Source organism: Streptomyces sp. NPDC088194, assembly GCF_040702025.1.
Lineage (GTDB): Bacteria > Actinomycetota > Actinomycetes > Streptomycetales > Streptomycetaceae > Actinacidiphila.
The window spans coordinates 1-56,551 of record NZ_JBFBIV010000034.1 but is presented as its reverse complement, the minus strand read 5'-3'; the positions used below and the strand labels follow the sequence as shown (position 1 = coordinate 56,551).

51 protein-coding genes (1 of these 51 cut by a window edge) are annotated in these 56,551 nt (G+C 73.6%); 16 read left to right on the top strand and 35 right to left on the bottom strand.

The annotated features are described in order from the left end of the window. Positions 1–245, top strand: partial view of a GNAT family N-acetyltransferase gene (locus tag AB0399_RS20350; RefSeq protein ID WP_366412278.1) — the 3' end only. The gene continues 292 nt to the left of window position 1, outside the view; only the last 245 of its 537 coding nucleotides appear in the window; its start codon lies off the left edge, out of view; it ends in the stop codon at positions 243–245. A gap of 47 nt (positions 246–292) precedes the next feature. Here AB0399_RS20350 and AB0399_RS20345 read toward each other — a convergent pair whose 3' ends face one another. Next, positions 293–2,413, bottom strand: a complete 2,121-nt coding sequence (locus tag AB0399_RS20345; RefSeq protein ID WP_366412277.1) for a hypothetical protein — start codon at positions 2,411–2,413, stop codon at positions 293–295. A 158-nt stretch (positions 2,414–2,571) separates the two neighbouring features. Continuing rightward, entirely contained in the window at positions 2,572–3,591 is a 1,020-nt protein-coding gene (gene glnII / locus AB0399_RS20340) for a glutamine synthetase (protein WP_328463203.1), read from the bottom strand. A 223-nt stretch (positions 3,592–3,814) separates the two neighbouring features. Between glnII and AB0399_RS20335 the strand changes: the two genes are divergently transcribed. The 3 genes from AB0399_RS20335 (at position 3,815) to AB0399_RS20325 (ending at position 5,562) form a co-directional block, all read left to right on the top strand. Further along, complete coding sequence (locus AB0399_RS20335; RefSeq protein WP_366412276.1) at positions 3,815–4,189, top strand: 5-carboxymethyl-2-hydroxymuconate Delta-isomerase; 375 nt, start codon at positions 3,815–3,817, stop codon at positions 4,187–4,189. 2 nt (positions 4,190–4,191) lie between these two features. Beyond that, a complete protein-coding gene (locus AB0399_RS20330; protein WP_329374365.1) occupies positions 4,192–5,061 on the top strand; it encodes a Gfo/Idh/MocA family oxidoreductase in 870 nt (289 codons plus the stop codon). Positions 5,062–5,193: 132 nt separating this feature from the next. Further along, positions 5,194–5,562, top strand: a complete 369-nt coding sequence (locus AB0399_RS20325) for a hypothetical protein (protein ID WP_329370242.1) — start codon at positions 5,194–5,196, stop codon at positions 5,560–5,562. A gap of 29 nt (positions 5,563–5,591) precedes the next feature. On the opposite strand, the gene AB0399_RS20320 is transcribed toward AB0399_RS20325, so the two are convergent. Beyond that, the gene (locus tag AB0399_RS20320) at positions 5,592–6,038 is read right to left on the bottom strand and encodes a group II truncated hemoglobin (protein WP_328463196.1); all 447 of its coding nucleotides are present in this window, start codon (positions 6,036–6,038) and stop codon (positions 5,592–5,594) included. 165 nt (positions 6,039–6,203) lie between these two features. Between AB0399_RS20320 and AB0399_RS20315 the strand changes: the two genes are divergently transcribed. Then, positions 6,204–7,211 (top strand): NADPH:quinone reductase, encoded by a 1,008-nt coding sequence (locus tag AB0399_RS20315; protein WP_366412275.1) that lies wholly within the window; start codon positions 6,204–6,206, stop codon positions 7,209–7,211. 135 nt (positions 7,212–7,346) lie between these two features. Here the strand turns inward: AB0399_RS20315 and AB0399_RS20310 are convergent, their stop codons facing one another. From AB0399_RS20310 to AB0399_RS20295, 4 genes are all read right to left on the bottom strand, one after another. Then, positions 7,347–7,817, bottom strand: a complete 471-nt coding sequence (locus AB0399_RS20310) for a Clp protease N-terminal domain-containing protein (RefSeq protein ID WP_366412274.1) — start codon at positions 7,815–7,817, stop codon at positions 7,347–7,349. A gap of 7 nt (positions 7,818–7,824) precedes the next feature. Then, a complete protein-coding gene (locus tag AB0399_RS20305) occupies positions 7,825–8,019 on the bottom strand; it encodes a helix-turn-helix domain-containing protein (protein ID WP_328463190.1) in 195 nt (64 codons plus the stop codon). A 184-nt stretch (positions 8,020–8,203) separates the two neighbouring features. Continuing rightward, the gene (locus AB0399_RS20300) at positions 8,204–9,505 is read right to left on the bottom strand and encodes a serine hydrolase (protein WP_366412273.1); all 1,302 of its coding nucleotides are present in this window, start codon (positions 9,503–9,505) and stop codon (positions 8,204–8,206) included. A 168-nt stretch (positions 9,506–9,673) separates the two neighbouring features. Further along, the gene (locus AB0399_RS20295; protein WP_366412272.1) at positions 9,674–10,354 is read right to left on the bottom strand and encodes a MarR family transcriptional regulator; all 681 of its coding nucleotides are present in this window, start codon (positions 10,352–10,354) and stop codon (positions 9,674–9,676) included. Positions 10,355–10,399: 45 nt separating this feature from the next. Here AB0399_RS20295 and AB0399_RS20290 point away from each other — a divergent pair, with 45 nt between their 5' ends. After that, the gene (locus AB0399_RS20290; protein ID WP_366412271.1) at positions 10,400–11,401 is read left to right on the top strand and encodes an EamA family transporter; all 1,002 of its coding nucleotides are present in this window, start codon (positions 10,400–10,402) and stop codon (positions 11,399–11,401) included. Between the two features lie 170 nt (positions 11,402–11,571). Beyond that, positions 11,572–12,204, top strand: coding sequence for an NAD(P)H-binding protein (locus AB0399_RS20285; RefSeq protein WP_366412270.1), 633 nt, complete (start codon positions 11,572–11,574; stop codon positions 12,202–12,204). Between the two features lie 40 nt (positions 12,205–12,244). On the opposite strand, the gene AB0399_RS20280 is transcribed toward AB0399_RS20285, so the two are convergent. The 3 genes from AB0399_RS20280 to AB0399_RS20270 form a co-directional block, all read right to left on the bottom strand. Beyond that, positions 12,245–13,444: a serine hydrolase domain-containing protein gene (locus AB0399_RS20280; RefSeq protein ID WP_366412269.1), complete on the bottom strand. Its 1,200-nt coding sequence runs from the start codon at positions 13,442–13,444 to the stop codon at positions 12,245–12,247. Between the two features lie 336 nt (positions 13,445–13,780). Beyond that, complete coding sequence (locus tag AB0399_RS20275; RefSeq protein WP_366412268.1) at positions 13,781–15,739, bottom strand: ABC transporter ATP-binding protein; 1,959 nt, start codon at positions 15,737–15,739, stop codon at positions 13,781–13,783. Next, positions 15,736–17,706 (bottom strand): ABC transporter ATP-binding protein, encoded by a 1,971-nt coding sequence (locus AB0399_RS20270; RefSeq protein WP_366412267.1) that lies wholly within the window; start codon positions 17,704–17,706, stop codon positions 15,736–15,738. Before AB0399_RS20270 ends, AB0399_RS20275 begins: the two co-directional genes overlap by 4 nt. 139 nt (positions 17,707–17,845) lie before the next feature. On the opposite strand from AB0399_RS20270, the gene rpmG reads away from it, so the two are divergent. Beyond that, positions 17,846–18,010, top strand: a complete 165-nt coding sequence (rpmG, locus tag AB0399_RS20265) for a 50S ribosomal protein L33 (protein WP_328463179.1) — start codon at positions 17,846–17,848, stop codon at positions 18,008–18,010. Between the two features lie 5 nt (positions 18,011–18,015). Continuing rightward, positions 18,016–18,276 (top strand): type B 50S ribosomal protein L31, encoded by a 261-nt coding sequence (locus AB0399_RS20260; protein WP_329370262.1) that lies wholly within the window; start codon positions 18,016–18,018, stop codon positions 18,274–18,276. Between the two features lie 139 nt (positions 18,277–18,415). On the opposite strand, the gene AB0399_RS20255 is transcribed toward AB0399_RS20260, so the two are convergent. Together AB0399_RS20255 and AB0399_RS20250 are read right to left on the bottom strand one after the other, a co-directional pair. Beyond that, positions 18,416–19,288 (bottom strand): ABC transporter permease, encoded by an 873-nt coding sequence (locus AB0399_RS20255; protein WP_366412266.1) that lies wholly within the window; start codon positions 19,286–19,288, stop codon positions 18,416–18,418. Beyond that, a complete protein-coding gene (locus AB0399_RS20250) occupies positions 19,285–20,241 on the bottom strand; it encodes an ATP-binding cassette domain-containing protein (RefSeq protein WP_366412265.1) in 957 nt (318 codons plus the stop codon). The genes AB0399_RS20255 and AB0399_RS20250 overlap by 4 nt, the downstream gene beginning before the upstream one ends. 133 nt (positions 20,242–20,374) lie before the next feature. On the opposite strand from AB0399_RS20250, the gene AB0399_RS20245 reads away from it, so the two are divergent. The 3 genes from AB0399_RS20245 (at position 20,375) to AB0399_RS20235 (ending at position 25,275) form a co-directional block, all read left to right on the top strand. Beyond that, the gene (locus AB0399_RS20245) at positions 20,375–21,691 is read left to right on the top strand and encodes a sensor histidine kinase (RefSeq protein WP_366412264.1); all 1,317 of its coding nucleotides are present in this window, start codon (positions 20,375–20,377) and stop codon (positions 21,689–21,691) included. Then, complete coding sequence (locus AB0399_RS20240) at positions 21,688–22,446, top strand: response regulator transcription factor (RefSeq protein WP_366412263.1); 759 nt, start codon at positions 21,688–21,690, stop codon at positions 22,444–22,446. Before AB0399_RS20245 ends, AB0399_RS20240 begins: the two co-directional genes overlap by 4 nt. 402 nt (positions 22,447–22,848) lie before the next feature. After that, positions 22,849–25,275 (top strand): hypothetical protein, encoded by a 2,427-nt coding sequence (locus AB0399_RS20235; protein ID WP_366412262.1) that lies wholly within the window; start codon positions 22,849–22,851, stop codon positions 25,273–25,275. A gap of 238 nt (positions 25,276–25,513) precedes the next feature. Here AB0399_RS20235 and AB0399_RS20230 read toward each other — a convergent pair whose 3' ends face one another. From AB0399_RS20230 to AB0399_RS20220, 3 genes are all read right to left on the bottom strand, one after another. Beyond that, the gene (locus tag AB0399_RS20230) at positions 25,514–26,674 is read right to left on the bottom strand and encodes a Gfo/Idh/MocA family oxidoreductase (protein ID WP_366412261.1); all 1,161 of its coding nucleotides are present in this window, start codon (positions 26,672–26,674) and stop codon (positions 25,514–25,516) included. A gap of 242 nt (positions 26,675–26,916) precedes the next feature. Then, positions 26,917–27,783, bottom strand: a complete 867-nt coding sequence (locus tag AB0399_RS20225) for a DNA-formamidopyrimidine glycosylase family protein (RefSeq protein ID WP_329370275.1) — start codon at positions 27,781–27,783, stop codon at positions 26,917–26,919. Between the two features lie 5 nt (positions 27,784–27,788). Next, positions 27,789–28,445 carry a TetR/AcrR family transcriptional regulator gene (locus AB0399_RS20220; protein ID WP_366412260.1) on the bottom strand — a complete coding sequence of 219 codons (657 nt, stop codon included), beginning with the start codon at positions 28,443–28,445 and terminating at the stop codon, positions 27,789–27,791. Positions 28,446–28,593: 148 nt separating this feature from the next. Between AB0399_RS20220 and AB0399_RS20215 the strand changes: the two genes are divergently transcribed. Both AB0399_RS20215 and AB0399_RS20210 read left to right on the top strand, forming a co-directional pair. Beyond that, positions 28,594–29,529, top strand: a complete 936-nt coding sequence (locus tag AB0399_RS20215) for an SDR family oxidoreductase (protein WP_366412259.1) — start codon at positions 28,594–28,596, stop codon at positions 29,527–29,529. Positions 29,530–29,803: 274 nt separating this feature from the next. Then, entirely contained in the window at positions 29,804–30,208 is a 405-nt protein-coding gene (locus tag AB0399_RS20210; protein WP_329370282.1) for a VOC family protein, read from the top strand. A 146-nt stretch (positions 30,209–30,354) separates the two neighbouring features. Here AB0399_RS20210 and AB0399_RS20205 read toward each other — a convergent pair whose 3' ends face one another. Together AB0399_RS20205 and glnA are read right to left on the bottom strand one after the other, a co-directional pair. Beyond that, positions 30,355–31,182, bottom strand: coding sequence for a PhzF family phenazine biosynthesis isomerase (locus tag AB0399_RS20205; RefSeq protein WP_366412258.1), 828 nt, complete (start codon positions 31,180–31,182; stop codon positions 30,355–30,357). A 319-nt stretch (positions 31,183–31,501) separates the two neighbouring features. Further along, positions 31,502–32,911, bottom strand: coding sequence for a type I glutamate--ammonia ligase (glnA, locus tag AB0399_RS20200; protein ID WP_329370284.1), 1,410 nt, complete (start codon positions 32,909–32,911; stop codon positions 31,502–31,504). A 252-nt stretch (positions 32,912–33,163) separates the two neighbouring features. Here glnA and AB0399_RS20195 point away from each other — a divergent pair, with 252 nt between their 5' ends. Beyond that, on the top strand, positions 33,164–33,631 hold the full coding sequence (locus AB0399_RS20195; protein WP_328463150.1) for an RDD family protein: 468 nt from the start codon (positions 33,164–33,166) through the stop codon (positions 33,629–33,631). Positions 33,632–33,904: 273 nt separating this feature from the next. On the opposite strand, the gene AB0399_RS20190 is transcribed toward AB0399_RS20195, so the two are convergent. From AB0399_RS20190 to lipB, 4 genes are all read right to left on the bottom strand, one after another. Beyond that, positions 33,905–34,585 carry a DUF4191 domain-containing protein gene (locus AB0399_RS20190; RefSeq protein WP_328463149.1) on the bottom strand — a complete coding sequence of 227 codons (681 nt, stop codon included), beginning with the start codon at positions 34,583–34,585 and terminating at the stop codon, positions 33,905–33,907. A 33-nt stretch (positions 34,586–34,618) separates the two neighbouring features. Continuing rightward, positions 34,619–34,858: a hypothetical protein gene (locus tag AB0399_RS20185; RefSeq protein WP_329374367.1), complete on the bottom strand. Its 240-nt coding sequence runs from the start codon at positions 34,856–34,858 to the stop codon at positions 34,619–34,621. Between the two features lie 327 nt (positions 34,859–35,185). Further along, the gene (gene lipA, locus AB0399_RS20180; protein WP_366412257.1) at positions 35,186–36,175 is read right to left on the bottom strand and encodes a lipoyl synthase; all 990 of its coding nucleotides are present in this window, start codon (positions 36,173–36,175) and stop codon (positions 35,186–35,188) included. A 165-nt stretch (positions 36,176–36,340) separates the two neighbouring features. After that, positions 36,341–37,117 carry a lipoyl(octanoyl) transferase LipB gene (gene lipB / locus AB0399_RS20175; protein ID WP_329370289.1) on the bottom strand — a complete coding sequence of 259 codons (777 nt, stop codon included), beginning with the start codon at positions 37,115–37,117 and terminating at the stop codon, positions 36,341–36,343. A gap of 311 nt (positions 37,118–37,428) precedes the next feature. Here lipB and AB0399_RS20170 point away from each other — a divergent pair, with 311 nt between their 5' ends. Then, positions 37,429–39,081, top strand: coding sequence for a regulator (locus tag AB0399_RS20170; RefSeq protein WP_366412256.1), 1,653 nt, complete (start codon positions 37,429–37,431; stop codon positions 39,079–39,081). A gap of 180 nt (positions 39,082–39,261) precedes the next feature. Here AB0399_RS20170 and AB0399_RS20165 read toward each other — a convergent pair whose 3' ends face one another. The 14 genes from AB0399_RS20165 to AB0399_RS20100 form a co-directional block, all read right to left on the bottom strand. Further along, positions 39,262–40,518 (bottom strand): FAD-dependent oxidoreductase, encoded by a 1,257-nt coding sequence (locus AB0399_RS20165; RefSeq protein WP_366412255.1) that lies wholly within the window; start codon positions 40,516–40,518, stop codon positions 39,262–39,264. Between the two features lie 280 nt (positions 40,519–40,798). Continuing rightward, complete coding sequence (locus tag AB0399_RS20160; protein WP_329370295.1) at positions 40,799–41,713, bottom strand: TIGR01777 family oxidoreductase; 915 nt, start codon at positions 41,711–41,713, stop codon at positions 40,799–40,801. 22 nt (positions 41,714–41,735) lie between these two features. After that, positions 41,736–42,248 (bottom strand): DUF4240 domain-containing protein, encoded by a 513-nt coding sequence (locus tag AB0399_RS20155; protein WP_328473998.1) that lies wholly within the window; start codon positions 42,246–42,248, stop codon positions 41,736–41,738. A 261-nt stretch (positions 42,249–42,509) separates the two neighbouring features. Then, a complete protein-coding gene (locus AB0399_RS20150) occupies positions 42,510–43,544 on the bottom strand; it encodes a GNAT family N-acetyltransferase (protein ID WP_366412254.1) in 1,035 nt (344 codons plus the stop codon). Positions 43,545–43,731: 187 nt separating this feature from the next. After that, positions 43,732–46,416, bottom strand: coding sequence for a pyruvate dehydrogenase (acetyl-transferring), homodimeric type (gene aceE / locus AB0399_RS20145; protein WP_366412253.1), 2,685 nt, complete (start codon positions 46,414–46,416; stop codon positions 43,732–43,734). A gap of 263 nt (positions 46,417–46,679) precedes the next feature. After that, positions 46,680–47,318, bottom strand: coding sequence for a GntR family transcriptional regulator (locus AB0399_RS20140; protein ID WP_329370301.1), 639 nt, complete (start codon positions 47,316–47,318; stop codon positions 46,680–46,682). A gap of 196 nt (positions 47,319–47,514) precedes the next feature. Next, a complete protein-coding gene (sucB, locus tag AB0399_RS20135; RefSeq protein WP_366412252.1) occupies positions 47,515–49,323 on the bottom strand; it encodes a 2-oxoglutarate dehydrogenase, E2 component, dihydrolipoamide succinyltransferase in 1,809 nt (602 codons plus the stop codon). Between the two features lie 50 nt (positions 49,324–49,373). Continuing rightward, the gene (gene lpdA / locus AB0399_RS20130) at positions 49,374–50,762 is read right to left on the bottom strand and encodes a dihydrolipoyl dehydrogenase (RefSeq protein WP_329370305.1); all 1,389 of its coding nucleotides are present in this window, start codon (positions 50,760–50,762) and stop codon (positions 49,374–49,376) included. A gap of 247 nt (positions 50,763–51,009) precedes the next feature. Continuing rightward, entirely contained in the window at positions 51,010–52,524 is a 1,515-nt protein-coding gene (locus AB0399_RS20125) for a leucyl aminopeptidase (protein ID WP_329370306.1), read from the bottom strand. Between the two features lie 325 nt (positions 52,525–52,849). Beyond that, entirely contained in the window at positions 52,850–53,662 is an 813-nt protein-coding gene (locus tag AB0399_RS20120; protein WP_329370308.1) for an adenosylcobinamide-GDP ribazoletransferase, read from the bottom strand. Between the two features lie 42 nt (positions 53,663–53,704). Further along, positions 53,705–54,286: a 3'-5' exonuclease gene (locus tag AB0399_RS20115; RefSeq protein ID WP_366412251.1), complete on the bottom strand. Its 582-nt coding sequence runs from the start codon at positions 54,284–54,286 to the stop codon at positions 53,705–53,707. Between the two features lie 140 nt (positions 54,287–54,426). Continuing rightward, positions 54,427–55,068: a DUF1707 domain-containing protein gene (locus AB0399_RS20110; protein WP_366412250.1), complete on the bottom strand. Its 642-nt coding sequence runs from the start codon at positions 55,066–55,068 to the stop codon at positions 54,427–54,429. A 78-nt stretch (positions 55,069–55,146) separates the two neighbouring features. Continuing rightward, positions 55,147–55,428, bottom strand: a complete 282-nt coding sequence (locus AB0399_RS20105; protein WP_366412249.1) for a hypothetical protein — start codon at positions 55,426–55,428, stop codon at positions 55,147–55,149. 37 nt (positions 55,429–55,465) lie between these two features. Further along, positions 55,466–56,410: a hypothetical protein gene (locus AB0399_RS20100; protein ID WP_366412248.1), complete on the bottom strand. Its 945-nt coding sequence runs from the start codon at positions 56,408–56,410 to the stop codon at positions 55,466–55,468. Between the last annotated feature and the right edge of the window lie 141 nt (positions 56,411–56,551).

Here is a 56,551-nt window from a genome sequence, read left to right as displayed (position 1 = left end):
GGCGCACCGGCACCGGCACCGCGCTGCACCAGGCGTGCGTCGCCGAGTGGCAGGCCGCCAAGGTCGCCGTGGCCCGCCTGGAGGTCTTCGCGCCGAACGCCCGCGCCCGCGCTTTCTACGCCCGGCAGGGCTGGGAGGAGGACGGCCGCGACGACGACCACGTGACGATGCGGCTCCTGGTGCCGCAACACCCGGCCCAGCCCCCGGTCCTGACCCCGAGCCCGGCGCCCTCCCAGCCGTCCTAGCCCGACCCGGGCTCCGGCCCCTTTCGGCCCGCCCGGCCCGGCCCGTCCTAGTCGTTGCCCAGCGGCGCCAGCGGCTTGCCGTCGGTGAGGCGCCCGGTGAGGGCCGCACGGGTGCCGCGCGCGGCCGGGGTCGCCAGGAAGGGCCCCTCGGACGTGGCGTTCACCCCGTGCGTCGCCGTGATCGACGCGGTGTCACGGCTGCCGGCCGCCAGCAGGTACCAGTGGTCCGCGGGCGACTTCCACATCACCCCGGCCATCACATGCTGGTCGAAGCGGCTGCACGCGTTCCCGTCGGCCTGCTGCCCGGCCAGCGTGCCGAGTTCGTCGGCCTTCGCGGCGGGCGGCACGAACTGCACCAGCGCGATGCCCGGCCCCCGCCAGGTGTCCGCCCGGTCGCACGTCCACGACGCGTCGCCCGCGCCCTCGGGCAGCGCGGTGTCCGCGAACTCCCAGTCGTTGACGGCCTTCACGCCCTGCCCCCGCAGCTCGACCAGCCGGCACGCGCTGTGCGCCCAACTCACCAGCGCCTTCGGCCCGGTGGCCTCCACCGGCGGCGCCGCCTCGCCCACGGACGGCGGCGGGGTGTACGTGAGGTGCACCGGCGCGAGGTCGCCGAGGTCGGTGAGCAGGAAGGAGTGCTTCTCGGCGATCGAGCTGGAGGAGCGCAACTGCATCACCGGCCAGGTCGTCCCGCACGCCGCCGAACCGGTGGTCCCCGCGGTCGCGCCCGCGCCCGGCATCGGCACCGGGTCGGTCACGCCGTCCGCGGAACGGTGCAGGTCGGTGGCCGCCTGGTCCGGCTTGAACAGGTCCCTGACCTGCGTCTGTGCCACCCACGGCGCGGTCAGGAAGCGGGCGTTGCCGTCCACCCGGTCCACCAGCAGCGCCGCCGACGTGGTCAGATCCGCGTCCTCGGCCTGCGCGAAGTCCAGCGCGGCCCGGCCGGAACCGGTCCTCGGCTGGGCGTAGCGCACCACCCGCAGCCCGTCGTAGAAGATCACCACGGTCGCGGCGTCCTCGTCCCCGGCGAAGAGCAGTTGCGGCGGCTGCGCGGGGCCGCTCCTGGGGGTGCCCGCGGTGGAGCTGACGTCCACCGACGCCCCGGGGTTCGCCCACACCGACAGCGCCCGGCCGAGCAGCGCGGTGTCCTTCGTACGGTTGCCGCGCGCCGGCCAGGCCGAGAAGTCCAGCCGGGCGGTGGCCTTCCACTGGGTGGCCGGCACCCGGACCAGCGAGGCCGGGTCCAGCGCGTGCGGGTCGGCGGCGGGCGTGCCGGAAGCCGCGTAGTGCTGCGAGGAGGAGCCGCTGCCGGCGATCGCGAACAGCAGCGCGCCGGCGGCGACCACCGCGGCCGCGCCGCCGCCGATCCGTCCCCGGCGGCGGCGCCGCAGCAGGTCGGTGGGGCGCAGTTGCAGCGTGCAGGCGTCGAACTCGCCTGACGCCATCAGCCGGCGGCCCGCGGCCGGTCCCGCCGCCGTCGTGCCGGAGCGGGTCCCGGCACCGGTGAACGCGCCACTGCCCAGGCCCAGGTCCAGGCCCGGACCGGCGTCGACGCCCGCACCCGTCACGACCCCGGTCACCATGCCCGGCACGGCGCCCGTACCGGTGCCGCCCGCGGCCGCCTGCGCGGGGACGCGGACGCCGGCCGCCGCCCGTACCGCCTCGCGCGGGTCGCTCACGCCCGCCGCGTCCAGCACACCGCGCGCGTCCGGCTCGCCCAGGGCCTCCGCGGACATCAGCGCGTACGCCGCCCGGGCCGGGGCCGGCAGCGCGGACAGCGCGCGGTAGAGCGCCAACTCCCCGTCGCCGCCCGCCTGCGGGTGCGCCCGCAGCCCCACCACCCGCGGCATCCGTACGCCCTCCAGGGCCGCCCGCAGCCGGCCCTGGTCGCCGAACTCCAGTGCCGCGCGCAGCACCCGCACCCGCAGCACCCCGTACGCGCCGCCCTGCCGCGAGGGTGCGGGCGAGGTCGGCAGCGCGGACTGCACCAGCCGGTGCGCGGCCATCGCCCGGCGGTGCTTGCCGAGGCCGGCCGGCAGCGTCACGTAGGCCAGCCGTACCAGCCGCGGGTAGTGCTCGATCAGGGCCGCCTCGGCCTGCGCCACCGACACGGTGGCGGACGAGCCGCGGGAGGATGCGGAGGTCTCGGATGCCGCTTGCGTCTTCACGCAGTGTCGAACGAGCCGTCAGTGCGATGGTCACCCGGCGGCGTCACCCGATCGTGTGAGCGCCGCCGCGGCGGGACGCCGGAGGGACAACGGCAAGGGCGCCCCCGCCGGTTCGGCGGAGGCGCCCCCTCGCGGGCCGGAGTGGTACGGACCCGGTCTCAGACCAGGCCGGCCTTCTCCAACGCGCTGCCGCAAGTGTCCACGATCAGCCGCGTCACCACGTACGGGTCGATGTTCGCGTTCGGGCGGCGGTCCTCGATGTAGCCCTTCTGGTCCACCTCGACCTGCCACGGGATGCGCACCGACGCGCCGCGGTTGGAGACGCCGTAGCTGTACTCGTTCCACGGGGCGGTCTCGTGGGCGCCGGTGAGGCGGTGCTCGACGCCGGGGCCGTAGTTCTTGATGTGCTCCAGCGGCTTGTCGTCGCGGCCCAGCGCCTCGGCGGCCTCGATGATCGCCTCGTAGTTCTCGCGCATCTTCTTGGTGGAGAAGTTGGTGTGCGCGCCCGCGCCGTTCCAGTCGCCCTTGGCGGGCTTGGGGTCGAGGGTGGCGGAGACGCCGAAGTCCTCGGCGGTGCGGTAGAGCAGCCAGCGCGCCACCCACAGGTGGTCGGAGACCTCCAGCGGGCTGAGCGGGCCGACCTGGAACTCCCACTGGCCCGGCATCACCTCGGCGTTGATGCCGGAGATGCCCAGGCCCGCGGCGAGGCAGTTGTCGAGGTGCTTCTCCACCACCGGGCGGCCGAAGATCTCGTCGGCGCCGACGCCGCAGTAGTAGCCGCCCTGGGGCGCGGGGAAGCCGTTCTCCGGGAAGCCGAGCGGGCGCGAGCCCTGGAAGAACGTGTACTCCTGCTCGATGCCGAACAGCGACTCCTGGTCGGCGAACTTCTCGGCGATCTCCCGCAGCGCCGCGCGCGTGTTGGACTCGTGCGGGGTGCCGTCGATGTCGAAGACCTCGCACAGCACGAGCTTGTCGTCGCCGCCGCGGATCGGGTCGGCGAAGGTGGCGACCGGCTTGAGTACGCGGTCCGAGGCGTGACCCTCGGCCTGGTTGGTGCTGGAGCCGTCGAAGCCCCAGATCGGCAGCTCGGCGCCGTCGGCGAGAATCCTCGTCTTCGAGCGGAGCTTGGCCGTCGGCGCGGTGCCGTCTATCCAGATGTACTCAGCCTTGTAGGTCACGGTGACGCCATCCTTAACGAACGTGAGCGCGGGTGCGGCCCCGAGCCGCGCTGATCGGGCCGGTACGCAGCGTCCCAACGGCGGTTTTCCCATCCGTTGCCCAGGTGTTAACCACGTGTGAACTGACCGCCGTGACCAGCGGGAACCTCCTCATCCGCCCCGCCCGTCCCAGAGGGTGCCCGCATTACCCGGGCCGGCACCCGGCCCGGGTAGGGTCGGTGACATGCCGCACAGCATCGTGGAGTACTCCGCCGAACTCGCCGACACCTTCGACCGACCCCGTTTCGCCAAGGGCCTGCACGAAGCCCTCGTGCGGATCGCCGGCGGCCGGGCCGCGGGCTGCAAGACCCGCTTCGTCCGGCTCGACGAGACGTACATCGCCGACGGATCACCGGGCTACGCCATGGTCCACGTGCAGGCCGGCATCCTGTCCGGCCGCACCCCGCAGGTGAGGCGGGAGCTGGCCGAGGCGGTGCTGGAACTGCTGCGCGACTCCGTCCCGCCGCTGCCGGCCGCGGAGCTCCAGATGTCGGTCGACGTACGGGAGCTGGACCGCGAGACGTACGCCCGCCACGAGACGCCGGCGGTGAGTTCATGACGCTGCGGGTGGGGCTGTTCGGGACCGGCCCGTGGGCGTCGAAGGCGCACGCACCCGCGCTGGCCGCCCACCCGGGCGTGGAACTGGCCGGGGTGTGGGGGCGCCGGCCGGAGGCGGCCGAGCAACTGGCGCGGGAGTTCGGCGGGCGCGCGTACGGCGACCCCGACGCGCTGATCGACGACGTGGACGCGGTGGCGATCGCCCTGCCGCCGTCCCTCCAGGCACCGCTGGCCGCGAAGGCGGCACGGGCCGGACGCCACCTGCTGCTGGACAAGCCGCTCGCGCAGACCGTCGAGGCCGCGCGGGAGGTGGTCGCGGCCGTGGAGTCCACCGGGGTGCGCTCGGTGGTGTTCTTCACGCTGCGCTTCGACGCCGGCGCGTCCGGGTGGCTGGAGCGCCAGGCCGCGGCCGGGCAGTGGTTCACCGGCCGCGCCGACTGGTACGGCGCGGTCTTCGGCGGCGACACCAGCCCGTACGCCGACTCGCCGTGGCGGCGGGAGAAGGGCGGACTGTGGGACGTCGGCCCGCACGCCCTGTCGGTGCTGCTGCCGGTGCTCGGCGACGCCACCGAGGTGCACGCGGCCCGCGGCCCGGGCGACCTGGTCCACCTGACGCTGCGGCACGACTCCGGCGCGTCGAGCACCTCCGTACTGACGCTGACCTCGCCGCCGGCCGGCGCCGGCGTGGCGATCGAGTTCCGGGGCGCGCCCGGGATCGCGACGTTTCCCGACGGTGTCAGCGGCCCGGCGACCGACGCGATGGCGCGCGCGATCGACGCGCTGACCGCCGCGGAACCGCACCCGTGCGACGCCCGGTTCGGGCTGCGGGTCACGGAGATCCTTGCCGCGGCGGAGGAAGCGCTCGGCTCGTAGGGGTTCTGGTCCCCGGTTCCAGGGGGCAATTCCGCCCGGGTGCGCGCAAAGAGCGCACCCGGGCGAAAAGGATCACGGTCAGGGCGTGTTGCACCCCTACCGGACACCGTGGCCGATGCCTATCGTCGAAGGATGAACGCTGCGGACTGGTGGTCGATCGAGGTCATGGACGCCGAGCACGCGGAGATCTCCGCCGCGGCATGGCGCGACGCCCACACCCAGGCGCTCGCCGAGTCGCTGGTGACCAACGGCGCGACGCAGTGGGAGTGGTACACGCACAGCTGGGGCGTCGTGCTCGAAGTCGCCTTCCTGACGGAGGAGTCGTGGCTGTGGTGGCGCTCGCTCCCCGGCACCCGGGCCGCGCTCGACGCGGTGCCGGACCCGCTGGCCGGGCTGCTGGTGCACCGGGGGCACGGCGGGGCGTCGGGCAGCTATGTGCCGCGCGGCCCGCGGATCGCCCCGACGGCGGACCGGGTGGAGCTGCCCGAGCCGTCGATGTAACCGACAGCGGGTGACGGGGCGCGGTGGGCTCAGTCCAGCCCGTCCCACCCCCAGCGCGGCGTCGGCCCCGGGTCGCCCACCGTCGCGCCCGGCTGGGACACCGACTTCGCGATGCGCGTACCCCACTCGACGTACTCCGCGAAGCGCCGCTGCAGCAGGGCGTCGGCGGGCAGTTCCTTCGCGGCCGTGGCGAGCATCAACTCCACCCACCGGGCCCGCTGTTCCTCGGTGATCGCGAGATCGACATGGTGGGAGAGCAGGGCGTGGTGGCCGCCGAGCTTCGCGCTGTACTCCGCGGGGCCGCCGAACACCTCCGACAGCCACACCACCACGTGCTCGACGTGGGTGGGCGTGAAGTCGGCGAAGACCGGTGCCAGCAGGGGGTCCTGGAGGACCTGGTCGTAGAAGGAGTCGATCAGGCGGTGCAGGGCGTCGGCACCGCCGAGGGCGTCGTAGAAGCTCGGCTGCTCGGGCATGTGTCCCATCCTCGTTCCGGGGAGGGCCGGGAGCACGCGGCTTCGCCGCGAGCGCACCAAACGGAGCAGCGGCTTCCGCGAGGAGATGGCGAACGAGGGCAAGTGCCGTTCCGTGGTCGCGCCGCGCCGGGAAGAGAAGCGCGGCGGGAGTAGTTTGCACTGATCATGAAGGCCATCGTTTACACCACCAGTGGCGGACCCGACGTACTCACCCTCACCGACCGGCCGGTGCCGGAACCCGGGCCCGGTGAGGTGCGGGTGAAGGTCCGGGTCTCCGGAGTCAATCCGACGGACTGGAAGTCGCGGCAGGGCACGGAGCCGGAACGGCCGCAGGTGCCCAACCAGGACGGTTCCGGCGTGATCGACGCGGTCGGCGCGGGCGTACCGGCCGAGCGGGTCGGCGAGCGGGTGTGGCTGTGGGAGTCGGCCCACCGGCGGCCCGACGGCACCGCGCAGGAGGTCACCACGGTGCCGGCCCGGCAGGCCGTACCGCTGCCGGACGGTGCGTCGTTCGACCTCGGCGCCAGCATCGGGGTGCCCGCGATCACCGCCCACCGCGCGCTGACCGTGGCGGAGTACGGCCCCACCCGGCTGGCCCCCGGCGCGCTCGACGGGCGTACGGTCCTGGTCGCCGGCGGCGCGGGCGCGGTGGGCAACGCCGCGATCCAGCTCGCCCGTTGGGCCGGCGCCACCGTCATCACCACGGTCAGCGGCCCGGAGAAGGCCGCGCTGGCCACCGCGGCCGGCGCCCACCACGTCGTCAACTACCGCGAGCAGGACGCGGCGGCCGAGATCCGCCGGATCGCGCCCGACGGCGTGCACATCGTGGTCGAGGTCGCCCCGGCGCACAACGTGGAGCTGGACGCGGCCGTCACCGCGAACAACGCGGTGATCGCGTTCTACGCGGACGACTCCCAGGAGTTCGTCGTGCCGGTCCGCCCCTCGATGTTCACGAACCTGCGCTGGCAGGGGCTGCTGCTCTACACGGTGCCGGACGAGGCGAAGGACGAGGCCGTGGCCGCGATCTCCGCCGCGCTCGCCGACGGCGCGTTGCGCGCCGGCCCGGAGGTGGGGCTGCCGTTCCACCGTTTCCCGCTGGAGCGCACCGCGGAGGCACACGAGGCGGTACGGGACGGGGCGGTCGGCAAGGTGCTGATCGACGTGGCGCCGTAGGGAGTTCGCAGGCGGTGTAGCCGTTTCGCGGAGGGCGTGCGGGCGGCGTGCGCGCGGGCGGCGCGAGGACGGTGCGCGCGGGCGGGCGTAAGGACGGTGCGCTTACGGCGTGGCGCGCGCGGAGGTCGTACGGGGTCAGGTGGCGGCGAGCCGTTGCCTGACCTCGTCCGGGTCCAGGGAGAGCGCGCTCAGCAGATCCGCCGCCGGGTCCGGGTGCCGGGCGGTGAGCAGCGCCAGCAGGAGGTGGCGTGGCTCGATCCGCCGTCCCTTGCCCTCGCGGTCGGCGAACCGCTTGGACTCGCCGACCGCGGAACGCGCCGAGGAGTTGAGCGGCAGTCGCCGGTTGCCCCGGGTGGGCGGCGGGGCCAGCGGCATGTCCAGGTGGACGCCGATCGCGCGGAGCGCGTCACGGTCCATCGCGTCCATCGCGGACCGGCCCTCGGCGAGGGTCGCCCCCAGCGCCCGCGCGGGCGGTTCCTTCGGGAAGTGCATCAGCGCGAGCAGCAGGTGGTCGGTGCCGATCCTGCGGTCGCCGCGCCGTTCGGCTTCGATGCGGGCGAGTCCGAGCACCGGCTTGAGCCGTGGTGCCGCGCTGCTTTCCGACATGGCCGTCTCACTTCCCGTATTTGGCGTGCACGGACTGGCGGGACACCCCGAGAGCGTCCCCGATCTGCTCCCACGACCACCCCTCGCGCCTGGCGAGTGCCACGTGCGTCGCCTCCACCTGCTCGGCGAGCCGGTGCAGGGCGCCGACGGCACGCAGGCCGACGGAAGGGTCGTCCGAGTCGATGACCGCGGTGAGGTCCATGCGTGTCAGTTTAGATTGACGAGTATCGGGGTGTCAACGCAGACTGACAGACGGGTGGGGGTGGTGGCCGTGGCGGCGCCTGGTGCGGCCTGTTGCGGATTGCGGGATGCCGGTTGCCGGTTGCCGGATGCGGGCTCGGGGCGGCGGTGCGGGGCGCGGGGCGCCGGTGCGGGGCGGGGCGGACTCAGGCGGCGTCGACGTACGCCTGCGCCGCCGCGCGGGCGACCCGTTCGACCTGGTCGATGCCGCCCTGCTCGGACTTCTGCCCGGACGACAGCACGCTCACCAGCAGCCGGTGCCCGTCGTACGTCACCTCGCCGATGCTGTTGATGTCCCACAGCCCGGTGGCGCTGCGCTGGAGCCAGCCGTTCTTCAGCGCGTAGCCGGAGTCGTCGGAGTCGGCCGCCGACACGCCCCAGCGCTCGCCGTCGATCACGGACCTCATCAGCCCGGAGACGTACGCGCGCGAGGACGCGGAAAGGGGCGAGTCGCTGTCGAACACCGCGTGCAGCAGGGCGATCTGGTCGCTCGCGGTGGTCTGGGTCAGCCCCCACAGGTCGCCCTCGCCGCCGACCGTGTCGTCCAGCCCGAACGTCTTGTTCGCGGCCGCCAGCCCCGCGCTCCGCCCGATGGTCCGCCACAGGTCGAGCGCCGCGTCGTTGTCGCTGCGCTCGATCATCGCGGTCGCCAGGGTCCGCTGCGCGGCGGTCAGCCGGGTGCCGGCGTGCTGGTCCTGGAGCAGCAGCGTGGCGAGGATGTCCACCTTGACGATGCTCGCGGTGTCGTACGAGGCGGCGCCGGTCTCGTACGTGGCCGCGGCGCCGCCGTCCGCGTCGGTGACCGCGACGGACACGTGGCCGCTGACGCCGAGGGCGCGGACGGCCGTGGTCACGGCGGCGTCGGGCGAGGTGGTGGTCTTCGCCGCGGTGGCGGTGGCCGACGAGGTGGTCGTGGCGGTGGCGGTGGCGTTGGCACGAGGCGTCGACCGCGTCGCGGAAGTGGTGGTGGTCGTGGTCGGTACGGTCGTGTCGGCGGTCGGGCTGGTGTCGGAGCCCGCCTTCGCGGAAGGGGACTGCACGATCGTGGCGAGGGTGAGGACGGCCATCACGGCGAGGGCGGTCATGGAGATCAGCAGGGGGCGGACCCAGGGGCGGGCGGGGGAGGGGTCGGATTCGGGCTCGGGTTGATCGGGTGCCGTCTGCTCGGGTGCGGTGGGCGTGGTGGGTGCCCCGGGTGCCTTGGGCGCGTCGGGTGCCGCGGGTGCCCCGGGTGCCCCGGGTGCCCCGGGTGCGTCGGGTATTTCGGCCGGGTCGGCATCCTCGGCGCCGGCGTCCAGGGTGCCGGTGGATTCCGGGGCGTCGGAGCGGTCGGCGCCTTCCTTCGCCACCGGTTCGCCCGGCGCCGCGCCCGTACCGTCGTCGTGTGTGCCGGCCATGGCCGCCCACCCCCCGCCTTCGCGGTCCGCCAACGGTCTGTGCTCTTCCATGCCGCCGACGGTAGGAAGGGATTCTGGGGTTCCCCTGAGAGCCGGGTGGCAATCGTCTGAGACACGCCCCCCGCGAGGCGCCTGCGGACAACGGCCGACGCTATGCGCGAAGTGTTGTCGCCGGGTGTCCCCGCCGTGACGATCGGCGCACCGGCGCCCAGGGTGGCGTCACACGGTCCCGTCGCCGGTCCCGTCGCCGAGGGACAGCAAGAGGGTGCGCAACGCGTCGGCCAGGGCGTCCCGTTCGTCCGTGTCGAGGGCGGCGAGCAGGCGATGCTCGTTGGCCACGTGGGCCGGGAGCGCCTCGTCGATCAAGGCGCGGCCCTGGTCGGTGAGCCGGACATGGACCACGCGGGCGTCGGCCGCGCTGCGGCTGCGGGCGACCAGATCCGCCGCCTCCAGCCGGTCCAGGCGCTGGCTGACCGCGCCCGAGGTGACCATCGCGGCCTGCATCAGCTGGGCCGGGGTGAGGTGGTGCGGGGGGTCGCTGCGGCGGAGCGTGGCGAGGACGTCGAAGGAGGCGGCGTCCAGGCCGTGCTCGGCGAAGACGCGGCGCAACTCGCCCTCCAGCAGGCGGGTCAGCCGCTTCAGCCGGCCGATCACCGCCATGGGGGAGGCGTCGAGGTCGGGCCGGCGGCGGGACCACTGGTCGAGTACGAGGTCGACGTGGTCGCGGGCGGCAGCGGGTGTGGGCGCGGAAGCGGGTGCGGGTGCGGGTGTAGGTGTGCGCTCCGTCTTCGGTCCGGGTTCGGGCCCCGGCGCCGCCGCTCCGGTTCCCGTTCCCGTTCCTGGTCCTGTTTCGCCGGGCTGCCCGTCGGCGCCGTCGTCGCCGTGCTCCGTGTGCGTCATGGCATCACACTAGCCAATCTCTTAGCGCTGAGATACTTTCTCTTAGTGCTAAGAAACCGGGCGGGGATCGTCCTGCTCACCGCGCTCGCCCCCAGCGTGTGGGGGACCACCTACTACGTCACCACGGAATACCTGCCGCCGGACCGGCCGCTGCTGGCCGGCGTGCTGCGCGCGCTGCCGGCCGGTCTGCTGCTGGTGGCGATCACCCGCCGGCTGCCGCACGGGGTGTGGTGGTGGCGCTCGCTCGTGCTCGGCACCCTGAACATCGGCGCCTTCTTCGCGCTGCTCTTCATCGCCGCGTACCGCCTGCCCGGCGGAGTAGCGGCGACCGTCGGCGCGCTGCAACCCCTGCTGGTCGCGGTGTTCTCCGCGGCGCTGCTCGGTGACCGGCTCACCGCCCGCACCGCTCTCACCGGCGTGGCCGGAGTACTCGGCGTCAGCCTGCTGGTGCTCAGGTCCGGCGCCCGCCTCGACGGCCTCGGGATCGCCGCCGCGCTGGGCAGCGCCGTGGTCATGGCGACCGGGGTCGTCCTCAGCAAGCGGTGGCCCGCGCCCGCGCCGCTGCTCGCCGCCACCGGCTGGCAACTCGTGGCGGGCGGCCTGCTGTTGCTCCCCGTCGCCTTGTTGGTCGAGGGCCCGCCGCCCGCGCCGACCGCCGGGAACGTCCTCGGCTACGGCTATCTGGCGCTGGTCGGTGCGGCGCTCGCGTACGCGCTGTGGTTCCGCGGCATCCGCGAACTCCCTGCGGTCAACGTGACCTTCCTCGGCCTGCTCAGTCCGGTGGTCGCCACCGTCGTGGGGTGGCTGGCGCTGGGACAGGAGCTGACGGCCGCGCAGGCGGCGGGCGCCGCGCTGATCCTGGGTGCGCTGGTGGTCGCCCAAGTACGGCCCAGGGCCAAGCCGTTGGACGTGGGTGCTTCGGGTGCCTCGCGTACTTCGGCCGGCTCGTCTGCCTCGCGCACCTCGCACGTCTCGTGTGCCTCATCCGGAGGTCCGGTCCAGGCCGTCGCGGCGCCACGACCGTCCGGTCGGCGGTTCGGGCCCTGAACGAACCGTCCGCGAGGGCGAGTCGACCCGGAGGCCGGTGCCGCACCGTACTCCCGTACTCCGGAACCCGCTCCCGTGCGTCGCCCGCCCGGCCTCCCGGAACGGTTCGACCGGCCGGCCCCGCGGAACTCCGCTCCCCACCCGCCCCTTCCCAACCGATGGAGTCAGCCATGCGTATCACCGTCTTCGGGGCCGCCGGAGCCGCCGGCCGCCGGATCACCGTCGAGGCGCTGTCCCGAGGGCACGCGGTCACCGCCGTCGTACGGTCGCCCGCCCGTTTCGCCGAACTGCCCGACGGCGCCCGCGCCCGCGTCGGAGACGCCCTGTCCGCCGCCTCGGCAACGGAGTCGGCCCGCGACCAGGACGTCGTGATCGCCGCCACCCGGCCCGCGCCCGGGCGCGAGGGCGAACTCGTCCTCGCCACCGAGGTGTTGCTCGCCGCCGTGACCGTCACCGGAGCGCGGCTGCTGGTGGTCGGCGGCGCCGGCACCCTGACCGTCCCGTCCGGCGGCACCGTCGCCGACGCACCCGACTTCCCCGCCGACTGGCTGCCGATCGCCCGCGCGGGCGCCGAACAGCTCGACCGCTGCCGCGCCGCGCCCCTCGCCGACTGGGCCTACCTCAGCCCCGCCGCCCTCCTCACGCCGGGCGAGCGCACCGGCCGATACCGCCTGGGCGCAGACGAGTTGGTGACCGACCAGCACGGCGTCTCGGCGCTCTCGTACGAAGACCTCGCGGTGGTCCTGCTGGACGAGGCCGAGCACCCCGAGCACCACCGGTGCCGGTTCACGGCCGCTTACTGATCAGGCCGGGCGCCCCAACACGCCTTCATTCGCAAGGCCGTTACGACGACGCGCGGCCGCACAGCGCGTGGTCGGTCAGCGTCTCCACCGCGCGGTTCACCTTGTCCTGGTCGATCAGGGCCGTGGTGGTCGTGATCGACAAGGTCACCGCGCGGCGGCCGTCGGCGGAGACGGCCGGGCGGGTGTACACGCCGAGACCGTCGCCCTCGTGCATGTCGTAGGTACCGCCGCAGGTCAGCGGGACGACGCGCAGCCCGAGGCCGTAACCGCCCTGGGTGCCGGCGGGCGGCACGGGCAGGTCGTCGTAGGGGACCGTGGTGCGCATCTCGGCCAGTTGGGCGGCCGGCAGCACGGTGCCGGAGGCGAGCGCGCGGAAGAACGTGTTCAGGTCGCCGGGAGTGCTGACGACCCCCGAGTCGGCGGTGTGCTGGAAGCTCTGATCGGTGAGGTCGACGGGCTTGCCGTCCGGGCCGGTGATCGTGACGCGCTCGTGCGGGCCGACCAGATACGGGTCGGCGCCGGGGATGTAGGTGTGGCGCAGGCCGAGCGGCGCGATCACCCGGTGCTCCACCAACTCCCGCCAGTCCTGGCCGCCGCTCGCCTTCTCGGCGATCATCGCGGCCAGCAGGTAGTTGGTGTTGGAGTAGGCCCAGCGGCCGCCGCCGGGCGTGAAGAGCGGCGGATGGCTCATCGCGATGGCGACCAACTGCTCGGGCGGGGTGTCGTCGAAGCGGTTCTCGTCGAAGTGGTTGATCATGCGGTCCTGGACGTCCGGGTCCTCGACGTAGTTGTAGATCCCGCTGGTCTGCTGGAGCAGGTCGCGCACGGTGATCAGGCGGCCGTCGTTGCCATGGCCGCTGACGACCCCGGGCAGCCAGTGGTCGACCGTGTCGTCCAGCGACAGCTTGTGCTCGGCGACGAGTTGGAGGACCACCACCGCCGTGAACGTCTTCGTGGTGCTCGCCACCCTGAACTCCGGCTCCCACGGCACGGGCGCCTTCGAACCGACCCCCGCCGTGCCGTACCTCGCGCGCAGCGGGCCCTCGCCCCGCCGGTCCACCCGCGCCACCACGTTGATGTCCCCGCCCCCGGCGGCCCGTACCGCCGCGAGGTCCTTGCGCAGGTCCGCCGCCGAGTAACCGCCGCCCGCACGCGTATCCGCCCCTGCGGGCACCGCCGCGAGCGCCGACGCGGCCAGCGCCACCACCCACGCCACCACGACCGTCCGCTTCCCCGTCACCGCAACCCGCATCGCATTCCCCCGTCACTCGGCTCGCCCGTGTCCCTCACGGGCACCACACGTCGAGTCAAGCGCCGCGCCCGCCGATGTGCGATGCGGCTGCCACCCGGGGGAGGGGTAGGGAGATCCCCCCGACGCCGGGGCGCTTCCTCGGCTGAGCGAGCGTCAGCGCTCCAGGAAGGGCACGGCGCGTCCCCGTGCCCGGGGCAGCGGCCGGAACCGTGTGGCCGGAACCGAGGTGCCGGAACCGTGCGGCCGGAACCGAGGCGCCGTGGCCACCTGGCCGGAACCGCGTGGCCGGCACCGAACCGCCGTGCGGGTGGGTGTCAGTGGGTGTCAGCTGGGGCGCGACCAGGCGTCCCACAGGGCCGCGTACGTTCCGCCGGCCGCGCGCAGCGCCTCGTGGGTGCCCTGTTCGGTCACCCGTCCTCCTTCCATGACGAGGATCGTGTCGGCGGTGGCGGTCTGCGAGAGCCGGTGGGCGACGAGGAGGGCGCCACGCCCGCGCAGGACCGTGTCGGCGGCGGTGTCGAGCAGCCGTGCCGAGTCACTGCCGCCTTCGGCCGTGGCCTCGTCGAGCACGACCACCTCCGGGTCGAGCAGGAACAACCGGGCCAGGGCGAGGTGTTGGGCCTGGCTGGGGGCGAGGTGGTGGCCGCCGGCGCCGATCACGGTGGCGGCGCCGTCGGGCAGCGCGTCGACCCATCCGCTCGCGCCGACCGCGTCGAGGGCGGCGGTGACCTCCGCGTCGGACGCGTCGGGCCGCGCCAACCGTATGTTGGCGGCGACGGTGCCGGCGAACAGGTGGGTCTCCTGGGTGACGAGGGCCACCCTTCGGTGCAGCTCGGCGGGGGAGAGGTCGGCGAGCGGCACTCCGTCCAGCGTCGCGGTGCCGCGCCGGGGTGTACGGAGCCCCGCCAGCAGCGTGGCCACCGTGGACTTGCCGGAGCCGGTGGTGCCCACGACCGCCACATGCCGACCCGGCTCGATGCGCACGCTCACGTCGTGAATGACGTCAGGCCGGTCGCCGTAGCCGAAGTCCGCGCCGTCGAGTCCGAGGACGGGCCCCCGCCCGGACCGCGACTCCTGTCCCGCCTCCTCGCCCGGCCGAACTTCCCCCGTAGGAACACCGGGTGCGGGTGCGGGCACGGGGGCAGGCGTCGGCCCGGACTTCGACGAGGGCTCCGCCGCGGAATCCGGTGCGTTCCCCGCCGCCGCTGCCGCCTTCGCGGGCGCCGCGTCGAGGACCCCGATCAGGCGGGCCAGCCCGGCCGCCGCCTGCTGCACGCTGTCGAATGCGCCGAGCACCGCGTTGATCGGGTCGAAGAGCCCCACGAAGAAGAGGGCGGCCGTGGTCGCGGCGCCGACGCTCGCCGTGCCGGACCGCACCAGTACGGACGCGGCGAGCAGGATCGCGCCGAGACCGATGAACTCCGCGACGTTGAGCCGCCCGAAGAAGCGCGTGGCGGTGCGGGTGGCCTTGAACTCGTACTGAGCCGCGGCGAGGGACGCGTCCTCGACGCGGGTGTACTGGCGGCCGCCGAGCCGCAGTGCCCGCACGGTCGGCAGCGCGGCGAAGGCGCCCAGGAGGGCGGAGGTGCGGTGGCCCTCGGCGGTGCGGCCGGCCGCGTAGATCGGGCGTGACGTGCGCAGGTACCAGCGCAGGGTGTGCGCCTGCAGGGGCACCGCGAGCAGCCCGGCGATCGCGAACCGCCAGTCCAGGGAGGCCAGTCCGACCAGGGTGGCCAGGATGGCGAGGGCCGCGGTCACGAAACTCCCGAATCCGCCCTGCGCCGCTTCGGTGACGCGCTCCACGTCGCCGGAGACGCGCGAGACGAGGTCGCCGCTGCCGCCCGCCTCCACTGTGTCCACCGGGAGGGCGAGCGCCGTGCCGACCACCTCCTCACGCAGGTCGGCCACTTCGGGCAGCACGACGCGGGCGAGCAGGACGTTCGACGCCCAGGTGGCCGGCGCGCCCAGGACGGCCGCGGCAGCGAGCAGGGCCACCGGTCCGATCACCGCGGAGGTGCCGCGGCCGTCCACGACCGCCTGCGTCACCCAGCCGATGGCGATCGGGCCAACGAGGCCGAGCGCGCTCTCGGCGACCATCACGGCCGTGGTCGCCGCGAGCAGCAGACGGCGTCGGCGGAGCGCGGCGCGCAGATACCCGCGGGTGCGGCGGCCGTCGGCGACGGGGAGCAGCGGCCGCTCGGCGGCGGGGAGCAGCGGCCGCTCGGCGGCGGATGCGGCGGCCGGGCCGGTGGCGGGGGCGACGGTGGAACCGGCGGCGCTCATCGGGTCAGCAACTCACGGTAGGCGGCGTTGTCCCGCATCAGGCCGGCATGGGTGCCGCTGTCCGCGGTGAGCAGGGTGACGGCCGGGTCGGGCGGGGACCCCTCGCCCGCGGGGCTGGGGTCGCCAGTGTCGCGATCCTTGCCGCGCGGTCGGACGGCACCGCCGTCGGCAACTCCCGAGTCGCCGGGGCCGGTCGGGCCCTGCTTGGTGCGGCCTTCCGCCGCGGCGCCGTCGCTTCCGCGGCCGGCTGCCGCCACCTCCTCCGGCGCGGCGGCGTGCAGGAAGAACACCCGGTCGCAGCGGGAGAGCAGCGCGGGGCTGGTGGTGACCAGCAGCGAGGTCAGTTCGTCGCGCGCCCGCAACTCGCGCAGGCGGCCGGCGATTCGGTCCTCCGTCGCCGCGTCCACGGCCGTGGTCGGGTCGTGCAGCACCAGCACCGGCGGGGCCGCCGCCAGAGCGCGGGCGAGGGCGACGCGCTGCCGCTGCCCGCCGGACAGGCTCTCCCCACGGTCTCCTACGGGCGCCTGCGCGCCACCGGGCACCGTGGCGATCACCTGGTCCGCGAACGCCGCCCAGGTGCCGCGCTCCGCGGCCTTCGGGTCGGGCGCGAGCAGCGCGATGTTCTCCGCGATGGTGCCCGGGAACAGCACGGCATCATGCGGCGACACCAGCACCCGGGCCCGCAACTCCTCCAATGGCACCTCGCCCACCTCCTTTCCACCGATCTCGATCCGTCCCGCCCCGGGCTCGCCCTCCCGCACGAGCAACCCCGGAATCCGCCCGGCCAACCCGGGCACATCGACCACCAACCCCGTCAACTCCCCACGCTCAGCCACGAACGACACCCCCGCGAACCCACCGACCTCGACTCCCGCCACCACAACCCGCGCCCCCTGTCCCTCCGCCCACTCACCCGGGAGAAAGCCGTCCCGCACTTCCTCCCGCATCCCCACGACCTCGAGCACCCGCCCCGCCGACGCCACCGCCCGCGCATACGCCGCGCTCGCCCCCGACACCACCTGCATCGGTCCCACCACGAATCTTGCCAATCCCAAAGCCGCCACAAACTCCCCCAAACCCATTCGACCCGAAAGTGTGAGCCACCCGCCCACTCCCGCGATCACCGTCAAGTACGCGCCGGTGAAAGCCGTTCCCACCGCCGACAGCAGCGACTGCGACGACACCGCCCGCAGCGACGCCCCCAACGCGGCCCGGCTGGCCCGCCCGTACTGTTCCGCCGCGGTCCGCGCCGCCCCGATTCCCTTGAGCACGCGCATCCCGCGCACCAGGTCCTCCGCGAGCACCGCGGCCTGCCCGGCCTCGTGCTGCTCGGTTCCGCTGTGCCGCCGCAACCGCCGTGCGACCCGGTCCTGCACGACCAGCAGCAGCGCCGTGCCGAGCAGGATCACCGCTCCCAGCGGCAGCGAGAACCACAGCAGCAGCGCCGTGGAGACCGCGAGCACCGCCACCGCCGCCACCGTCTGCGCGACGATCCCGGCGAACGCGCCGACCCGGCCGGCGTCGCTCGCCGCGCGGGTGAGCAGGTCGCCGGGGGCGAGCCGTATGCCGCCGGTAGGGCGCAGCACCCGCTCCGTCACCCACATGCGCACCACGTGCCCGGTGTGCTGCTTCGCCCGCATGCTCGCCCGCGCGCCGAAGCGGTACGACAGCGACAGCAGCACGAAGTCCGCGGCGAGCACACCCAGCCACAGCGCGATCGCCCACCGGCTGCCGCCCGCGACGGCCTGGCTCACCGTCGCGCCGACCAGCACCGGCACCATCGACTCGCCGAGCTGGTGCGAGCTGTAGAGGGCCGACGCGGCCACCAGGTCCCGACGCCGCGCCCGCAGCGCACCCCACAGCAGCGCGCGCGACGACGGCCACTCGACCGCGGGTGCCGCCGGCGGGGGCGCGGCGGGAGAGGGAGCGGCCGGCTGCGGCGGTATCGGTGGGGCGTCGACTGTCACCAGACCGACCCTAAAGGCCCGTCCGGTGGCGTACGCGCACCACGAAGCCAAGCAGTATCGCTGACCGGCCACACCCGCCGCCGCGAAACTGATCCCGCTCAGCCCTTGAAAATGAAAACCAAAGTCGTATAGTGGGGGCATGGCCAGAAACGAACTGCGTCCCGTCGTCAAGCTGCGGTCCACCGCGGGCACCGGCTACACCTACGTGACCCGCAAGAACCGCCGGAGCGACCCCGACCGCATGACCCTCCGCAAGTACGACCCCGTCGTGGGTCGACACGTCGACTTCCGTGAGGAGCGCTGAACACCATGAAGCCTGCGATCCACCCCGCCTACCGCCCCGTCGTCTTCCGCGACCGCGCCTCCGGCCACGCCTTCCTGACCCGCTCCACGCTCACCACCGACCGCACCGTCGAGTGGACCGACGGCCGTGCCTATCCCGTCTTCGACGTGGAGGTCTCGTCGGCGAGCCACCCGTTCTACACGGGCACCCAGCGCGTCATGGACTCCGCCGGCCGCGTCGAGCGGTTCAACCGCCGCTACGGCCACGCGGCACCCGAAGAGCGGTGAGGCCCCTGCCGCCCCACCGCCGGGGCGCGCACCCGCGCCAAGCCGCCCTCGGACGGAGCAGGAACCCGGCCCGGCACGTCCGACGTGCCGGGCCGCATCATGTCCCGGCACCCGGAGCATGCCCTGGCACCCGGGGTCCTCAGACGTCGCGACGCCGTATCACCACCACGGCGACGACCCCCGACACGACCGCCCACGCCGCCAGCGCGATCCACGAACCGTGCACCGACGCCGGGTACTTCCCGAAGTCGATCGGCGCCGCCGGATTGGCGACCAGCCGACTCTGCGCGTCGCCCGGAAGCGTGTTCCCGATCTGCCGCAGCAGCTTGTAGCGGTCGCCCCCGAACAGCAGCGGCACCAGGAACAGCAGCGCCACCACCGCGACGACGGAGGCGGTCGCGTGGCGGAACACAGCGCCCAGTGCCATGCCGACCAGCGCGCACACGGGCGCGATCAGCGCATACGCGGCGACGCAGCGTACGCACCCGGGATCGGTGATCGACAGGCCGACATGGCGCGAGGCCAGCATCGCGTTGCTGCCGAAGAAGGACACCGTGGACACCGTCGTCCCCATCACCAGCGTGACCGCGGTGACCACGACCAGTTTCGCGAGCGCCACCGCCCGCCGGTCGGGCACCGCCGCGAACGTCGTACGGACCATGCCGGTCGCGTACTCGCCGAACACGGTGATCGCGCCGACCACGGCCGCCGCGAGCATCACCAGGTCGGCGGAGATCTGGTTCAGGCCGTGGAAGATCGGGTCGTACGTCATCGGCCCGCGGCCCGGCATCGGTGGCGGCGGGTGGTCGATGTACGTGAAGTCGGAGCGGACGGCGTTGAGGTTGACCACGATGGCGACCACGACGCACGACGCGAGCACCCAGTACGTCGACCGCAGCGACCGCAGCTTGATCCACTCGGCGGCGACGAGGTCGGTGAACCGGGGGCGGGGCCCGTCCCCGTCCGCCGAGAGGAGCGGATCGCCGGACACGGCAAGGGACGCTGAGCTCATCGGGTCCCTCCCGTCCGGTGCCCGGCCCCGGTCCGGGCCGGTGGCCCCGCCGGGTACTCGACGCTGTCGGCGGTCAACCGCAGGAAGGCGCTCTCCAACGACGACGACCTGGTGGCCAGTTCGTAGAGCGTGAGGCCATGGCGCCCGGCGAGTTCGCCGATCCGGCGGGCGGGCAGCCCCGACACCTCCACCGCCTCCTCGGACTCGGACGCCTGCCGCACCGTCGCGCCCTCCTCCGCCAGCAGCGCCGTCAGCGCCGCCACGTCGGCGGTGCGCACGCTGACGACCGCAACTCCGTGCGCTGCCCCCGACAGGGAGGCGAGGTGCTCGTCGGCGATCAGCCGGCCGCGCCCGATCACCAGGACCTGCTCGGCGGTGTGCTCGATCTCGCTCATCATGTGGCTGGAGACCAGCACCGTGCGGCCCTCCGCGGCGAGCCGGCGGAACAGGCCGCGCACCCACAGCACCCCTTCCAGATCAAGGCCGTTGAGGGGCTCGTCGAACAGCAGCACCCGCGGCTCCCCGAGCAGCGCCGCCGCGATGCCGAGCCGCTGCTTCATGCCCAGTGAGAAGCCGCCGATGCGCCGCCCGGCGGCCTTGCCGAGCCCCACCTCCTCCAGCACGTCGGCGACCCTGCCGCGAGGGATGTGGTTGCTGCGTGCCAGCGCCGACAGGTGCGCGGCGGCGGTGCGCCCGCCGTGCACGTCCTGGGCGTCGAGCAGTGCCCCCACGTGCCGCAGCCCGCGCGGGCGGTCGGCGAACGGCACTCCGTCGACCGTGACGGTGCCGCCGCTGGGGGCGGTCAGGCCGAGGATCATCCGCAGGGTGGTGGACTTCCCGGCCCCGTTCGGGCCGAGGAAGCCGGTGACCCGTCCCGGACGTACACGGAACGACAAGCCGTCGACGGCGACCGTGGCACCGTAGCGCTTGGTCAAGTGCGTTGCTTCGATCATGGCTTCACGGTGCCGGGAGCGCCGCCCGCCCCGCATCGGGCCGCGGGCCGCATTCCCGGGGCCGTGCACCAGCCCCCGGGACTACACCTTCGGGCCAATGTGCCGCCCCGCCCCGGGCGCCTACGATCGGCGCATGCCCGCCGCATCCCGTACTCCGACGCGTACGCCCCTGCTCAGGCGTCCGCCACTGGGCGTGTGGGTGGCCGTCTTCTGGGTGACGGTCGTCCTGGTGCGCAGCTTTCAGCGCCGCGACGAACTGGCCCACCTCACCAACCTCAACGGCAACATCGAGGACGGCTCGCTCCTCGTCACCGCCCTTGCCACCACCTTCGTCGCCCTGCTGGTCTTCCGGCTGCCACTGGCGGCCCTGGTGGTCTCGCTGTCCGGGTCCGTCGCCGCCATCGGCACCGGCGTGCCCGAGGCACCGGTCGTGCTGTTCCTGCTGGCCGCTGTCGTCATCGGCTACATCACCGCGACGCGCTCGCGCCTCATGTCGGTGGCCGGCGCCGTCCTCTCCTGCGTGGTCGTGCTCGCCAGCCAGGACAACGGCGCCGTGTGGGCGGCACTGACCGCCATCACGTTCGTCGCCTGGCTGGTGGGCAACACCGTCCGGCAGAGCCGTACGCACACCGAGGCCCTGCGCCGCCGCGCCACCCAGCAGGCGGTGACCGAGGAGCGGCTGCGGATCGCCCGCGAACTGCACGACATGGTCGCCCACAGCATCGGCATCATCGCCATCCAGGCCGGCGTCGGCAGCCGCGTGATGGAGACCCAGCCCGCCGAGACCCGCAAGGCGCTGGACGCCATCGAGGCCACCAGCCGCGAGACCCTGTCCGGCCTGCGGCGCCTGCTCGGGGCACTGCGGGAGACCGACACCGACGGTGGCGAGCCGCCCCGCGACCCGGCGCCGGGCCTCGCCGACCTGGGCCGCCTCGTGACCACCACGCACGAGGTGGGCGTACGCGTCGAGGTCCGCTGGAAGGGGCAACGCCGCCCTCTGCCGCCCGACATCGACCTGTCGGCCTTCCGCATCGTCCAGGAGGCGGTCACCAACGTGGTCAGGCACTCGGGCACCCGGGACTGCGCGGTCACCCTCGACCACCGGCAGGACGCGCTGCTGGTGGAGGTGGTCGACCTCGGCTGCGGCGGCCGGCCGTCAACAGCGAGCGGCGGCTACGGCATCGTCGGCATGCGCGAGCGGGTAAGCCTGCTGCACGGCGAGTTCAGCGCGGGCCCGCGCCCGGGCGGCGGCTTCCGGGTGGCGGCGCGGCTGCCGCTGCCGGCGGGTGACGCGGGCGCGGTGGCGACCGCGGAGACCGGTGGCCGCGCGGGTGCGCGGGAGCGTACGGAACCGGCGACGGATACGGCACCTGCCGGTCCCGCGGGCGGGGAGCGCCTGCCCGGGCACGTCACCGAGCCCGCTTCACCCGCCGGACGGGTTCGCGGATGATCCGCGTCCTCCTCACCGACGACCAGCCGCTGATCCGCACCGGTCTGCGCGTGCTGATCGCCGACACCCCGGACATCGAGGTCGTGGGGGAGGCGGGCGATGGCGCAGAGGCGGTGTCGCTGGCCGGGCAACTGCGCCCGGACGTCGCCGTGATGGACATCCGCATGCCCGGCATGGACGGTATCGAGGCCACCCGGCTGATTACGGGCGCGGCCGGCGACGGGACCCGCGTGCTCGTCCTGACGACGTTCGACGACGACGAGTACGTGTACGCGGCGCTGCGGGCCGGGGCGAGCGGGTTCCTGCTCAAGGACATGCGGCTGGAGACCATCCTCGACGGCATCCGCGTCGTCGCGGCCGGCGAGGGGCTGATCGCGCCCGCCGTGACCCGGCGGCTGATCGAGGAGTTCGCCCGGCGGCCGCCGTTCGCCGGCGCACCGGCACGCGCACCGTCACGGGGAGGGGAAGCGGATCGGAGCGGGCGGCGCCGGGAGGCCGGGCACGGAGGGCAGGACGAGCCGCACGGGCAAGAGGGGCAGGACGGGCGGGACGAGCGACTGCGCGGCATCACCGACCGTGAACGGGAGGTGCTGACGCTTGTCGGACGCGGGATGTCCAACACCGAGATCGCGCAGACCCTGTTCATCAGCGTGGCGACGGCCAAGTCCCACGTGGCGCGGCTGTTCTCCAAACTCGGCGCGCGCGACCGGGTCCAGCTGGTGATCATCTCGTATGAGACAGGGCTCGTGGGCTGAATATCGGACTTCTCCTGCGGGCTGTGGATAACTTTGCGCACGGAGGTGGACGCAGCCCGTAACGTGGTTCTCGCGTGGTGCAGGGAGCACCGCGTTCATTCCCGTCCGGGAAGCCGGGGATGACGGGGGATACCAGGGGTGCCGGGGGTAGAAATGGACGGGTTCGTTTTCGGAGAGTTCCGCGTGGTGGTCGGCGGCCGCGGCCGCGGCGTGAGAGTGGAGCGCGCCGCGCCCGAAGGCGGTCGGCGAGGCGGCGGCCGGGGCGGGGGTGAGGGCGAAGCCGACCCGGCTCAGCGCGTGCCGCGGCGGCGGGCGAACCATCCGCACACGGGCGCGGTGGGCACGCTGGTGGGGCGGGAAGAGCAATTGGGGCTGATGCGCAGCGCCGTGCGATCGCGCCGCATGGTCGAATTCACCGCGAAATGCGGCTCGGGAAAGACCTCTCTGCTGCGCGCCGTCGCGCCGGATGCATATATCCGCGTCGGTGCCGCCGATCTTGAGGATTTCCTCCAGGACATGGTCCGCGAATTCTACGAGTACCCGCCGGGAGCACCCCGGTTGACCACGGACGAGTGCCGGCGCGCCCTCGAGCAGGTCGTCGCCGTCGTCGCGTTGGACGACGTGGGATACGGCCCGTTGCAGCTCGCCGATCTGCGGGACGCGTTACGCGGGTGCGCGGTGCTGATGGGCGCGGTCCGCCCGGGAATCGGGCGGCTCGGGGTGTCCCACCCGCTGCCCGGCCTCACCTCCGCGGACGCGATGACCTTGCTCTCCCGCGACCTCGACCGGATCGTCTCCGAGTCCGAACTGCCGCACGCGCGACGACTGGTGGCCGCGGTCGGCGGCAGACCGCTCGCATTGCGCCAGGCCGCCGCTCTGGTGCGGTACGAAGGCCGCCGCTTCGCCGAGTTGGCGCAGGAGGTCGAGCTGGACCCGGGGGTGCTCGACGAGTTGGCGATCGCCGCGCTCGACCCGGAGTCCAAGCGGGCGCTGGCCGTGCTCGCACTGCTCGGCGGCGCCCACTTGCCCGCCCGACTGGTCGCGGCGATGGCGGAAGTGCCGGCCGGCGCCGAGCGGTTCGACCGGCTGTGCGCGCGAGGGCTCGCCGAGAAGCGCGGTGACCGCTTCGGCCTGCCGACCGGGCTCCCCGAGCCCTACCTGCGACTGCTCCACCGCCACCTCGACTTCGGCGTCTCGCTGCGGGCCCTCGGCAGCTGGATCGAGGCGCGCGACCCGTGCGGCGCCGAGGCGAGCCAGGCGGCGGACGCGGCGGTGCCCTTGCTGGACACGGCGGCCGGCCGCCGCGAGTGGGACACGGTGATCGCGCTCGCCGCGATCGTGGAGCCGGTGCTGTGTATCCAGGGGCACTGGAGGTCCTGGCAGCGGACGTTGGAGATCGGGCGCATCGCGGCCCTCGAACTGCCGGACGTCGTGGCGGAGGCCCACTTCGCCCACCAGGAAGGCACACTCCATCTCCTGGAAGGCCGTCCGGATGCGGCCAGGGACGCGCTGGCCCACGCGTTGGAGCTGCGCACCCGCCATGCGAGGGCCGCGGACGGCAGCGCGGCGGAGGAGACCCGGGCCAACCTGGCGCTCGTCGCGGGCGATTCCGGCGACTGGCGAGGTGCGGGCGGCGCGGGCGTCCCGCGGGCCTCTCTCGGCGGGCGACTGGCGGGCATGGGCCGTGCGGCGAGCCGCCGGGCGCGGGCCCGGGCACGTCGGCGGCGCAGAGCACTCGTGGGAATGGGCGCGGCGACCGTGGTCCTCGCGGCCGGTGTGGCGGTCGCGGTCGGCGCCGTCGGGAGGGACGGGCTGGGCGGAGCGGGCGGCTCGGGCTGGCACCACAACGCCTCGGCGGCCGGGGCCAAGGGCGGCCCGGCGGCGTCGGGCGGCCTGCCCGGCGCCCACCGGATCGACGGCGGCACCAAGGACCAGGACGCCCCCGGCGGCACCCTCCCCACCGGGTCCGACGACCCGGCCGACCCGGGCGCCGCACTGAAACCCCTCACGATCAAGGGCACGGGAGACTACGGCGACGTGCACGAGGGTTCGGCCGCCGCCCCGGTCGCCAAGCTGACCATCACCAACCCGAACGGCAGCCCGGTCCCGCTGGACGCGATCAGCCTGTCCGCCCGCTCCGACTTCGCCATCACCACGGGCTCGTGCCACACCGGCGAGGGCATGTCGCCCGGGTTCCTCGACGACGAGGCGGGCGGCGGTCCGGCACCGGCCAAAGGGCTGGCGGCGGGCACCAGTTGCAGCGTGAGCGTGCGGTTCGCGCCCACCGCGCTCGGCAGGCGCGCCGACACCCTCACGGTCAGCTACGGCAAGGACGGCAGGAGCACCGCCCGTCTCACCGGCCGCGCCTTCGCCACGGTCAAGGTGACCGTCACCCCGGACACCGGCGGCCGGCGACACGGTTACGTCGACATCGCCGCCGACGGAACCACCACCAAGTGCGACCAGCCCACGCCCTGCACGGTCCGCTACTTCGACGCGAAGGCCCCGCTCTCCCTCAAAGCCCACGGCGACCCCGCGGGCGCCGACAGCTCCGGCGCCGCCGGGGACACCGGCGCCACAGCCGGTGTGAGCGATAGCGGCGGTTCGAGCACGGCGGGGAGCATAGGCGGCGCCGGTGATGCGGGCGATTCGAGCACGTCCGGGGGTTCCGGTGCGTCCGGTGGATCGTCCGGGGCCGGCGGCACCGTGAGCGAGCCGTATCAGCCGGACACCTGGACCGGTCCGTGCGCCGGTTCGGTGGACGAGTGCGACCCCACCCCGGGTGGTGACGTCACCACCAGCGTGCACTTCGCCCCGGGCAGCTCATGACTCGTTGGCTCCGAACTCGGCCGCGGGGCACGGCAGTTTACGGAGCGGCCGAGTGCGGGCCGGGTGCGGGCCCGCGCACCGGCTCGCCATGTCCCCGGTCCGCAGGCCGGCCTGTCCGACCGGCCCGGTGCGAAGACCGGCCCGACCGGCGCCGCCCGAGCCGACCGCCACACCGAGCAGCCGAGTCCGCCGAGTCCGCCGAGCTCGCGGAGTCCGCCGAGCCCGGCCGGCCCCACCCTCAGGCGGTGGCCCACGCCTCCTCCGCGGTGGTCACCGGCGCCCCTGTGCGAGCGGACTCCTCGACGGCCAAGGCGAGCAGGTGGTCCTGGCAGCCCTCGGCCAGCGGGTAGGGCTCGGGCCCCTCGCCGCGCACCCAGGCACCGGTCCGGCACAGCAGGTCCACCACCGCGAGGTCGTCCTCGGACAGGCTCGCGCCGACGTAGTCGTTGCGCCACACCACGCGGCCGTCGAAGGAGATGTGGTGCACCTCGGCGCCCTCGAGGTTGAGGTCGGTGCCGGTGCGGCGGCGGACCAGCGCGGACTCCACCGGGGTCCGCGGGTCGGCCATCCGCACCACGCTGTCGTCCACGATCTCGCCGAGCGAACCGCGGACGACGACCCGGCGGGCGCGCAGCGGGTTCCACCACTGGTTGTCGGTGAAGTCGTACAGGCCGGTGCGGCCGGCGCCGAAGTCGATCAGGGCGAGGGTGGTCGTCGCGTCTTTGGGCGTCAGGTCGTCCGACCAGCCCTTGGGGGAGAGCGGGTCGGCCAGCGGTGCGGTGAAGGCGCGCGCGGTCACCGTCGCCGGCCCGAAGCCGACGCCGAGGGTGTGCCGGATCAGGGACATCGCGTGGTACATGTGCGTGGAGGAGAGCTGGACCGAGGTGGCCGCGCCGATCACGCCGTCGCGGACGAGGGCGATCCTGGCCGCGTGCCCGGGCATCAGCACGTACTGCTCGGCGACCTGCACCAGCGCGCCGCCGTCCGCGGCCGAAGCCGAAGCCGAAGCCATGCCCCCGCCCCCGCCGGTAGCGGCGCGGCGGGCGCCGCCCACCGCGCTCCACAGCTCCCGGAGCCCTGCCGCGTCCGGCGCCGGCGGCGTCTCGGCCAGCACCGGCACGCCCTGCTCCACCAGGTCCCGCACCACCCCGGGAGTCACGTCCCAAGGCACCGACGGGATCACGAACTCCGGTTCGGCCGCGAGCAGTTCACCGACCGTACGGTAGGCGGGCACGCCCCACGCCGTACGGACCTGCTCGGCCCGTTCCGCCGAGCGGGTCACCACCCCGGCCACCGCGAGCCGCTCGGGCAGTGCCCGGGCGAGCCGTACGAAGAACTCCGACCGCCAACCGCTACCGACAATGCCGAACCGTATCGGCGCCGCGTCCACGTCACCCATCGCGCCGGCCTCCAGCCGCTCGCTTGCCCGCGGGCACGTCACCGTCCCGCCTCACTGCTGGAAAACCATACGGTCAACGCCCCACGCACCGACATCCGGTCCCGCCACCCGGTCCCGCCACCCCGTCCTGCGCCCGGCAACGGCAGCCCACCGCCGCGGGCGCCCCACATCGGGCCGCACGCCCGTACGCACGGCAACCCGGGCCGACCCGGGCCCGGCTCACCCTGTGCGCCGCCGGGGCGCTACTTCAGCAGTCGCGACATCCGCCGGTCCGCCAGCGGCTTCCCGCCGGTCTGGCAGGTCGGGCAGTAATTGAGCGCCGAGTCGCTGAACGACACCTCGCGAACGGTGTCCCCGCACACCGGGCACGGCTCGCCCTTGCGCCCGTGCACCCGCAACCCGCTCTTCTTCTCGGCCTTCAGATCCCGCAGCGGCAGCCCCCGCGAGCGCTCCACCGCGTCCCGCAGCGTGCTGCCGATCATGTCGTACAGCAGCGCCGCCTCCTGCCCCGACAGTTTCGCCGCGAGCTTGTACGGCGACATCTTCGCCGCGTGCAGGATCTCGTCGGAGTAGGCGTTGCCGATCCCCGCGATCACGCTCTGGTCGCGCAGCACCCCCTTGATCTGCCGCCGCTCGCCCGCCAGCAGCCGCGCGAACGCCTCGGGGGTGAAGTCCGCCGCCAGCGGGTCCGGCCCCAGCCGCGCCACGCCCGGCACCTCCGCCGGGTCGTGCACCACGTAGACCGCCAGCCGCTTCTGCGTGCCGAACTCCGTCACGTCGAAGCCGGTCCCGGCCGGCTCCGCGAGCCGTACCCGCAGCGCCAGCGGCCCCTTGCCGGGCCGGGGCGGCGCGTCGGGCAGATTGTCGTTCCAGCGCACCCAGCCCGCCCGCGCCAGGTGCATCACCAGGTGCAGGTCACCGGCCGCCAGGTCGAGGAACTTGCCGTGCCGCGCGACCGCGTCGAACGCCCGTCCCTCCAGGTCCGCGACCCCCGGGCGGTACGTCTTGAGGGCGCTCACCGCCAGCGGGTACACCCGCTCGACGGTCCGCCCCACCAGGTGGTCATCGAGAAACCAGCGCAGCGCTTCGACCTCGGGCAATTCAGGCATACCCCCTATGATGCCTCCGCCTCCCGCGTTTCCCCGTCCCGCACCTTCCCGACCCGTGCTGTCCCGTCCGGCGCTTCCCCGGCCCGCGCGTTCCCGTCACGCCGTTCAAGGGTGGCGAGGAAGCTCTCCGCCGCGTCCTGGACCCGGGCCCGGTCGCCGGTGGCGAGCAGGTCGAGCAGCAGGCCGCGGATCGTCGCGATCACGAGGGTGGCCGTGCGTTTCGCGGTCACCGGGTCGGTGCCGGGCCCCTGCGTCTCGCACAGCGCGTTCATCCAGTCGGCGACCACCCGGTCCAGGAACTCCGCGAACTGCTCCGGCGCCTGGAGCGCGCGCCCGTAGACGGCGAAGAACAGCCTGAACTCCGCCCCCCGCCGCGGGTCCGAGGTCCGGGTCCAGACCGCGCGCACCGCCGTCGCCAGGTCGGGCTGCTCGCCGAGGGTGTCATTGGTGGCCGCGAAGATGCGCTCCCGCAGCCGACCGAGGATGGCCTCCAGCATCTGCTCCTTGGTGCCGAAGCGGTGCACCAGGGTCGTGGTCGACACGCCGAGCGCGGCGGCGACCGGCCGCCACGACAGCTCGGAGAACCCGTGCTCGACCGTGTAGTCCACCACCGCGTCGAGCAGCTCCGCCCGCCGCTGATGGTCGACCGGGCGCCCCGCCATCGCTTCCTCCTGTTGCTCCCGACACCGCCCCGCCGCCCTCGGCGCTTCCACCGCCGGGCGTGGCCTCGGTTTGACATTTCTGGTACGACTGTACACAGAATATTTCTAGCACGACCGTACAAATAATAAGACCCTCTGGAGGTTACCCGTGCACGTCTTCGTCACCGGAGCATCGGGCTGGATCGGCCGCGGGCTCGTCCCCGACCTGATTGCCGCCGGCCACACGGTCACCGGGCTGGCCCGTTCCGACAACTCGGCCCGCGCCCTGCGCGACGCGGGCGCCGAAGTCCGCCTCGGCTCGCTCGACGACCTCGACACCTTGCGCAGCGCCGCCGCCGACTCCGACGGCGTCGTCCACCTCGCCTTCAAGCACGACATCGCCTTCGCGGGCGACTTCGCCGGGGCCACCGGCGCCGACCGCGCGGCGATCGAGACCTTCGGGCAGACCCTGGCCGGCACCGGCAGGCCGTTCGTCATCGCCTCCGGCATCCTCGGCGTGCTCGGGCTCCCGCCCGGCGCCGTCGCCACCGAACGCGACGGGCTGGCCGCTCCCGCCGCGGGGCAGGGCGCCCCGATCGCTGGCGCCAACGCGCGGATCGCCAACGCCCACTACACGCTCGCCCTCGCCGACCGCGGCGTGCGCTCCTCGGTCGTACGGCTGCCCCCGGCCACGCACGGAAACGGCGACAACGGGTTCATCCCGACCGTGATCGGCTTCGCACGCGAGAAGGGCGCGGCCGCCTACGTCGGCGACGGCGCCAACCGCTGGCCGTCGGTCCACCGCGACGACGCTGCCCGCCTGTTCCGCCTCGCGCTGGAGTCCGCGCCGGCCGGGTCGGCGCTGCACGCGGTCGGCGACGAGGGGGTACCGATCCGCGAGGTGGCCGAAGTCCTCGCCGAACGCCTCGGCATCCCCGCGGTCTCCGTCCCGCCCGAGCAGGCCGGGGAGTACGTCGGCTGGCTCGGCGGTTTCTGGGGCACCGACGGGCCCGCCTCGGCGCGGCTCACCCGCGACCTGCTCGGGTGGGAACCGACCCGCCCGGGCCTGATCGCCGACCTCAAGGAGGGCCACTACTTCGCATGACGCCCCGGGTTGGCATGACGCCCCCGGGCCGCCTCGCCTGACGCGCCGGCGCACCTCCAGCCCCGGCCCCGGCGCCGTACAATCGCCACTCCGGTCGGGCCGCCCCACGCACCCGGCCCGCCCGGATCGGCGAACCCGCCGACGAAGAAGGGGACTTGCCGGTGCGCCACCACGACCGCGACCGCGACCGCGACCGACGCCGCGACCACGACCGCGACCGACGCCACGACCGCCACCGCGGGACCACCGCGATGCCCGACCGGTCGGCGGCGTCATGACCGCCCCGACCCCGGGCGCGCTCCACCACGTCGAACTCTGGGTCCCCGACCTCGACCGTGCGATCACGTCGTTCGGCTGGCTGCTCGAAGCCCTCGGCCACACGCCCTTCCAGCACTGGGACCGGGGGCGGAGCTGGCAGCTCGGTACGACCTACCTCGTCATCGAACAGTCCCCCGCCCTCACCGCAGCCGCCCACGACCGCTGCCGCCCCGGCCTGAACCACCTGGCGTTCCACGTCGCCGACCCGCCCACCGTCGAGGCGCTGGCCGCCGAGTCCCGCCACCACGGCTGGCGCCTGATGTTCCCCGACCGCCACCCCCACGCCGGCGGCCCGGACCAGTACGCCGCCTACCTGGAGAACGACGACGGCTTCGAGGCCGAACTCATCGCGATCGCCTGACCACCGCCCCCGACCGGAGCATCCGGCTTGCGCACCGGTTCGCAGGCGGAGCCGACGACTTTCGACGAGACCCCTGCCGGTCGTGCGGCGGCCCGGCAACCCACTCGGTGACGGGGCCGGCGCCGTACGCGCGGATTCCCGCTCGACTACGGCAAGGGGGCCGTCGCGGTGATCTGCGCGGCACCGCCCACGCGTACCAGCGAACCCGATGAGCCGTGCCGCGTGGTGGCCGTGATCGTGGAGGGGCTGCCGAGCGAGTCGCCCATGTCCACGGCGATGTCGGCGATGCCCCGACCAGCCAGGTCAGCGGCCAGGCAGGCGGTGCTGTTGGCGTTGGCGATGTCCTCGGCCACCCCGATCGACGGGGCGAACATGCGGGCGGCGACGCGGCCGTCCGGCGTCGGCACGGAATAGACGTAGCAGCCCAGCAAACCGAGACGGTCACAGCCGGCCCTGAGCCGTACGAAGTCCGGGTCGAGCGCCGCGAGAGCCGGCCGCGTGGTGATGGGTACCAGCAACCGAGGCCGTCCCACCGAGGCTACGCGGATACCCGGCGCGAGCGAGTCCGCGGTGACCCCGAGCGCGGGCAGGACGAGTTCGCGCTCGACGGGCGTGGCCTCGCGCAGGTCCACAGGGCCGGGCTCGAACGCCGCCCTGAACTGCGCCTTCTCCCGTAGACACCAGCCGTTGAAGACCCGCCCCGCCGTACGAAGCGTGGCCAGGTACTCCGCGCCCCCGGCGCGTTCGGCGAGGAACGCCAACGCCGCAACCGTTCCGTGGCCGCAAGCGGGCAGTTCCCCCTCGGCGGTGAAGAAGCGCAGCGACGCCCCGGGCACGCCCTGCCGACCGTCGTCCACCGAGACGAAGACGGCATGCGACGTACCCGCCGTCACCGCCACCCGCCGACGCTCCTCATCGGTCAACGCCACGTCGTCCACCACCGCGGTGGGGCTCCCCCCTCGACCTCCACGCACACAAGCGCGAACGATCACCACGGCCGACCCCCGCGCACCCGTCAACTCCCCTCCCCTTAACCCGAACCCCGAACCCCGAACCCCGAACCCCGAACCCCGACCCCGCGCCACGCCACCCGCCAAGCCCGCAACGCGTCGCGCCCCGTCGTGGAAGGCACGGCCGAGGACGTCGCTGTCCCGGATCGTTCGCCTGGCGCCGAACCGGCGGCGCGGGCGATGCGAGCCCCATGACGCAGAGATCCCCAGGCCGGCGAAGTGCCGACCTGGGGAATCTCCGGGACCGGGGACCGTGGGACCCCGGCGCACCCGACCTCGCGGTTTAGATGTCGAAGTAGAGCTCGAACTCGTGCGGGTGGGGGCGGAGCTGGAGGGGCGCGATCTCGTTGGCGCGCTTGTAGTCGATCCAGGTCTCGATCAGGTCGGAGGTGAAGACGCCGCCGGCCTGGAGGTACTCGTTGTCGGCCTCGAGGGCCTCGAGGACCGCGGGGAGCGAGGTCGGGACCTGGGCGACGCTCGCGTGCTCCTCGGGGGCGAGCTCGTAGAGGTCCTTGTCGATCGGCTCGGCCGGCTCGATCTTGTTCTTCACGCCGTCCAGGCCCGCGAGGAGGAGCGCGGAGAAGGCGAGGTAGGGGTTAGACGACGGGTCCGGCGCGCGGAACTCGACGCGCTTGGCCTTCGGGTTGGAGCCGGTGATCGGGATGCGCATCGCGGCGGAGCGGTTGCGCTGGGAGTACACGAGGTTCACCGGGGCTTCGAAGCCGGGCACCAGGCGGTGGTAGGAGTTCACCGTGGGGTTGGTGAACGCCAGCAGCGAGGGGGCGTGCTTGAGGATGCCGCCGATGTAGAAGCGGGCGGTGTCGGACAGGCCCGCGTAACCCTGCTCGTCGTAGAAGAGCGGGGTGCCGCTCTGCCACAGCGACTGGTGGACGTGCATGCCGGAGCCGTTGTCACCGAAGATCGGCTTGGGCATGAAGGTGGCGGTCTTGTTGTTGCGCCAGGCGACGTTCTTGACGATGTACTTGAAGAGCATCAGGTCGTCGGCCGCGGCGAGCAGCGTGTTGAACTTGTAGTTGATCTCGGCCTGACCGGCGGTGCCGACCTCGTGGTGCTGGCGCTCCACCTGGAGCCCGGCCGCTTCGAGTTCGAGGGAGATCTCGGCGCGCAGGTCGGCGAAGTGGTCGACCGGCGGGGCGGGGAAGTAGCCGCCCTTGTAGCGGACCTTGTAGCCGCGGTTGTCCTCGGTGGCGCCGGTGTTCCACGCGGCCGCCTCGGAGTCGATGTGGTAGAACGACTCGTTCGCGGAGGTCTGGAAGCGGGCGCTGTCGAAGACGTAGAACTCGGCCTCGGGACCGAAGTACGCGGTGTCGGCGATGCCGGTGGAGGCGAGGTACGCCTCGGCCTTCCTCGCGACGTTCCGCGGGTCACGGCTGTACTGCTCGCCGGTGATCGGGTCGTGGATGAAGAAGTTGATGTTCAGCGTCTTGTCCCGCCGGAACGGGTCGACGCGGGCAGTCGACAGGTCCGCGCTCAGCGCCATGTCGGACTCGTGGATCGCCTGGAACCCGCGGATGGACGAGCCGTCGAAGGCCAGTTCCTCGGTCGGGTCGAACGTCGAGACCGGGACCGTGAAGTGCTGCATCACGCCGGGCAGGTCGCAGAAGCGGACGTCGACGAACTTGACGTCCTCGTCCTTGATGAACTTGTTGACGTCGTCGGCGTTCTGGAACATCCAACTCCTCCTAGGCCCGGCCCCGCGGGTCGGGTTGGCGATCGAGATGTGCGGCCAGTGCGGTGGCGCACACTGCCCTGACCTTAGGGATCAGGGATTTCTCCAGCATGACCCATTTGTTTCGCAGAGGTTAACCGCGATGCCCCGGAATCGCCCCCGGCCGCCCGCCGCCCAGCGCCCGCAAGGGCAGCCGGGAGGGGCGTCAGGTGCCCGCCCGGTGGTCCGTTCGTGCGCGGGGTTACCGTGGATGCCGTGGACAACAGGGAAGTAGTGGGATCGTGGCTCTCCGGGCCGCGCGCGGCCGCGGAACAGATGGGCGTGGAGTTCGGCTACCGCGGTGAGCGGCTGGGCCTGCCCGAGGACGGACCGGGGTCCATCGCGTCCATCGGCCGCCGGGTCGCGGCGATCTTCATCGACTGGGTGCTGTGCGTGGTGATCGCATACGGCCTGATCGCTCACCGTAATGTGCACACCGCGAACAACTGGGCGCTCGTCGTCTTCGGCGCGGTCAGCCTGATCGGGCTCGCGCTGGTCGGCAGCACCCCGGGGAAACTGATCACCCGGCTGAGGGTGATCGGCGTTGACGGCCGCCGGCTCAGCCCGCTCGCCGCGCTGATCCGTACGGTGCTGCTGCTCCTGGTCGTCCCGGCGGTGGTCTGGGACCGCGACACCCGGGGGCTGCACGACAAGGCCGCCAAGGCGGTCCAGGTCCGGATCTGACGGCGGGACGCGGGAACGCGGGAGCGCGCCCCGGGAACGTGAGAACGGGAACACGGGAGCGCGCCCCGGGAACGCGGAAACGGGAACGCGAGGACGGGAACGCGGGAGCGCGCCCCGGGAACGTGAGAACGGGAACGCGCCGACACGAACAGCGCGGGCGCACGAAAAGGGGCGCCGGGATCTCCCCGGCGCCCCTTCGGCGTGTTCGGCTTCGGCAGGCGAAGCGGCTCGGCTTCCGACGGGCGACGCGCTCGGCTCCGACGGGCGAAGCGCTCAGCGCCCGCGCGGCATCCGCATGCCCTTCGGCATCGGGCCCTTCGGAATCGGCATGTTGCTCATCAGGTCCCCGAGCGCCCGCAGCCGGTCGTTCACCTCGGTGGTCTTCGGACCGCTCAGCGACCGCGGCAGCCGCAGCAGCGTCGTACGGATCTTCTTCAGCGGAAGCTGGCCCTCGTCGTCACCGACGATGTAGTCGTGCACCGGCACGTCGTAGACGACCCGGGCGACCTTCTTCTTCTCGGCGGCCAGCAGCCCCTTCACCCGGTTCGGGTTGCCCTCGCCGACCAGGACGATGCCGGCCTTGCCGACCGCCCGGTGTACGACGTCCTGGCTCTTGTTCATCGCCACCGCGGGGGTCACGGTCCAGCCCCGCACGTTCTGCAGCACGGCGGCTGCCGCGCCCGGCTTGCCGTCGAGCTGCCCGAAGGCGGCCCGCTCGGCACGGCGGCCGAAGACCACCGCGGTCGCCAGCAGGCCCACCAGGAGACCCAGGATGCCCGCGTAGATGGGGTGGTTGATCAAGAAGCCGAGGGCGAGGATGACACCGAAGGTGACGATTCCCACAGCCGCAAGGACAAGACCGATCTTCGAATCGGCCTGCCTGGTCATCTTGTATGTCTGGACGATCTGCGCGAGCCGTCCAGAACTGCTCTCGGATGTTTCCTTCCTCGCCATGTGGCAAAGGATACGTGGCCTGTCGGTACGCCGTCACCGCGGCCGGGCGGCTCCGCCGCGCTCCGCGCCCGCGAGCGCCGCGATCTCGTGCTCGGCCTCGCGCCGGTCCTTGGCGCGCTGCCGGTCCGCCACGACGGCCGCCCACGCGTTCCTGCGGGCGGTCTGCTGGCCGCCGCTCAGCAGAAAGGTCTCCACCGCGCGCAGCGCGCCCGCCACCGGCACCGCCGGCGCATGCCGCTGACCGCGGCGGAAAAGGGGCCGGCGGCCGGTCAGGAGGCGGCCGGGAACGTGCACCTGCTCGGACGACGACGACATGGCGTCCCCTCGGGAGGAAGGAGGAAGGCGGTGGACGGAGCGGGAAGAGCGGCGGTACGGGTCTGGCGGCAGTACGGGGCCTGGCGGACGTACGGCGGTGCGGGACCTACGGGCGGTGCGAAACCCTGCGGTGCGGGACCTGCGGTGCGGGACCTGCCGAGGGCCCTGCGGAGGTACGGAACGCGTGCGGTGCGGGACCTACGACGGCGCCGCGCTGCCCGACACGACAACGGTGCGGCGAGAACAAGTCTCGCCACACCGTGTTACCAGCCGGTGACCTTCCGGTCAATCGCGTATGAAAGCCGCACCGCCGGCGTGTGCCGGGGCGTCCAGGCCGGCCCGCCGGTCGATGGCCTGCTGGAAGAGCCGCCCGGCGCGGTATGACGAACGCACCAGCGGCCCGGACATCACACCCGCATAGCCGATCTCCTCGGCCTCCTCCTTCAGCTCCACGAACTCCGCCGGCTTCACCCAGCGCTCCACCGGGTGGTGCCGTGCGGAGGGCCGCAGGTACTGCGTGATGGTGATCAGCTCGCACCCCGCGTCGTGCAGGTCCTGCAGCGCCTGGCTGACCTCCTCGCGCTCCTCGCCCATCCCCAGGATCAGGTTGGACTTGGTGACCAGGCCGGCCTCGCGGGCGCGGGTGATCACCTCAAGCGAGCGCTCGTAGCGGAAGCCGGGGCGGATGCGCTTGAAGATCCGCGGCACCGTCTCCACGTTGTGCGCCAGGACCTCGGGGCGGGCGCCGAAGACCTCGGCGAGCTGCGCGGGCTCGGCGTTGAAGTCGGGGATGAGCAGCTCGACCTTGGTGCGGCCGCCCGCGCGGTCCGCGGTCATCGCGTGGATGCGCCGGACCGTCTCCGCGTAGAGCCAGGCGCCGCCGTCCTCCAGGTCGTCGCGGGCGACGCCGGTGATGGTGGCGTAGTTCAGGTCCATGGTGAGCACGGACTCGCCGACCCGGCGCGGCTCGTCGCGGTCGAGGGCCTGCGGCTTGCCGGTGTCGATCTGGCAGAAGTCGCAGCGCCGCGTGCACTGGTCGCCGCCGATGAGGAAGGTCGCCTCGCGGTCCTCCCAGCACTCGTAGATGTTGGGACAGCCCGCCTCCTGGCACACGGTGTGCAGGCCCTCGCTCTTCACGAGTTTCTGCATCTGCGTGTACTCGGGACCCATCTTCGCCCGGGTTTTGATCCACTCGGGCTTGCGCTCGATGGGGGTCTGGCTGTTGCGGACCTCAAGGCGCAGCATCTTGCGTCCGTCGGGTGCGACTGCAGACACGACCGGCTCCCTCTAAAGCTTCGATTCTACGGCGAACACCAGCGTACGCCCGTACTTCCCACGGCTCATCATCGATGCAACCCGCGGCATGGACGGGGCATTCCCGTCCCCGCCGGGCCGCCGTCCGCCCGGCACACACCGCCGGGCCGACGCCGTCCGGTCGGCTCACACCGCGCGGGGCAGCGGGACGGCCGTGCCGAGCACCGCGGTGAGGTGCTTCTCGACCACCGGCAGCACCTCGGCCACCGGCACGTCCCGGCCCAGTTCGGCCGAGAGCGAGGTGACGCCCGCGTCGCGGATGCCGCACGGCACGATCCGGTCGTACCAGGTGTTGTCGGGGTTGCAGTTGAGCGCGAAGCCGTGCATGGTCACGCCCTTCGCGACGCGGATGCCGATCGCGGCGAGCTTGCGGTCCTCGCGGCGCTGGCCTGCGTTGGAGGGGGCGTACTCCGGGCCGTTCAGCCGCGGGTCGAACTCCTCGTCGGCCAGCCGCGGGTCGAAGTCCAGGGTGAGGCCGCCCGGGCGCTGCTCCACGGGGTCGCCCAGCACCCACACGCCGCTGCGCCCCTCCACCCGCGAGGTCTCCAGGCCGAAGTCGGCGGCCACCTGGATCAGCGCCTCCTCCAGCCGGCGGACGTGGGCGACCACGTCGACGGGGCGGGGGAGCTTCATGATCGGGTAGCCGACGATCTGGCCGGGGCCGTGCCAGGTGATCTTGCCGCCGCGGTCGACGTCGACCACGGGGGTGCCGTCGAGGGGGCGCTCGTTGTCGGCGGTGCGGCGTCCGGCGGTGTAGACCGGCGGGTGTTCGAGCAGCAGGCAGGTGTCGGGCACCTCGTCGAGGAACCGGGCCGCGTGCACACGGCGCTGCTCCTGCCACGCTTCCTCGTACTCGACGGCGTCGGCGCCGAACCCCAGGTGGACGAAGCGCAGTTCGCTCACGGCTACTCCTACTCCTCTGCGGTACGCGACGGAGGCGCGTTGCCGGCCACGGCTGGTGGTGCGGCCGGGCGCACCTCAGCCACTGTACGGCGGCGCGCGAAGCGGTCGTGCCGCGGGCCCTGCGCGGCCGGGGGCCGGCCCCTTCCCGACCACCGCCGCGACCGCGATCCCGCCGCACAGGAACTGTCCGGAATGCGGCCAGTTGTAGTCCATTCGGGCGAATATACGGCTCTTACGGTGAGCTTCCCGGCACTGACCGTTACATTCACGCCGTTCTTGAGACCGCCCAGAGGAAGTGGACCGTACTGCCGATGACGGACCGCCCCACGCAGCGAACGCCGAACCTTCCGACCAGCGCGGCGCCCCGCCAGGCGCGTACCGAACGGCAGAACCGAGCCAACACCAAACTCGCCGAGATCATCGCGGAAGCAGGCTTCTCGCATGCGGGACTCGCCCGCCGGGTCAACCAACTCGGCGTCGAGCACGGCCTCGACCTGCGCTACGACAAGACGTCGATCACCCGCTGGCTGCGCGGGCAGCAACCCCGGGGCACCACGCCGGCGCTGATCGCGGAGGTCTTCACGCAGCGGCTCGGCCGCCGGCTGGCCGCGCCCGACCTCGGGCTCGACGCGTGCGCGCCGGTCTACGCCGGGCTGGAGTACGCGGCCACGCCCGAGGAGGCGGTGGACATCGTCAGCGGGCTGTGGCGCAAGGACACCGGGAACCAGGCCGAGTTGCGGAAGATCGCGTTCACCCCGGCGGGGCTGGTGGTGCCGAGCCGGGACTGGCTGATCGGGCGGGCCGACGAGCGGGTGGGGCAGGGGCCGCAGCATCCGGTGGCCCCGGTGCCGTCCGCGGCGGCGGAGGCGGGCCCGGCGGACGGCGACGGGGAGCGCGCGGCCGGGGCGGAGGAGCCCGGGGGCGGGGCTGTGGCGGTCCAGGGCGCCTGGGCGGCCCGGGCCGCGCGGGTGCCGACGCAGAGCCGCGGGGCGCGCGAGGGCGAGCCGGTCGTGCTGCTCGGGGGCCATGCGGGAGCCGGGACGGGCGGCGGCGTGCCCGGTCGGGTCGGCGCGGGCGACATCGCCGCGGTACGCGCCGTCGGCGACCTCTTCCGCTCCCTCGACCACGCCTACGGCGGCGGGCACGCCCGGCAGGCCCTCGTCCGCTACCTGGAGCACGAGGCCGAACCGCTGCTGCGCGGGTCCTACGGCGAGGCGCTCGGCCGCCGGCTGTTCGCCTCTGTCGCCGACCTCACCCGGCTCGCCGGGTGGACCTCGTACGACATCGGGGCGCACGGTCTCGCGCAGCGCTACTTCGTGCAGTCGCTGCGGCTGGCGCAGGCGGCCGGGGACCGGGTCTACGGGAGCTACGTCCTGGTCACGATGAGCCGTCAGGCCGTCTACCTCGGGCACGGGCGCGAGGCGGTGCAACTCGCCCGGGTCGCCCAGCAGGGGGTCGGGTCGGGGGCGCCCGCGGTCGTGCACGCGCTGCTGCACGCGGCCGAGGCGCGCGGGCACGGGCTGATCGGGGAGGCGCGGGCCTGTGCGGGGGCGCTGGCGCGCGCCGAGCGGTCGCTGTCCGCCGCCCGCGGCGGGGACGAGGTGCCCGGCTGGGCGCGGTTCTTCGACGAGGCGCAGCTCGCGGACGAGTTCGCGCACTGCCATCGGGACCTGCGGCAGTACCGGGCGGCGGTGCAGTACGCCGAGCGGTCGCTGCAGCTCAGGGCGGCGGCGTACGCGCGCAGCAGGCTGTTCTGCCGCACCGTGCTGGCGTCCGCGCGGCTCGGGCTGGGCGAGGTGGAGGTCGCCTGTGCGCACGGGGTGGAGGTCGTTCGCGGGGCGAGCGAGATGCGGTCGGTCCGCGCGGGCGAGTACGTCCGGGAGTTCCGGGGGCGGTTGGAGCCCTTCCGCGACACGGTCGCCGTCCGCGCGTTCCTCGACCGCGTGGCGGCGTTACCGCGCTGATCGACTGCGTGGCCGTGTTACCGCGCTGACCTCCCCCGCCTTCCCTCCATCGCCGGGCGGCTCCACCTGTGCCTCCGGGGGCGGGCACGGGAGGTTTCCGGCCCGGGGGGACCTGGGAGCGTACGGGGGCGGGTGAGTCCACCCGGCCCCGTACGCCCCGCTCGCCACCCCGGGCCGGGATCACGCCGGGAGGCCCGTCGCGAGGTCGCGGAGTGCGGCCGCGGCGGCGCGGCGGCCGGAGAAGAGGGCGCCCTGGATCGTGGAGGTGTCGCGGTGGTCGCCGCAGACGTAGAGGCCGGCGAGGAGGCGGACCGGGCGGCGCAGGTCGTGGGGCGGCGGCATGGCGGGGACGGAGTGGGGTGTGGTGCGCAGCGAGAGGAGGTCCCAGCGGTCGGTGGAGGTGTCGTAGAGGTCGGCGAGGTGGGAGCGGATGGTCTTGTCGTCGGAGCCGTCCGGCGGGGGGCCGAGGACGACGGAGGTGACGAGGGTGCGGCCGGTGGGCGCGCGGGTGGGGTCGATGGCGGTGGCGGCGTAGGTGTGGGAGACCGGCCCGAGGCGGTCGGCGTCGAGGACGAGCACGGGTTCGCGCAGGGGCGCGGCGGGCGCGGCGTGGTGGACCACGGTGACCGGGTGGAAGCCGGGCACGCGCAGGCCCGGCAGGAGCGCGGCGGCCGCGTGGGCGTCGGTGGCGACGACCACGCCGCGGCAGGGGAGTTCGGCGCCGTCGGTGGTGTGCACGGCGTTCGCGGCGACATGGGCGGCGCGGACCCCGAACCGTATGGTGCCGGGCGGGAGCGTGGCCGCCAGCCGCTCGGGCAGGCGGGCGGCGCCGCCGACCGGCAGGCAGGCGCGGCCGCGGGCGAACCCGCGCAGCACGATGTCGGCGACCCGGCTGGACGTGCCGAGTTCGGCGTCGCACAGCAGCGCGGCGAGCAGCGGCCGCAGGAAGTGCTCGACGGTGCGGGGCGCGAAGCCGCGGCCGGCCAGCGCGAGGGCGGCGGTGCTCTCGGGGCGCGCGGTGATGCGGTGGGTGGGGGTGGCGGCGAGCCGGTCCAGCGCGGTGCCGAGCCGGGCCCGGTCGCGGGCGGAGCCGAGCGGTGCGCGGGCGCCGCGCGGGCCCCCGACCCGGTAGGCGTGCCCGCCGGAGCGGACGAGCGCGCCGGGGGCGAGATGGGCCAGCGGCAGGCCGCGCAGGCCGCTGGCGCGGCGCAGCTCGGGGTAGGCGGTGTTGAGCAGTTGGGGCCCGTGGTCGAGCCGGAAGCCGTCGACGGTGTCGGTGGCCATCCGCCCGCCGACGCGTTCGGTGGACTCCAGGACGGTGACGCTCAGGCCCCCTTCGGTCAGATGGTGTGCGGCGGCCAGGCCCGCCGGGCCCGCGCCGATGACGATCACATCCGTGGCGGCGGCCACGCCTTTCGGGCGTGCTGGTGAGAGCACGATGCCCCTCCCGAGGTCGGGTCCGGTCCCCGCTGGCGTCTGCGCGACGGGCGTGGCGGACCGGAGCGACGAGCGGGGGCCCTGATCCGTTGACGCACCGTCATATACCCACTGCGGCCAGGTGGTCGGCAGGTGGGCTCGGCTCGCGCGAAACGCTGCTAAAGGTCATGCCCTCATCAAAGGCAAAGGATGCGGGGCGGACCGGTCCGATCCGGCCCTTTCCGGTGCGTTTTCCGGCCGCGGGCCCGCCCGGACGGCGCCGGGGCCCTCGGGCCGCCCCTCAGACCCGGTTGCGCGGCGGCAGCGCCGCCTTGATCGCGTCGTCGAGGTCGGGGTGCGCGAAGGAGAACCCGGCGTCCAGCAGCCGCTTGGGGCGCACCCGCTGACTGCCCGTCACATCGCCGGCGAACTCGCCCAGCACCGCCCGCAGCGCGAACGACGGCACCGGCAGCACCGTCGGGCGGTGCAGCACCCGCCCCATCGCCTTGGTGACCTCGCTGTTGGTACGGGGCTCCGGGCCGGTCAGGTTCACCGGCCCCGACAGCTCCTCGTTGTCGATGGCGTACCGCAGCGCCGCGACCTCGTCCCGCAGCGAGATGAAGCTCCAGTACTGCCGCCCGCTGCCGAGCCGCCCGCCCAGCCCGGCCCGGAAGAACGGGAACAGCGCCCCCCACGCGCCGCCCTGCGGGGAGACCACCAGGCCGGTACGGGCGTGCACCGTACGGATGCCGGCCGCGCGCGCCGGGTCGGCCGCGGCCTCCCACGCCTGGACCAGGTCGGCGAGGAACCCCTCGCCCGCCGGGCTGTCCTCGTCCACGAAACGGTCCCCGGTGTCGCCGTAGAAGCCGATCGCGCTGCCGGCCACCAGCACCCGCGGCTTCGGGTCGAGCGCGGCCATCGCCTTCGCGATCGTGGCGGTGCCGTCCACCCGGCTGTCGAGGAGGACCTTCTTGCGCTTGTCGCTCCAGCGCCGCTCCGCGACCGGCGCGCCCGCCAGGTGCACGACCGCCTCGCAGCCGGCCAGCCCGTCGGGGTCCACGGTGCCCGCGGACGGGTCCCAGCGGACCTCTCCCGGGCCGTGCGGGCCGCGCCGGACCAGCGCGACGACCTCGTGGCCGTCGGCCGCCAGCGAGGCGGTGAGGGCGGAGCCGATCAGCCCGGAGGCGCCGGTGACTGCGATACGCATGCGGGCCATTGTGCCCGGTCGGGCCGCCGGTCTACCCGAAGCGCGCCCACAACTGGGGGAAGCGGGCCGCCATCGCCTGGTCGTCGTCGAACTCCGGGCGCTCGCCCTCCGGGCCGTCCTGCCGCGGCAGCTGCAGATCCGGCAGCCGCACACCCGTCAACTGCTCGTACGCCTCGTCGGCGGCGTACCCCAGGTCCTCGGCGTCGCCGTCCGCCTCCGGGTCGAACTCCGGTACCAGGAAGGCCAGGTCGTCGGGGGAGTGCAGGGCGCCCTCGAAGACGTGCCGGCCCTGGCCGATCAGCCAGCAGCGGAAGAAGTCGAACGCGTCCTCGTCGGCGCCGCCCAGCATGATGTCGGCGGCGCCCCACAGGTCCCACGAGAAGGCCCGGTTGAAGCGGGTCTCGAAGTGCCGGGCGAAGTCCAGCACGGCGTCCGGATCGAGCCCGGCCAGCCGCTCGACCATCAGGTCGGCGTGCTCCTCCGGATCGTCGTCCGACGCCTCGCGGGTGCTGTCGACGATCTCCCAGAACTCCGTCTCGTCCATCACGCGTACAGCTTCCCGCCCCAGGGTGCCCTGTGCAACGCGACCCCCCAGGGTGCTTGGTTGCTGTTCGGTTGCGGGACCGTCCGCCGATGGGTGGCTGGTCGCGAGGTCCCCCGCGCCCCTTGGCGGATGCCCCCTTTTTCGCGGAAGGAGCCGCGCGGAACCAGAGGCGCGGGGAACCAGAGGCGCGGAGAACCGCGCGACCGGCCCACCACCGGCCGCAAGGTCCCCCGACGTACAGAACCGCACCACCCCGGGGGGTTACGCCGGCAGCGTGAGCTGATACGCCACGGTGCGCCGTAGGGGGCGGAAGCCCAGCGCCGCGTTCACCGCCAGCATGTGGCGGTTGTCGTCGGCGGTGTTGGTGACGACCTCGGTCACCTCGGGGTGCGCGTCCAGCAGGTGCCGCAGCATCGCCGACTTCAGCCACAGGCCGAGCCCGTGACCGCGGTGGGCGGCCACCACGGCCGTGTCGAGCTGCTTCGCGCGGGCACGGGCGCTGCTCGCGTCCCCGGCCCCGCCGTCGCCACCCTCGTCCGCCTCGGCCGGCAGCGTCAGCTTCGTGTACCCGGCCACCGAACCGTCGGCCTCGCTGATCGCCGCGTGGTTCAGCAGCCGCTCACCGCGCCGGGCCGCCAACTCCGCGGTCATCCGCACCCGCTCGGCGTCCCAGCGGGTCCTGCTGACCTCCAGGCCGCCGCTCGGCATGTCCGCCAGGGCCGCCCGGGCCGCCGCGAAGGACTCCGCGAGGGCGTCCGGCGGCGCGCCCTCCCAGGCCGCCAGCCGGTAGCCGGGGTGCGGCACGTCCGGCAGCTTCACGATCCGCTCCGGGATCTCGGCCAGCACCAGCCGCTGCCAGGTCAGCCGCAGCGCGGGTACGAACTCCCGGGTGGCGAGGAAGCTCTCCCCCGGGGTGCCGGCCAGCACTTCCGTCGACAGCCGGCGGCAGTCCTCCTCGGTCGCCGCGGCCACCACCGTGGCCAGCAGCCGCGACCCCATGCCCATCCTGCGGTGCGCGGGATGGACCGTCAGTTCCACCGACGCGAGGCGGCCACCGCCCTCGGCGGCCGGCAGCCGGAGCTTCGCCGTGGCCACGCCCTCGTCGTTCGCGCCGTGCACCAGCCACAGGGCTAAGCGACTGCCGGGACCGACGGTGGTCAGCGAGGCCCGCACATGGGCCAGGGTCGGCAGCGGGTCTCCCGGGCGGTCGTGAGCGAGCGCCGCGGACCGCACCCGGTGCCACGCGCGGACGTCGTCAGCGGTGGGGGAGGTCAGCCGCCGTTGTTTGGTAGGCATCCGGGGGAACTTAACCGGTTGGTGTAGCAGCCCGCAATCCCTTCCGGCGGGTACATTCCGCACGTCACGACGGCCGCCCCTCGGAACGGCGTGTTCCGAGGGGCGGCCGCCGGACACGCCGCGTCAGGACCCGCGGCGGGGACTGCGTGAAGGCCCCGCCGCGAGCCCTGTCAGGACACTCGGTGCCTCAGAGCCCGTAGCGCTCCGCGGCCTCCTTCACCGTCTCCGGTTTGACCTCGCCGCGCCGGGCGAGCGCGGCCAGCGCCTGCACGGTGAGCGACTGCGGGTCCACGCCGAAGTGCCGGCGGGCCGCGTCACGCGTGTCGGACAGGCCGAACCCGTCGGTGCCCACCGACGTCCAGTCCTGCTCGACCCACTGCGCGATCTGGTCCGGCACCGCCCGCATCCAGTCGCTGACGGCCACCACCGGACCCGGCGCACCGGCCAGCGTCCGCGTCACGTACGGCACCCGGTCCTCGCCGCGCAGCCGCGCCGCGTCGCACTCCAGCGCCTCACGCCGCAACTGCGTCCAGGACGGCGCCGACCACACGTCCGCGGCCACGCCCCAGTCCTCGGCGAGCAGCCGCTGCGCCTCCAGCGCCCAGTGGATCGCGGTGCCCGACGCCAGCAACTGCGCGCGGGGCGCGTCGGCGGCGGCCGGTGCCGCCTGCTGGTAGCGGTACAGGCCCTTGATGATGCCCTCTTCCACACCCTCGGGCATGGCGGGCTGCACCTTCGGCTCGTTGTACACCGTCAGGTAGTAGAAGACGTCCTGGTCCTCGCCCTCGACGGCCGGACCGTACATCCGCCGCAGGCCCTCGCGGACGATCACCGCGACCTCGTATGCGAACGCCGGGTCGTAGGAGAGCGCCGCCGGGTTGGTGGAGGCGAGCAGGTGGGAGTGGCCGTCGGCGTGCTGCAGGCCCTCGCCGGTCATGGTGGTGCGGCCGGCGGTGGCGCCGATCACGAAGCCGCGGCCCAGCTGGTCGGCGAGCGCCCAGAACTGGTCGGCGGTGCGCTGGAACCCGAACATCGAGTAGAAGATGTAGAACGGGATCATCGGCTCGCCGTGCGTGGCGTACGACGTGGCCGCGGCGGTGAAGTCGGCGAGCGAACCGGCCTCGGTGATCCCCTCGTTGAGGATCTGGCCGTCCTTCGCCTCCTTGTAGTACAGCAGTTGGTCGCGGTCGACCGGGTCGTACGTCTGCCCCTTGGGGGAGTACAGCCCGGCGGACGGGAAGAGCGACTCCATGCCGAAGGTGCGGGCCTCGTCGGGCACGACCGGCACCCAGCGGCGCCCGGTCTCCTTCTCCCGCATCAGGTCCTTCACCAGCCGGACGAACGCCATGGTGGTGGCGATCTCCTGGTTGCCGGAGCCCTTCTCCAGGGACTTGTACGCCTTCTCCGGCGGCAGCGGCAGCGGCGCCGCCACGACCTTGCGGGCCGGCGCCGGCCCGCCCAGCGCCGCCCGGCGCTCGCGCAGGTAGCGCATCTCGGGGGAGTCCTCGCCCGGGTGCCAGTACGGCACCACGTCGGCGTCCAGCGCGCTGTCCGGTATGGGCAGCTCCAGCAGGTCGCGCATGGTGCGGAACTGCGCGCCGGTGAGCTTCTTCATCTGGTGGTTGGCGTTGCGGGACTCGAAGCCCGCGCCGAGCGTGTAGCCCTTCACGGTCTGCGCGAGGATCACCGTGGGGGCGCCCTTGTGCTCCAGCGCCGCGCGGTAGGCCGCGTACACCTTGCGCGGCTCGTGGCCGGCGCGCGAGGTCTGGAAGAGCTCCAGCAGCTTCGCGTCGGTCAGCCGCCCGCCGATCGCGCGCAGCGAGGCGTCCGCGCCGAAGAAGTGCTCGCGCAGGTAGGCCGCGTCGCTGGTGGCGTAGGTCTGGAACTGGGCGTCCGGGGTGTCCCGCAGCCGCCGGATCAGCGCGCCGTCGGTGTCCTGGGCCAGCACCTCGTCCCAGGCCGCGCCCCACAGCGCCTTCACCACGTGCCAGCCGGCCGCGCGGAACTGCGCCTCCAGCTCCTGCACGATCTTGAAGTTCGGGCGGACCGGGCCGTCCAGCCGCTGGAGGTTGCAGTTGATGACGTAGGTCAGGTTGTCCAGACCCTCGCGGGCGGCGAGCGCCAGGGCGGCGGTCGACTCCGGCTCGTCCATCTCGCCGTCGCCGAGGAAGGCCCACACGTGCGAGGCCGAGGTGTCCTTGATGCCGCGGTGCTCCAGGTAGCGGTTGAAGCGCGCCTGGTAGATCGCCGAGAGCGGGCCGAGGCCCATCGACACGGTCGGGAACTCCCACAGCCACGGCAGCCGCCGCGGGTGCGGGTACGACGGCAGGCCGTCGCCGCCGGCCTCCTGCCGGAAGCGGTCCAGGTGGGCCTCGGTCAGCCGCCCGTCGAGGAACGCGCGGGCGTAGATGCCGGGCGAGGCGTGGCCCTGGATGTAGAGCTGGTCGCCGCTGCCGGCGCCCTCCTTGCCGTGGAAGAAGTGCTGGAAGCCGGTCTCGTAGAGCCAGGCGGCCGAGGCGAAGGTGGCGATGTGGCCGCCGAGGCCGAGCTTGCTGCCGCGGGTGACCATCGCCGCCGCGTTCCAGCGGTTCCAGGCGGTGATCCGCGCCTCCATCGCCTCGTCGCCCGGGTACGCGGGCTCGGCGGCGGTGGGGATGGTGTTGATGTACTCGGTCTCCAGCGGCGTCGGCAGCGCGAGGCCGCTTTCGCTACCGCTCTCCAGGGTGCGGCGCATCAGGTACGCCGCCCTGTGCGGACCCGCGGCCTTGGCGACCGCGTCCAGGGACGCGCGCCATTCCGCGGTCTCCTCCGGGTCGACGTCGGGGATCTGGTCGAGCTGACTCGGCCGGGTACGGCCTACGGCGTCAGGCATGGGTGTGTGCCGCCTTCCAGACAACGGAGGGAGGGGGTGGGAAGTGTGAGTCGGGCACGACAGGTTGCTCCCCACTGACCGACGTTACGCTTCGATCGATGATCGATCAATGGCCCGCGGGCAAGTAACTGGAGGTCGGCACGGGGTGCCAGCCTTTAAGGCACCCAGTGACAGGCGGGCTTCGCCTTGGAAACGGTGGCGGAACGGGCACGGACCCGAGCCTACCGAAGGGCGGCGGGGCTCCCCGCGGCCCTTCGGCAGCCCTACACCTGCGGGGCGCAGCTCAGCACGTGGGACTTGATCAGCTCGCCGATCCGGGGGTCGCGGGCCGTGAACGCGTCGACCAGCTCCTGGTGCTCGTCGGCGTACGCGCGCGGCGCCGGGCTCAGCCACCGCATCGACAGCGTGGTCCACACCTCGATCCCGAGCGACTCCCAGACGTGCAGCAGCACGCCGTTGTCGGCCGCGCGGACCAGTTCGTGGTGGAAGGCGACGGTGTGCCGCACCTGCGCCTCGTCGTCGAGGGCGGTGTCGGCCGCCCGGAGCGCGGCCACCTCGCGCTCCAGCGCGCTCGGGTCCTCCGCGAGGGTGCCGGCCGCCAGCTCCGCCGCGACCTGCTCCAGGCCGGCCCGCACCGGGTAGCTCTCCTTGACGTCCGCCGCGGTGAGCCCGCGCACGCGCACGCCCTTGTTCGGCGCCGACTCGATCAGCCGCAGCGTCTCCAGCTCGCGCAGCGCCTCGCGTACCGGCGTCTGGCTGACCTGGAGCTCGACCGCGATCCGCCGTTCCACGATCCGCTCGCCCGGCTTCCAACGCCCGCTGACGATGCCGTCGAGGATGTGCTCGCGGATCTGCTCGCGCAGGCTGTGCACGACCAGATGAGGGGCGGCGGCTTGGGCCATGGGGGCGCGCTCCTTCACTGTTGCGTGCCTATGACGATACGACGCGGCGGTGCGCCTGCCGCCCGCCGGGACGTATCCGGCTCCTACACGGCGGCCGGGACCTGCCTGGACAGCGGCGGGACGCGCCGGCGCCCCCGCACCCGGTGGACGGGGCGGGGGCGCCGTTGACGCGGTACCGCTCAGGCGCGGGAGGCGCTCACAGGCCGAGCTCGACCTCGAACTCGCCCGCCTCCAGGATCTCCTTGACCGCCGTCAGGTAACGGGCCGCGTCGGCACCGTCCACCAGCCGGTGGTCGTAGGACAGCGCCAGGTACGTCATGTCCCGGACGCCGATGACCGTGCCCTCGGCGGTCTCCACGACCACCGGGCGCTTGACGGTCGCGCCGATGCCGAGGATCGCGGCCTGGTTCGGAGGCACGATGACCGTGTCGAACAGCGCGCCGCGCGAACCGGTGTTGCTGATCGTGAAGGTCGCGCCCGCCAGGTCGTCCGGGGTGATCTTGCTGGCCCGGACGTTGCCCGCCAGCTCGGCGGTCTTCTTGGCGATGCCCGCGATGTTCAGGTCGCCGGCGCCCTTGATGACCGGGGTCATCAGGCCCTTCTCGGAGTCCACCGCGATACCGATGTTCTCGGTGTCGAAGTAGGTGATCGTGCCCTCGTCTTCGTTGATGCGGGCGTTGATCACCGGGTGGGCCTTGAGCGCCTGGGCGGCGGCCTTGACGAAGAACGGCATCGGGGAGAGCTTCACGCCCTCGCGTGCCGCGAAGGACTCCTTGGCCAGCCCGCGCAGCCGCATGACCCGGGTGACGTCCACCTCGACCACGCTGGTCAGCTGCGCCTGCGAGTGCAGGGCCTTCATCATGTTGTCGCCGATGACCTTGCGCATCCGGGTCATCTTGACCGTCTGGCCGCGCAGCGGCGAGACCTCGACGGACTTCGCCGCCTTGGGCGCGGCCGCCGCCGGGGTCGCGGCGGCCTTGGCCGCCTCGGCCGCGGTGAGCACGTCCTGCTTGCGGATACGGCCGCCGACGCCGGTGCCCCGCACCGCGCCGAGGTCCACGCCGCTCTCGGCGGCGAGCTTGCGGACCAGCGGGGTGACGTAGGCGCCGTCGCCGGCACCCGCGGCAGCCGCCGGAGCGGCGGGAGCGGGCTGGGCGGCCGGAGCCGGAGCCGGAGCCGGAGCCGGTGCGGGAGCCGGGGCCTGCGGGGCAGGCGCCGGAGCGGCCGGAGCCGGAGCGGCGGCCTGCGGAGCCGGCGCGGCCGGAGCCGGTGCCGGGGCAGGGGCGGCGGGAGCGGGAGCGGGAGCCGGGGCCGCGGGGGCCGGGGCGGGCGCGGCAGGCGCGGGAGCCGCCGCCGGAGCGGCACCGGCCGCACCGATGACCGCCAGCTTCGCGCCGACCTCGGCCGTCTCGTCCTCCTGGACCAGGATCTCCAGCAGGGTGCCGGACGCGGGCGACGGGATCTCGGTGTCGACCTTGTCCGTGGAGACCTCGAGCAGCGGCTCGTCGGCGTCCACGCTGTCGCCGACCGACTTCAGCCAGCGGGTGACGGTGCCCTCGGTGACGGACTCGCCCAGCGCGGGCAGCACCACGTCGGTGCCGGACGCGCCGGAACCACCCGCGGCCGCCTGCGCGGTCGGGGCGGGGGCGGGAGCCGCGGCCTCGGTGGAGGGGGTGGCGGCGGCCGGGGTCGGCGCGGGCGCCGGCTCCGGCTCCGGGGTGGGGGCCGGCTGCGCGGCGGGGGCCGCGGGCGCCGCGGGGGCGCCCGAGCCGTCGTCGATCACGGCCAGCTCGGCGCCGACCTCGACCGTCTCGTCCTCGGCGACCTTGATGGACGCCAGGACGCCGGACGCGGGAGAGGGGATCTCGGTGTCGACCTTGTCGGTCGAGACCTCGAGCAGGGGCTCGTCGGCCTCGACACGCTCGCCCTCGGCCTTCAGCCAGCGGGTGACGGTGCCCTCGGTCACGCTCTCGCCGAGCGCCGGCAGGGTTACGGAAACCGCCATGGTTGCGGTTGCTCCTAACGATCTGTGCGGATGGGTGGCGTGTTCGAGGGTCAGTCGTGCGAGTGCAGCGGCTTGCCGGCGAGCGCCAGGTGGGCCTCGCCGAGAGCTTCGCTCTGCGTCGGGTGGGCGTGGATGAGCTGCGCGACCTCGGCGGGCAGCGCCTCCCAGTTGTAGATGAGCTGCGCCTCGCCGACCTGCTCGCCCATCCGGTCGCCGACCATGTGGATGCCCACGACGGCGCCGTCGCGCACCTGGACGAGCTTGACCTCGCCCGCGGTCTTGAGGATCTTGCTCTTGCCGTTCCCGGCCAGGTTGTACTTGAGCGTGACGACCTTGTCCGCGCCGTACACCTCCTTGGCCTTCGCCTCGCTGATGCCCATCGAGGCGACCTCGGGGTGGCAGTACGTCACCCGCGGCACACCGTCGTAGTCGATCGGCACGGGCTTGAGGCCGGCCACCCGCTCGGCGACGAGGATGCCCTCGGCGAAGCCGACGTGCGCGAGCTGGAGGGTGGGCACCAGGTCGCCCACCGCGGAGATCGTCGGCACGTTGGTGCGCATGTACTCGTCGACCAGGACGTAGCCGCGGTCCATGGCGACGCCCTGCTCCTCGTAGCCGAGGTTCTGCGAGACCGGGCCGCGGCCGATCGCGACCAGCAGCACCTCCGCCTCGAAGGTCTTGCCGTCGGCCAGGGTGACCTTGACGCCGTTGTCGGTGTACTCGGCGCCCTGGAAGAAGGTGCCCAGGTTGAACTTGATGCCGCGCTTGCGGAAGGCCCGCTCCAGCAGCTTCGAGCTGTTCTCGTCCTCGACCGGCACCAGGTGGGGCAGGCCCTCGACGATCGTCACGTCGGTACCGAAGGACTTCCACGCCGAGGCGAACTCGACGCCGATCACGCCACCGCCCAGGATGATCGCCGACTGCGGCACCCGGTCCAGGACCAGGGCGTGGTCGGAGGAGATGACACGGTTGCCGTCGATGGTCAGGCCCGGCAGCGAGCGCGGTACGGACCCGGTCGCCAGCACGATGTGCCGGCCCTGGATGCGCTGCCCGTTCACATCCACCGAGGTGGGGGAGGAGAGCCGGCCCTCACCCTCGATGTACGTCACCTTGCGCGAGGCCACCAGGCCCTGCAGGCCCTTGTAGAGGCCGGAGATCACGTCGTCCTTGTACTTGTGGACGGCCGCGATGTCGATGCCCTCGAAGGTCGCCTTCACACCGAACTGCTCGCTCTCACGAGCCTGGTCGGCGATCTCGCCGGCGTGCAGCAGCGCCTTGGTGGGAATGCAGCCCTGGTGCAGACAGGTGCCCCCGAGCTTGTTCTTCTCGATCAGGGCGACGTCGAGTCCAAGCTGTGCGGCACGCAGGGCAGCCGCGTAACCGCCACTGCCACCGCCGAGGATCACTAGGTCGAAAACAGTGCTGGCGTCGTTCGCCACGTCACGTCCTCCATGCATGGGTTCGCCGGAGCCGGTCCACCTAGACCGGACGGCGGCTTTGGTTCGGCCGCTTTGTCTCAAAGGGGGCCCTGTCGTGCCGACCCACATCTTCGCACTTGTTGGCGGGCGGTGAGGCATCGGGCCATGCGGTGTGACGTAGCAGGTACGGCCCCGGGCAGATCACCCAGGGCCGTACGTGACACATCTCACCCGGTCGGCCTCGAATTGCCGCCACGGGTCCGACTTGTCAGAAGAGGTTGCCCTCTGCCGCCGTGCGGGCGAGGCCGACCAGGGTGCGGACGGCCGTGCCGGTGCCGCCCTTGGGGGTGTAGCCGAACGGCGCGCCCTCGTGGAAGGCGGGGCCGGCGATGTCCAGGTGCGCCCAGGTGATGCCCTCGCCGACGAACTCCCGCAGGAACAGCCCGGCGATCAGGCCGCCACCGGGCCGCACCCCCATGTTCGCGATGTCCGCGACCGGCGAGTCGAACGTCTTGCGCAGCTGCTGCGGCAGCGGCATCGGCCAGGAGTCCTCGCCCTCCGCCAGCGCCACGTCGTGCACGGCGGCCCGGAAGTCGTCGTCGTTGGCCATGATCCCGAACCGGCCGTCGCCGAGCGCCAGCACCATCGCCCCGGTCAGCGTCGCCACGTCCACGATCGCGTCCGGCGACTCCTCCGAGGCGCGGGCCAGCGCGTCGGCCAGCACCAGGCGGCCCTCGGCGTCGGTGTTCAGCACCTCGACGGTCTTGCCGCTGTACATCTTCAGCACGTCGCCCGGGCGGATCGCGTTGCCGCCGGGCATGTTCTCGGCCAGCGCCAGCCAGCCGGTCACGTTGACCGCCAGGCCGAGCTTCGCGGTCGCCAGCACCGCGCCGAACACGGCGGCCGCGCCGCTCATGTCGCACTTCATCGTCTCGTTGTGCCCCGGGGGCTTCAGCGAGATGCCGCCCGAGTCGTAGGTGATGCCCTTGCCGACGAAGGCGAGCGTGCGGGTCGCCTCGGGGTGGGTGTAGGCGACCTTGACCAGCCGGGGCGGCGTCGCCGAGCCCTGGCCGACGCCGAGGATGCCGCCGTAGCCGCCCTTGGTGAGCGCCTTCTCGTCCAGCACCTCGACCTTCAGGCCGAACTCCTTGCCCGCCTCCTGGGCGGCCGCGGCGAACGCCTTCGGGGTGAGGTCGTTCGGCGGGGTGTTGATCAGGTCGCGGGCCCGGTTGACCTCGGCCGCGACCGCGACGGCGCGCGCGGCGGCGGCCTTGTGCTCCTTGTCGCGCGGCTTCGCGCCGACCACGGCGACCTCGCCGAGCGGCCCGCGCGCGTCCTTCTTGCTGTCGGAGCGGTACGCGGTGAAGGCGTACGCGCCCAGCAGCGCACCGGTCGCGACGGCCTCGACGTCGGCGGCGGTGGCCGCCGGCAGCGCGAAGACGGCCTTCTTGGCGCCGGCCAGGGTGCGGGCGGCGACGCCCGCGGCCTTGCGCAGGGCCTCGGCGTCGTACGGCTCGTGGTTCCCGGCGGGCTCGCCGAGGCCGACCGCGAGCACCACGGGCGCCTTCACGCCGTCGGGCGCGGGCACCTTGGTCGACTCGCCCTCGGCGCCGGACGCGCCCAGGTTCTCAAGGACGGCGGCCAGTTTGCCGCCGAACGCGTCGTCCACGGCGTCCGCTCCCGGCGCCAGGCGCGGGCCTTTTGGGCCTTTGGTCACGCCTACGACGACGGCATCCGCGCGCAGCGCTGCGGCGGAAGAGGCGCTTAGTGTCAGAGCAGTCACGGTGGGTGGGGTCCTAACGGTCGAAGGGGTGCGGGCCGCCACGCCGGCGGAGCGGCCCTCCAACGAGCCTACGCTGCCGCGTTGCGGCTCAGTGGCCGGGCGGGCGGACGTGTCCGCACCCGTCCGGGCGCACCCGCGGGCCCGCGGTCCACGACGGCGGCAACCGGGCGCCGGTACGGGGCGGTTGCCCCGCCGCGGCCTTACCGCCCGAAGCACGGCAGGGATACGACGGGGAGGCGGCGCGCGACACCCGTGCGATGCATCGGTGGCGGCATCGGTGGCGGGCCGTCAGGACGGCGGCCCGTGGCGGCCGGTGGGCCGGAGGTCAGCGCAGCGACAGCACCAGCAGGGCGGCGGTGACGGCGGTCTCGCACAGCGCCCCGAACACGTCGCCGGTCACCCCGCCGAACCGGGCCCGGCACCTGCGCAGCAGCACCTCGGCCGCGGTCACGGCGACGGCGACGGCGAGCAGGAGGCGCAGCCAGGTCAGACCGTGGAAGCCCGCGCCGGCGAGCGCGGCGAGGCCGGCGCACCCCGCGGCCACGGCCCACGCCGTCCGGGCCGGCAGCACCCCGGCGACGGCAGCCCCGAGGCCGCCCGGCCGGGCCGCCGGCACCCCGCGCCGGGCCGCGAGCGTCATCGCGGCGCGCCCCGCCACCGCCCCGGCCACCGCGGACGTGAAACCGTAGACCCACCCGTGCCCGTAGCACGCGGCCAGCGCGGCGACCTGCGCGAGCAGCACCAGCGTCAAGGTCACCACGCCGAAGGGCCCGATGTCGGAGCGCTTCATGATGTCCAGCGCCTGCGCGGGCGGCTTGCCGCTGCCCAACCCGTCGGCGGTGTCGGCCAGTCCGTCGAGGTGCAGCCCCCTGGTCAGTACGGCCGGCACGGCGACCGCGCCCACCGCGGCCAGCAGCGCGCTCGCCCCGGCCGCGCGCAGTCCCGCGCCGACCGCGCCCGCGCCGGCCCCGATCGCCACGCCCACCAGCGGCGCCGCCGCCATCCCGCCGCGCGCGGCCGCCCGGTCCCAGCGGGTCACCCGCACCGGCACCACCGTCAACGTGCCGAACGCGAACCGCAGCGCGTCGCCCGGCCGCGCCCTCGCCTCTGCCTGCGGCCCCGCCGCTGCCTCGTCCACCGCGTGAGGCTACCGCTCCCGCCTCCGCGACCTGCGCGGACCTCAGCGGGGCAGGGCCGGCCACGCCCCTCGGCCGACCAGGTCGAGGACGAGCGCGGCGATGTTCCACGCGTCGTCCTCACCGCTGTGATGGCGTCCTTCGAGCGGCAGCCCGGCGATCTGGAGGGCGCCGCTCATGCCCGGTTTCCGGCGCAGCCCGTGGGCGGTCGTGAACACGGCCTTCGCGTTGGTGTGGGAGCGCTCGGTGGGATGGCCGAAGGGGTACGCCACCGCGTCGGCCTTGCTCTGCCGGGCGAACTGCCTGCGGTCGTACTCGCCCCAGCTCGCCCACGGGCGTTCCTCCGCCGCGTGCTCCGCCACGAGCAGCCGGCACGCCTCCGCGAAGGTGACGCCCCGCGCCACCTCGGCCTGCGTCAGGCCGGTCAGTTCGGTGCAGAACGGGCTCACCGCGGAACGGTGGGGCCGCACCAGGATGCGGTGCCGCGACACCCGGCGCCTCGCCCGGAGGTCGACCACGGTGAGGCCGATCTCGATGATCTCGCTCACCGAGCCGGGCGGCGGTTGCCCCTCCCAGCAGGTGGCTTCCACGTCGATCACGTTCAGCAGGGCGGATTCGGCTCCCATCCGGCGAGCGTAGGGCGCCGCACCGGCGGCGGGCACCCGGTTTTCACGGCGGGCCGTACCGGCGCTCGCGCATGGAGGAGGCGAGCAGGACCGCGGGGCGGGCCGGCGCCGTGGCTGCTTGCCGTGGCTGCTTGCCGCGGCTACTTGCCGCCTCCGAACATCCGGCGCAGCAGGCCCGGCCGGCGGGGCGGTCGCGGGGGCTGGATCACCACGTTGCCGCCGGTCAACTTGCCGGTGATGACGATCTGGTGGGTGATGGGGATGCCCTGCGGGCGGTCCTGCGCGTGGCGGTGGCGCACCGAGCCGCCGCGGATGTCGATCTCGTCGGCGTCCACGGAGTAGCCGTCCGGGACGATCAGCCGCAGGTTGCCGCCGCGCAACTCGACGTCCACGTGGGTGACCGCTCCGCGCACCGTCGCGGTGGAGAAGTCCAGCACCACGTTGCCGCCGCGTACCTCCGCTTCCAGGCGGCGCGGTGCCACCCACGGGCCCTCGTACCGCAGGCTCGCGCCGACTCGCCGCACCCGTACGACGTCCTTCGTCCGTACCGCCTCCGCCGGCGTCACCGGCGTCTGCCCGGGCAGGTCCGCGACCAGCGGCGCGAGGTCCCCGTACGTCCGTGCCCCGAAGCAGCTCTCCAGCCGCTCCTCCAGCTCCTCCAGGCTCAACCGGCCGTCGCCCGCGGCGACGCGCAACACCTCCGCGACCCGCTCCCGGTCCTCATGCGAGACCCGCTGGTCCAGCTTTTCCCCACCCGCCCACGGCACCGGCTCCTGAGTCATGTCCGGCACCCTATGACAGCCCACCCGCCCGCGCAGCCACCCCCGACTCACAGGGAACGACCGCGCGGGAACCCGTACTCAGCCGGTGGGTTCGTCGCCCCCGATGAAGATCTGCTCGGCGGTCCCCGCGGTCAGTGCCCGCTGGAACCACGCGCGCAGGAGGTCCGGGTCGCCGCATGCGGTGACGCGTGAGCGGATGGCGTCGTCGAGGAGGCCTCGGGTGGTGAGCAGGAGAAGCAGGGACTCCCTGCCGCTCTCCACGCGGCCCTCCACGCGGCCTTCGTCGCGGCCCTCCGCGCGGCCTTCGTCGCGGAGCTTCTCCGAGGTCTCGGAGCGGAAGAAGGAGAGGTCGACGGCCATGAGGTCCTTCCGGGTGGGGCGACGCGGCGGGCTGGGCTCAGCCGGTGGGTTCGTCGTCCCCGGTGAAGATCTGCTCGGCGGTTTCCGCGGTCAGTGCCCGCTGGAACCATGTGCCGAGGAGGTCCGGGTCGCCGCATGCGGTGACGCGTGAGCGGATGGCGTCGTCAAGGAGCCCTCGGGTGGTGAGCAGGAGAAGCAGGGACTCCCTGCCGCTCTCCACGCGGCCCTCCACGCGGCCCTCCACGCGGCCTTCTACACGGCCTTCGTCGCGGCCCTCCGCGCGGCCTTCGTCGCGGAGCTTCTCCGAGGTCTCGGAGCGGAAGAAGGAGAGGTCGACGGCCATGAGGTCCTTCCAGATGTGTGCTGCCGGGCTGCTGCCCAGTCCGAGTTCGGTGAGCTCCCTGAAGATCGAGGCGGTGGACTCGTCGACCGTCTTCAGGGCGGAAGCCAGTGCCTCCAGCATCATATCTGCTTGGGGATGCTCACCGTGAGTGATCGCGGAGAAAACGGCCAGGGGGATGTCCTTGGCGGCGGCCTCCTTGTCGGTGATGACCGGCACGTTGTGGGGGCCGAGGACCAGGGGGCGGACGGTGAGACTGCGCCAGTGGGAGATCCCGAAGTGGAAGGGCCCCTTGGCCCAGCGGGCCGTCTTCTCGTCCTGGCAGGTGACCAGAAGGACCGGTGGCTTGCGGTACTTGGCCTGCAGGAAGGCCAGGTAGTACGCCCAACTGGCGCCCTTGTCCGGGTCCTTGCGGCTCTGCGCCTCGATGGCGAGCAGGTAGCTCTGGCCGTCGGCGCAGTCGATCTGGAGGAGGGTGTCGAGGCGCCGTTCGAGCGGTTTGAGCTCGGTGACGTCGGTGGGCAGGAGGGAGACCGCGACCGGGTCGGAGAAGGGGAGTCCGAGGCGGCGGAAGGTCCGGGCGAAGATGCCGGCGTCCTCATGGAAGATCCGGTGCATCGCCTCATGCGATGAGGTGACCATAACCACGGAGCGTAGGTGGTCGTTTACGCGCAGAAACGATCAGTCGGTGGCATCTCCGCTTGGCCGAGCGAACGGACAACGACCGGCCCGGCGCGGCGCCCCCGCCCGACGGGGGGGCCCGGGCCGGGGGGGCAATGGCGG

Bases quoted from the DNA above. Each gene is read 5' to 3' on its own strand.
- AB0399_RS20320 (WP_328463196.1), bottom strand. From the start codon at position 6,038: ATGCCCGAGCAGCCGAGCTTCTACGACGCCCTCGGCGGTGCCGACGCC.
- AB0399_RS20100 (WP_366412248.1), bottom strand. From the start codon at position 56,410: ATGGTCACCTCATCGCATGAGGCGATGCACCGGATCTTCCATGAGGAC.
- AB0399_RS20245 (WP_366412264.1), top strand. From the start codon at position 20,375: ATGCCCGCCGCATCCCGTACTCCGACGCGTACGCCCCTGCTCAGGCGT.
- AB0399_RS20160 (WP_329370295.1), bottom strand. From the start codon at position 41,713: ATGGCCCGCATGCGTATCGCAGTCACCGGCGCCTCCGGGCTGATCGGC.
- aceE (WP_366412253.1), bottom strand. From the start codon at position 46,416: ATGCCTGACGCCGTAGGCCGTACCCGGCCGAGTCAGCTCGACCAGATC.
- AB0399_RS20235 (WP_366412262.1), top strand. From the start codon at position 22,849: ATGGTCGAATTCACCGCGAAATGCGGCTCGGGAAAGACCTCTCTGCTG.
- AB0399_RS20150 (WP_366412254.1), bottom strand. From the start codon at position 43,544: ATGCCTACCAAACAACGGCGGCTGACCTCCCCCACCGCTGACGACGTC.
- AB0399_RS20305 (WP_328463190.1), bottom strand. From the start codon at position 8,019: ATGGACCTCACCGCGGTCATCGACTCGGACGACCCTTCCGTCGGCCTG.
- AB0399_RS20220 (WP_366412260.1), bottom strand. From the start codon at position 28,445: ATGGCGGGGCGCCCGGTCGACCATCAGCGGCGGGCGGAGCTGCTCGAC.
- AB0399_RS20155 (WP_328473998.1), bottom strand. From the start codon at position 42,248: ATGGACGAGACGGAGTTCTGGGAGATCGTCGACAGCACCCGCGAGGCG.
- AB0399_RS20310 (WP_366412274.1), bottom strand. From the start codon at position 7,817: ATGTCGGAAAGCAGCGCGGCACCACGGCTCAAGCCGGTGCTCGGACTC.
- AB0399_RS20285 (WP_366412270.1), top strand. From the start codon at position 11,572: ATGCGTATCACCGTCTTCGGGGCCGCCGGAGCCGCCGGCCGCCGGATC.
- AB0399_RS20240 (WP_366412263.1), top strand. From the start codon at position 21,688: ATGATCCGCGTCCTCCTCACCGACGACCAGCCGCTGATCCGCACCGGT.
- glnA (WP_329370284.1), bottom strand. From the start codon at position 32,911: ATGTTCCAGAACGCCGACGACGTCAACAAGTTCATCAAGGACGAGGAC.
- AB0399_RS20140 (WP_329370301.1), bottom strand. From the start codon at position 47,318: ATGGCCCAAGCCGCCGCCCCTCATCTGGTCGTGCACAGCCTGCGCGAG.
- AB0399_RS20295 (WP_366412272.1), bottom strand. From the start codon at position 10,354: ATGACGCACACGGAGCACGGCGACGACGGCGCCGACGGGCAGCCCGGC.
- AB0399_RS20110 (WP_366412250.1), bottom strand. From the start codon at position 55,068: ATGACTCAGGAGCCGGTGCCGTGGGCGGGTGGGGAAAAGCTGGACCAG.
- AB0399_RS20260 (WP_329370262.1), top strand. From the start codon at position 18,016: ATGAAGCCTGCGATCCACCCCGCCTACCGCCCCGTCGTCTTCCGCGAC.
- sucB (WP_366412252.1), bottom strand. From the start codon at position 49,323: ATGGCGGTTTCCGTAACCCTGCCGGCGCTCGGCGAGAGCGTGACCGAG.
- AB0399_RS20115 (WP_366412251.1), bottom strand. From the start codon at position 54,286: ATGGGAGCCGAATCCGCCCTGCTGAACGTGATCGACGTGGAAGCCACC.
- AB0399_RS20255 (WP_366412266.1), bottom strand. From the start codon at position 19,288: ATGAGCTCAGCGTCCCTTGCCGTGTCCGGCGATCCGCTCCTCTCGGCG.
- AB0399_RS20105 (WP_366412249.1), bottom strand. From the start codon at position 55,428: ATGGCCGTCGACCTCTCCTTCTTCCGCTCCGAGACCTCGGAGAAGCTC.
- AB0399_RS20230 (WP_366412261.1), bottom strand. From the start codon at position 26,674: ATGGGTGACGTGGACGCGGCGCCGATACGGTTCGGCATTGTCGGTAGC.
- AB0399_RS20210 (WP_329370282.1), top strand. From the start codon at position 29,804: ATGACCGCCCCGACCCCGGGCGCGCTCCACCACGTCGAACTCTGGGTC.
- rpmG (WP_328463179.1), top strand. From the start codon at position 17,846: ATGGCCAGAAACGAACTGCGTCCCGTCGTCAAGCTGCGGTCCACCGCG.
- AB0399_RS20250 (WP_366412265.1), bottom strand. From the start codon at position 20,241: ATGATCGAAGCAACGCACTTGACCAAGCGCTACGGTGCCACGGTCGCC.
- AB0399_RS20275 (WP_366412268.1), bottom strand. From the start codon at position 15,739: ATGAGCGCCGCCGGTTCCACCGTCGCCCCCGCCACCGGCCCGGCCGCC.
- AB0399_RS20315 (WP_366412275.1), top strand. From the start codon at position 6,204: ATGAAGGCCATCGTTTACACCACCAGTGGCGGACCCGACGTACTCACC.
- AB0399_RS20300 (WP_366412273.1), bottom strand. From the start codon at position 9,505: ATGGAAGAGCACAGACCGTTGGCGGACCGCGAAGGCGGGGGGTGGGCG.
- AB0399_RS20190 (WP_328463149.1), bottom strand. From the start codon at position 34,585: ATGGCGAGGAAGGAAACATCCGAGAGCAGTTCTGGACGGCTCGCGCAG.
- AB0399_RS20170 (WP_366412256.1), top strand. From the start codon at position 37,429: ATGACGGACCGCCCCACGCAGCGAACGCCGAACCTTCCGACCAGCGCG.
- AB0399_RS20335 (WP_366412276.1), top strand. From the start codon at position 3,815: ATGCCGCACAGCATCGTGGAGTACTCCGCCGAACTCGCCGACACCTTC.
- AB0399_RS20325 (WP_329370242.1), top strand. From the start codon at position 5,194: ATGAACGCTGCGGACTGGTGGTCGATCGAGGTCATGGACGCCGAGCAC.
- AB0399_RS20225 (WP_329370275.1), bottom strand. From the start codon at position 27,783: ATGCCTGAATTGCCCGAGGTCGAAGCGCTGCGCTGGTTTCTCGATGAC.